The sequence below is a fragment of the Plantibacter sp. Leaf314 genome (assembly GCF_001423185.1).
GTDB lineage: Bacteria > Actinomycetota > Actinomycetes > Actinomycetales > Microbacteriaceae > Plantibacter.
The window spans coordinates 170279-227325 of the sequence record NZ_LMOB01000002.1; the positions used below are offsets into that span (position 1 = coordinate 170279).

At 70.0% G+C, this 57047-nt stretch carries 51 protein-coding genes, 1 tRNA gene and 1 pseudogene (1 of these 53 cut by a window edge); 21 read left to right on the forward strand and 32 right to left on the reverse strand.

The genetic code is table 11. The features are described 5' to 3' along the window. The first annotated feature begins 8 nt into the window (after positions 1–8). Together ASF68_RS14060 and ASF68_RS14065 are read left to right on the forward strand one after the other, a co-directional pair. Positions 9–584 carry a TspO/MBR family protein gene (locus tag ASF68_RS14060; RefSeq protein ID WP_056012409.1) on the forward strand — a complete coding sequence of 192 codons (576 nt, stop codon included), beginning with the start codon at positions 9–11 and terminating at the stop codon, positions 582–584. Between the two features lie 115 nt (positions 585–699). After that, positions 700–2457, forward strand: coding sequence for a BCCT family transporter (locus ASF68_RS14065; RefSeq protein WP_056012412.1), 1758 nt, complete (start codon positions 700–702; stop codon positions 2455–2457). 8 nt (positions 2458–2465) lie between these two features. On the opposite strand, the gene ASF68_RS14070 is transcribed toward ASF68_RS14065, so the two are convergent. After that, positions 2466–3434, reverse strand: coding sequence for an aldo/keto reductase (locus tag ASF68_RS14070; RefSeq protein WP_056012415.1), 969 nt, complete (start codon positions 3432–3434; stop codon positions 2466–2468). A gap of 109 nt (positions 3435–3543) precedes the next feature. Here ASF68_RS14070 and ASF68_RS14075 point away from each other — a divergent pair, with 109 nt between their 5' ends. Beyond that, positions 3544–4131, forward strand: coding sequence for a methylated-DNA--[protein]-cysteine S-methyltransferase (locus ASF68_RS14075; RefSeq protein ID WP_235526833.1), 588 nt, complete (start codon positions 3544–3546; stop codon positions 4129–4131). After that, a complete protein-coding gene (locus tag ASF68_RS14080) occupies positions 4128–4715 on the forward strand; it encodes a DNA-3-methyladenine glycosylase I (protein WP_056012417.1) in 588 nt (195 codons plus the stop codon). The genes ASF68_RS14075 and ASF68_RS14080 overlap by 4 nt, the downstream gene beginning before the upstream one ends. A 10-nt stretch (positions 4716–4725) precedes the next feature. On the opposite strand, the gene ASF68_RS14085 is transcribed toward ASF68_RS14080, so the two are convergent. The 16 genes from ASF68_RS14085 to ASF68_RS14160 form a co-directional block, all read right to left on the reverse strand. Further along, positions 4726–5487 (reverse strand): YaaA family protein, encoded by a 762-nt coding sequence (locus tag ASF68_RS14085; RefSeq protein ID WP_056012420.1) that lies wholly within the window; start codon positions 5485–5487, stop codon positions 4726–4728. 4 nt (positions 5488–5491) lie between these two features. Next, complete coding sequence (locus tag ASF68_RS14090; RefSeq protein ID WP_056012423.1) at positions 5492–5767, reverse strand: F0F1 ATP synthase subunit epsilon; 276 nt, start codon at positions 5765–5767, stop codon at positions 5492–5494. Between the two features lie 2 nt (positions 5768–5769). Beyond that, positions 5770–7236, reverse strand: a complete 1467-nt coding sequence (gene atpD, locus ASF68_RS14095) for a F0F1 ATP synthase subunit beta (RefSeq protein ID WP_056012426.1) — start codon at positions 7234–7236, stop codon at positions 5770–5772. A 47-nt stretch (positions 7237–7283) separates the two neighbouring features. Further along, on the reverse strand, positions 7284–8177 hold the full coding sequence (locus ASF68_RS14100; RefSeq protein ID WP_056012429.1) for a F0F1 ATP synthase subunit gamma: 894 nt from the start codon (positions 8175–8177) through the stop codon (positions 7284–7286). A gap of 3 nt (positions 8178–8180) precedes the next feature. Beyond that, positions 8181–9809, reverse strand: coding sequence for a F0F1 ATP synthase subunit alpha (gene atpA, locus ASF68_RS14105; protein ID WP_056012432.1), 1629 nt, complete (start codon positions 9807–9809; stop codon positions 8181–8183). A 108-nt stretch (positions 9810–9917) separates the two neighbouring features. After that, the gene (locus ASF68_RS14110; RefSeq protein ID WP_056012435.1) at positions 9918–10715 is read right to left on the reverse strand and encodes a F0F1 ATP synthase subunit delta; all 798 of its coding nucleotides are present in this window, start codon (positions 10713–10715) and stop codon (positions 9918–9920) included. Next, a complete protein-coding gene (locus tag ASF68_RS14115; RefSeq protein ID WP_056012438.1) occupies positions 10715–11263 on the reverse strand; it encodes a F0F1 ATP synthase subunit B in 549 nt (182 codons plus the stop codon). The genes ASF68_RS14110 and ASF68_RS14115 overlap by 1 nt, the downstream gene beginning before the upstream one ends. Positions 11264–11293: 30 nt before the next feature. Beyond that, entirely contained in the window at positions 11294–11527 is a 234-nt protein-coding gene (gene atpE / locus ASF68_RS14120; RefSeq protein WP_056012441.1) for an ATP synthase F0 subunit C, read from the reverse strand. Between the two features lie 46 nt (positions 11528–11573). Continuing rightward, positions 11574–12353 (reverse strand): F0F1 ATP synthase subunit A, encoded by a 780-nt coding sequence (gene atpB, locus ASF68_RS14125; RefSeq protein ID WP_200936450.1) that lies wholly within the window; start codon positions 12351–12353, stop codon positions 11574–11576. 276 nt (positions 12354–12629) lie between these two features. Continuing rightward, positions 12630–13115: a hypothetical protein gene (locus tag ASF68_RS14130; protein WP_056012444.1), complete on the reverse strand. Its 486-nt coding sequence runs from the start codon at positions 13113–13115 to the stop codon at positions 12630–12632. Further along, on the reverse strand, positions 13112–14377 hold the full coding sequence (locus ASF68_RS14135; RefSeq protein WP_082498690.1) for an MraY family glycosyltransferase: 1266 nt from the start codon (positions 14375–14377) through the stop codon (positions 13112–13114). The genes ASF68_RS14130 and ASF68_RS14135 overlap by 4 nt, the downstream gene beginning before the upstream one ends. Continuing rightward, on the reverse strand, positions 14374–15042 hold the full coding sequence (locus tag ASF68_RS14140) for an L-threonylcarbamoyladenylate synthase (RefSeq protein WP_056012447.1): 669 nt from the start codon (positions 15040–15042) through the stop codon (positions 14374–14376). Before ASF68_RS14140 ends, ASF68_RS14135 begins: the two co-directional genes overlap by 4 nt. Positions 15043–15115: 73 nt before the next feature. Then, positions 15116–16102, reverse strand: coding sequence for a glycosyltransferase family 4 protein (locus tag ASF68_RS14145; RefSeq protein ID WP_056012450.1), 987 nt, complete (start codon positions 16100–16102; stop codon positions 15116–15118). Continuing rightward, complete coding sequence (locus tag ASF68_RS14150) at positions 16099–17919, reverse strand: nucleoside-diphosphate sugar epimerase/dehydratase (protein ID WP_056012453.1); 1821 nt, start codon at positions 17917–17919, stop codon at positions 16099–16101. Before ASF68_RS14150 ends, ASF68_RS14145 begins: the two co-directional genes overlap by 4 nt. Positions 17920–17931: 12 nt before the next feature. Continuing rightward, on the reverse strand, positions 17932–18909 hold the full coding sequence (locus ASF68_RS14155; protein WP_056012456.1) for an NAD-dependent epimerase/dehydratase family protein: 978 nt from the start codon (positions 18907–18909) through the stop codon (positions 17932–17934). After that, the gene (locus ASF68_RS14160) at positions 18906–19703 is read right to left on the reverse strand and encodes a glycosyltransferase family 2 protein (protein ID WP_157580028.1); all 798 of its coding nucleotides are present in this window, start codon (positions 19701–19703) and stop codon (positions 18906–18908) included. Before ASF68_RS14160 ends, ASF68_RS14155 begins: the two co-directional genes overlap by 4 nt. Before the next feature lie 123 nt (positions 19704–19826). On the opposite strand from ASF68_RS14160, the gene ASF68_RS14165 reads away from it, so the two are divergent. After that, positions 19827–20465 carry an HAD-IA family hydrolase gene (locus ASF68_RS14165; protein ID WP_235526834.1) on the forward strand — a complete coding sequence of 213 codons (639 nt, stop codon included), beginning with the start codon at positions 19827–19829 and terminating at the stop codon, positions 20463–20465. 121 nt (positions 20466–20586) lie between these two features. On the opposite strand, the gene prmC is transcribed toward ASF68_RS14165, so the two are convergent. Beyond that, positions 20587–21495, reverse strand: a complete 909-nt coding sequence (gene prmC, locus ASF68_RS14170) for a peptide chain release factor N(5)-glutamine methyltransferase (RefSeq protein WP_056013403.1) — start codon at positions 21493–21495, stop codon at positions 20587–20589. A gap of 162 nt (positions 21496–21657) precedes the next feature. Between prmC and cysK the strand changes: the two genes are divergently transcribed. The 3 genes from cysK (at position 21658) to ASF68_RS14185 (ending at position 24811) form a co-directional block, all read left to right on the forward strand. Next, a complete protein-coding gene (gene cysK / locus ASF68_RS14175) occupies positions 21658–22596 on the forward strand; it encodes a cysteine synthase A (protein WP_056012459.1) in 939 nt (312 codons plus the stop codon). A 9-nt stretch (positions 22597–22605) separates the two neighbouring features. Further along, entirely contained in the window at positions 22606–23172 is a 567-nt protein-coding gene (gene epsC, locus ASF68_RS14180) for a serine O-acetyltransferase EpsC (RefSeq protein ID WP_056012462.1), read from the forward strand. 82 nt (positions 23173–23254) lie between these two features. Continuing rightward, a complete protein-coding gene (locus ASF68_RS14185; protein ID WP_056012465.1) occupies positions 23255–24811 on the forward strand; it encodes an ABC-F family ATP-binding cassette domain-containing protein in 1557 nt (518 codons plus the stop codon). 95 nt (positions 24812–24906) lie between these two features. On the opposite strand, the gene prfA is transcribed toward ASF68_RS14185, so the two are convergent. From prfA to ASF68_RS14230, 9 genes are all read right to left on the reverse strand, one after another. Next, positions 24907–25986, reverse strand: a complete 1080-nt coding sequence (gene prfA, locus ASF68_RS14190) for a peptide chain release factor 1 (protein WP_056012468.1) — start codon at positions 25984–25986, stop codon at positions 24907–24909. A gap of 109 nt (positions 25987–26095) precedes the next feature. Next, positions 26096–28363: a transcription termination factor Rho gene (gene rho / locus ASF68_RS14195; RefSeq protein WP_056012471.1), complete on the reverse strand. Its 2268-nt coding sequence runs from the start codon at positions 28361–28363 to the stop codon at positions 26096–26098. Positions 28364–28595: 232 nt separating this feature from the next. Beyond that, on the reverse strand, positions 28596–29552 hold the full coding sequence (gene thrB, locus ASF68_RS14200; protein ID WP_056012473.1) for a homoserine kinase: 957 nt from the start codon (positions 29550–29552) through the stop codon (positions 28596–28598). A gap of 65 nt (positions 29553–29617) precedes the next feature. Continuing rightward, on the reverse strand, positions 29618–30937 hold the full coding sequence (locus ASF68_RS14205; RefSeq protein WP_056012476.1) for a homoserine dehydrogenase: 1320 nt from the start codon (positions 30935–30937) through the stop codon (positions 29618–29620). Next, positions 30934–32340, reverse strand: a complete 1407-nt coding sequence (gene lysA / locus ASF68_RS14210) for a diaminopimelate decarboxylase (protein ID WP_056012478.1) — start codon at positions 32338–32340, stop codon at positions 30934–30936. Before lysA ends, ASF68_RS14205 begins: the two co-directional genes overlap by 4 nt. A 320-nt stretch (positions 32341–32660) precedes the next feature. Continuing rightward, positions 32661–33422 (reverse strand): DUF2993 domain-containing protein, encoded by a 762-nt coding sequence (locus tag ASF68_RS14215; RefSeq protein WP_082498692.1) that lies wholly within the window; start codon positions 33420–33422, stop codon positions 32661–32663. 37 nt (positions 33423–33459) lie between these two features. Further along, positions 33460–34044 carry a hypothetical protein gene (locus ASF68_RS14220; RefSeq protein ID WP_056012483.1) on the reverse strand — a complete coding sequence of 195 codons (585 nt, stop codon included), beginning with the start codon at positions 34042–34044 and terminating at the stop codon, positions 33460–33462. A gap of 119 nt (positions 34045–34163) precedes the next feature. Then, the gene (locus ASF68_RS14225) at positions 34164–35834 is read right to left on the reverse strand and encodes an arginine--tRNA ligase (protein ID WP_056012486.1); all 1671 of its coding nucleotides are present in this window, start codon (positions 35832–35834) and stop codon (positions 34164–34166) included. A 64-nt stretch (positions 35835–35898) separates the two neighbouring features. Next, complete coding sequence (locus ASF68_RS14230) at positions 35899–36732, reverse strand: transglutaminase family protein (protein ID WP_056012488.1); 834 nt, start codon at positions 36730–36732, stop codon at positions 35899–35901. Between the two features lie 90 nt (positions 36733–36822). On the opposite strand from ASF68_RS14230, the gene ASF68_RS14235 reads away from it, so the two are divergent. Both ASF68_RS14235 and ASF68_RS14240 read left to right on the forward strand, forming a co-directional pair. After that, a tRNA-Arg gene (locus tag ASF68_RS14235) sits at positions 36823–36897 on the forward strand. A 59-nt stretch (positions 36898–36956) separates the two neighbouring features. After that, positions 36957–37634, forward strand: a complete 678-nt coding sequence (locus ASF68_RS14240) for a 4'-phosphopantetheinyl transferase superfamily protein (RefSeq protein WP_056012491.1) — start codon at positions 36957–36959, stop codon at positions 37632–37634. Between the two features lie 7 nt (positions 37635–37641). Here ASF68_RS14240 and ASF68_RS14245 read toward each other — a convergent pair whose 3' ends face one another. Together ASF68_RS14245 and ASF68_RS14250 are read right to left on the reverse strand one after the other, a co-directional pair. Beyond that, positions 37642–38976: a M1 family metallopeptidase gene (locus ASF68_RS14245; RefSeq protein WP_056012494.1), complete on the reverse strand. Its 1335-nt coding sequence runs from the start codon at positions 38974–38976 to the stop codon at positions 37642–37644. After that, the gene (locus tag ASF68_RS14250; protein ID WP_056012496.1) at positions 38976–42986 is read right to left on the reverse strand and encodes a Pls/PosA family non-ribosomal peptide synthetase; all 4011 of its coding nucleotides are present in this window, start codon (positions 42984–42986) and stop codon (positions 38976–38978) included. Before ASF68_RS14250 ends, ASF68_RS14245 begins: the two co-directional genes overlap by 1 nt. Before the next feature lie 149 nt (positions 42987–43135). Here ASF68_RS14250 and ASF68_RS14255 point away from each other — a divergent pair, with 149 nt between their 5' ends. Continuing rightward, a complete protein-coding gene (locus ASF68_RS14255; RefSeq protein ID WP_056012498.1) occupies positions 43136–44479 on the forward strand; it encodes an aminotransferase class III-fold pyridoxal phosphate-dependent enzyme in 1344 nt (447 codons plus the stop codon). A 21-nt stretch (positions 44480–44500) separates the two neighbouring features. On the opposite strand, the gene ASF68_RS14260 is transcribed toward ASF68_RS14255, so the two are convergent. Further along, positions 44501–45331, reverse strand: coding sequence for a DUF3097 domain-containing protein (locus tag ASF68_RS14260; RefSeq protein WP_056012500.1), 831 nt, complete (start codon positions 45329–45331; stop codon positions 44501–44503). Between the two features lie 117 nt (positions 45332–45448). Beyond that, positions 45449–46195, reverse strand: a complete 747-nt coding sequence (locus ASF68_RS14265; protein WP_056012502.1) for a gamma-glutamyl-gamma-aminobutyrate hydrolase family protein — start codon at positions 46193–46195, stop codon at positions 45449–45451. Positions 46196–46462: 267 nt separating this feature from the next. Here ASF68_RS14265 and ASF68_RS14270 point away from each other — a divergent pair, with 267 nt between their 5' ends. The 5 genes from ASF68_RS14270 (at position 46463) to ASF68_RS14290 (ending at position 52165) form a co-directional block, all read left to right on the forward strand. Next, the gene (locus tag ASF68_RS14270) at positions 46463–48553 is read left to right on the forward strand and encodes a TPM domain-containing protein (protein WP_056012505.1); all 2091 of its coding nucleotides are present in this window, start codon (positions 46463–46465) and stop codon (positions 48551–48553) included. A gap of 76 nt (positions 48554–48629) precedes the next feature. After that, the gene (locus ASF68_RS14275) at positions 48630–49403 is read left to right on the forward strand and encodes a PspA/IM30 family protein (RefSeq protein WP_056012508.1); all 774 of its coding nucleotides are present in this window, start codon (positions 48630–48632) and stop codon (positions 49401–49403) included. Positions 49404–49488: 85 nt separating this feature from the next. After that, a complete protein-coding gene (locus ASF68_RS14280; protein ID WP_056012511.1) occupies positions 49489–50349 on the forward strand; it encodes an arginase family protein in 861 nt (286 codons plus the stop codon). Further along, entirely contained in the window at positions 50346–51761 is a 1416-nt protein-coding gene (locus ASF68_RS14285) for an NAD(P)/FAD-dependent oxidoreductase (RefSeq protein WP_056012514.1), read from the forward strand. Before ASF68_RS14280 ends, ASF68_RS14285 begins: the two co-directional genes overlap by 4 nt. Next, positions 51758–52165: a hypothetical protein gene (locus tag ASF68_RS14290; RefSeq protein WP_056012517.1), complete on the forward strand. Its 408-nt coding sequence runs from the start codon at positions 51758–51760 to the stop codon at positions 52163–52165. The genes ASF68_RS14285 and ASF68_RS14290 overlap by 4 nt, the downstream gene beginning before the upstream one ends. A gap of 26 nt (positions 52166–52191) precedes the next feature. Here the strand turns inward: ASF68_RS14290 and ASF68_RS14295 are convergent, their stop codons facing one another. Beyond that, a complete protein-coding gene (locus tag ASF68_RS14295) occupies positions 52192–52647 on the reverse strand; it encodes an SIP domain-containing protein (RefSeq protein WP_056012519.1) in 456 nt (151 codons plus the stop codon). Between the two features lie 273 nt (positions 52648–52920). On the opposite strand from ASF68_RS14295, the pseudogene ASF68_RS14300 reads away from it, so the two are divergent. The 5 genes and pseudogenes from ASF68_RS14300 to ASF68_RS14320 form a co-directional block, all read left to right on the forward strand. Continuing rightward, positions 52921–54397: pseudogene (locus ASF68_RS14300) on the forward strand (ABC transporter substrate-binding protein). After that, positions 54394–55353 (forward strand): ABC transporter permease, encoded by a 960-nt coding sequence (locus tag ASF68_RS14305; RefSeq protein ID WP_056012522.1) that lies wholly within the window; start codon positions 54394–54396, stop codon positions 55351–55353. The pseudogene ASF68_RS14300 and the gene ASF68_RS14305 overlap by 4 nt, the downstream one beginning before the upstream one ends. Then, positions 55350–56261, forward strand: a complete 912-nt coding sequence (locus ASF68_RS14310) for an ABC transporter permease (RefSeq protein ID WP_056012525.1) — start codon at positions 55350–55352, stop codon at positions 56259–56261. The genes ASF68_RS14305 and ASF68_RS14310 overlap by 4 nt, the downstream gene beginning before the upstream one ends. Beyond that, a complete protein-coding gene (locus tag ASF68_RS14315; RefSeq protein ID WP_056012528.1) occupies positions 56258–57046 on the forward strand; it encodes an ABC transporter ATP-binding protein in 789 nt (262 codons plus the stop codon). Before ASF68_RS14310 ends, ASF68_RS14315 begins: the two co-directional genes overlap by 4 nt. Continuing rightward, positions 57039–57047, forward strand: partial view of an ABC transporter ATP-binding protein gene (locus ASF68_RS14320; RefSeq protein ID WP_082498693.1) — the 5' portion only. 777 nt of this gene lie beyond the right edge of the window; the window shows 9 of its 786 coding nt (coding positions 1–9); it begins with the start codon at positions 57039–57041; its stop codon lies beyond the right edge, outside the window. The genes ASF68_RS14315 and ASF68_RS14320 overlap by 8 nt, the downstream gene beginning before the upstream one ends.

Below are 57047 nucleotides of genomic sequence, written 5' to 3' on the forward strand. Positions count from 1 at the left end.
GAGGCACGATGTCCGAGTCGACAGCACCGACGTCACCGGACGTCCGATCCATCGGCCCGAGGCGCACCGATCCGGCGTGGCGTTCCGCGCTCGCGCTCCTCTGCTTCCTCCTGATCGCGTTCGCGGTCGCAGCGTTCGGCTCGCTCACCACCATGGAGCAGATCGACGGTTGGTACGCCGACGCCGACAAGGCGGCCTGGAACCCGCCGAACTGGATCTTCGGTCCCGTGTGGGCGGTGCTGTACACGATGATCGCGGTGGCCGCATGGTTGGTCTGGCGACGACGACGGGATGGGACGCCCGAGCTGAGCGACGGCGCGAGCCGGGCGCTCGTCCTGTACATCGTCCAGCTGGTGCTCAACGCCCTCTGGACCCCGTGCTTCTTCGGGCTGTACCCGTTCATCGGCGCGCCGGCCCTGTGGATCGCCCTCGTCATCATCCTCGCGCTCGACCTCGCCGTCCTCGCGACCATGTTCGCCTTCTGGGAGGTCTCGCGGGTCGCCGCCGTGCTCCTCATCCCCTACTGGGCGTGGCTGCTCTTCGCCACGACCCTCAACTGGTCACTCGCGGCACTGAACAGCTGACCGACGGCACAGCACACCCGGGCCTTCGTCGCAACGTTGTCCGGATGGCCGCCGCTCCCTACCCTTGGTGGGCGGGACGACGCAGGGTCGTCCGCACGGCCCGAGGAGCGCATCAGTGAGCACCAAGACCATCCCCACCTCCGACGCGGCCACCGCGAAGGCGCCGACGAAGGTCATCCCCTGGGTGCTCGGGCCCGCCCTCGTCGTCATCCTCGGCGTCGCGCTGTTCTCGATCCTGCTCCCCGAACAGGCCGAGTCGGTCTTCGGGTCCATCCAGTCGGGGATCATCGGCGGCCTCGGGTGGTACTACGTCCTCCTCGTGGCCGCGTTCGTGATCGTGGCGATCGTCTTCGCGGTCTCGAAGTTCGGCGACATCAAACTCGGCAAGGACGACGACGAGCCGGAGTTCTCGCTGATGTCCTGGTTCTCGATGCTCTTCGCCGCCGGCATGGGCATCGGGCTCGTCTTCTACGGGGTCGGTGAGCCGCTCACGCACTTCCTGGAGCCGCGGCCCGGCGTCGTCGGTTCGCAGCAGTCCCTGGCGCAGCAGGCGATGAGCCAGACGTACCTGCACTGGGGGCTGCACGCCTGGTCGATCTACGCGGTCGTCGGCGTCGCGCTGGCCTACGCCGTCCACCGCAAGGGACGTCCGATGTCGATCCGTTGGGCCATCGAGCCGCTCCTCGGCAAGCGCGTCCAGGGCGGCTGGGGCAACGCGATCGACACCATCGCCGTCATCGGCACGGTCTTCGGTGTCGCGACCTCCCTCGGGCTCGGTGTCCTGCAGATCTCGGCCGGACTCGGGTACACGGGCATCGCCGAGCCGAACATCCTCACCCAGGTCATCCTCATCCTGGTGATCACCGGCGTCACGATCTTCTCGCTCGTCTCCGGCGTGCACAAGGGCATGAAGTGGCTCTCGAACACGAACCTCATCCTGGCCGGCCTGCTGCTGTTCTTCGTCCTGTTCGCCGGTCCGACGCTGTTCCTCCTCCGCGAGTGGGTCCAGTCCATGGGCGCGTACCTGCAGAACGTCGTCGGACTGACGTTCAACGTCTCCGCCTACCAGGGTGCCGCGGGTGAGGCCTGGCAGTCGTCGTGGACGACCTTCTACTGGGGCTGGTGGATGTCCTGGGCGCCGTTCGTCGGCGTGTTCATCGCCCGGATCTCCAAGGGCCGCACCGTGCGACAGTTCGTCCTCGGGGTCCTGCTCGTCCCGACCCTCGTGACCTTCCTCTGGTTCGCCGTGCTCGGTGGCACCGCCATCATGCAGTCGCTCGAGGGGCGGGACTTCAGCGGCTCCGACGGACCGGTCGACCTCAACACCGCACTGTTCAACATGCTGGCCGGCCTTCCGGGCGGCTCCATCGCGACCGTCGGCGCCCTGCTCCTCATCCTGCTGTTCTTCGTGACCTCCGCGGACTCGGGTTCCCTCGTCATGGGGATGCTCACGACCGGTGGCACCGAGCCGCGGAACCGGGTGCGGATCGCCTGGGCGCTCGTGACGAGCCTGCTGGCGATCTCCCTGCTGATCGCGGGCGGTCTCGCCTCCATGCAGACGGCGGCGATCATCACGGCACTGCCCTTCAGCATCGTGATCATCCTGATGTGCGTCTCGTCGTTCAAGGCGTTCGGCATCGAGGTCCGCCGGGAGCAGCGGGCCAAGCGCCGTCTGTTCGCGGCGGAGCTCACGGAGAGCGTCTCCGCCGACCTCAGCGGGCAGGTGTCCGACCAGGTGACGGAGCAGGTCACCGAGCATCTCGGGACGATGACCGCTCAGCTCGACCTCCGGCAACTGGCTTCGCCCGACGCACCACCGGCGACCGATGCGTCGACGTCAGCGGAGTCGGACCGTCCGGATTCCGGGCGCTGACGGGTCGCTCAGTCGAGCGGGAACCGGTCGGAGATCCAGGCCGTCTCCTCGTCCGTCGGTGACCAGGCCGAACCAGCGGCGGCGTTCGCGCGGATCTGTGCGGGCGTCGTCGCTCCGGCGATGACGCTCGTCAGTCCTTCGCGCGCGAGCAGCCACCCGAACGTCGCTTCGAGCATGCTGATGCCGCGCTCGTCGCAGAACACCTGGTAGGCCTCGATCGCGTCCCAGGGCGCCTGGTCCAGGATGTGCTTGCGCTGGCGCATGATCCGGCTCTCGGCCGGCCCGCCGTCGCGCGAGAACTTCCCCGTGAACAAGCCGTTCGAGAGCGGGAAGTAGGGCAGGAAGCCGACGCCTGCCGCTCGCATCGCGGGGAACACCTCACGTTCGGCCCCGCGGACGAGCAGGCTGTACTCGTTCTGGGCGGAGACGAAGGCGGGGTGACCGGCCGAGGTCGCCGCCCAGTGCGCCTCGGTCACCTGCCAGCCGGCGAAATTTGAATGTCCGTAGTAGCGGATCTTGCCCTCGTGGACGAGTTCGTCGAGGGCGGCGATCGTCTCCTCGATGGGCGTCAGCGGGTCGGGCGTGTGCATCTGGTAGAGGTCGATCCACTCGGTACCGAGCCGGCGGAGCGAGCCCTCGACCGCGAGTCGCAGGTAGCGGCGCGACCCCTTGGAGCCCCAGTTCGGGATCGGGCTCTCGTAGTCCGCGTGGCCGAACTTGGACGCGAGGACGACCTCGTCCCGCCGGCCGGCCAACGCCCGTCCGAGCAGTTCCTCGCTCAGTCCGTACTCGCGACCGTAGATGTCGGCCGTGTCGAACAGGTTCACGCCGGCATCGATGGCCGCGTCGACCACGGCCGTGGTCCCCTCCTGGGTCTCGGTGACGGTGCCGGGCCGCCCGAAGTTGTTGCAGCCGATACCGACGGCGGAGACGATGAGGCCGCTGCGACCGAGCGGACGATAGCTGAGAGCAGACATGGTCTCCAGGCTAGTCCGACGCCGCTCCACAGGCGCCCCACGCCGGCCGAATCCCGAGGAGGAGACGGCTCCCCCGACGGCCGCAGTGTGACCTTCGTACGCTCGGCCCATGACTCCACACCTCGTCCCCACCACCGCGACCGTCCCCATCACGGCGACCGTTCCCATCACGGCGACCGTCACCTCCACCGCCGGGACACCCGGCCGCGCCGACCACGGGTTCCTGCGCATGCCGACTCCTGTCGGGCGGCTGGAGATCCGATCCGTCGACGGGGCGGTCTCCGCCGTCCGCTTCGAGCAGGATGGGCGGCTCCCACTCGACGGTTCGGACGAACGCCCCACCGAAGTCCTCCTGGAGGCCGTCGAGCAGCTCGACGAGTACTTCCGCGGTCGCCGGACGGTGTTCGACGTGCCGATCGCCGCGACGGGCACACCGTTCCAGGAATCGGTCTGGTCCGCGCTCCGCGGGGTGGGCTTCGGAACCACCACCGGCTACGGGGCCCTGGCTGCAGCCGCCGGCGCCCCCGGCGGTGGCCGCGCCGCCGGACAGGCGGTCCGGGCGAACACCATCGCCCTCCTCATCCCCTGCCATCGGGTGCTCGGCACCGGGGGCGTCGTCACCGGCTATTCTGGCGGTGACGGGCCGCCGACCAAACGGTGGCTCCTCGACCACGAAGGGATCCCGTACCGCCGATGACCGGCTCAGCATCCCTCGTCCTCGGAACCGACGGACTCCCCCGCTGCGCCTGGGCCGGCACCGATCCGGAATACCAGCGGTACCACGACGAGGAGTGGGGCGTCCCGCTGCACGGCCAACGGCAGGTCTTCGAGAAGATCAGCCTCGAGGGGTTCCAAGCGGGCCTGTCGTGGATCACGATCCTGCGGAAGCGGCCCGCGTTCCGCGAGCGGTTCCACGACTTCGACCTCGAGGCTGTCGCAGGCATGACGGAGGCGGATGTCGAGAGCCTTCTCGAGGACGCCCGGATCATCCGGCACCGCGGGAAGGTCAACGCGGTCATCGGCAATGCCCGCACCGCCCTCGAGCTGGGCGACGACCTGGACGAGCTCCTCTGGAGCTTCGCTCCACCTCCTCGTCCGATACGGTTCGCACAGTGGAGCGACGTCCCGGCGATCACCCCGGAATCCACCGCGCTCAGCGCCCACCTGCGGAAGCGCGGCTACCGGTTCGTGGGCCCGACGACGATGTACGCCCTCATGCAGTCCGGCGGCCTCGTCGACGACCACCTCGTCGGCTGCTGGCGCTCCGAGAGTGCGCCCTGATCCGGAGGGGTCAGACGACGAGGGCGAGCTCGGTCACCCGACCGTCGGCGGCACGCGCGTGGACGTCGAGCACCCATCCGGACGATCGCGCCCAGTCGAGCAACGAGCCGACATCAGGGTGGTCGACACCGGCCTCCAACAGCGCGCGGGCGAACCGGCCCTTGCCCTGCTTGTTGAAGTGGTTGAGCGCGCGACGGCGGCCATCGTCGCCGACCGTGAGCACACGCAGGTACACGGCACCGTCGCGATCCGGCACCGGCCCGAGCGCCGCGTAGCCTTCCGAGCGCAGGTCCAGCAGGACACCCGGGACGGCGTCCAGCTCGCGCGCGACCGGCACCGCCCAGTGACGTTTCAGGACGAACCCGGGGAGCCTGGAGTCGTGGGAGAGCCGGTACGCCGGAATGGAATCGAGCGCGCCGACCGGGCCGAGCAACGCCGAGTGCACCACCAGGTGCGCAGCAGCGAAGCGTCTCGCGTCCACGGAGAGCGTGGCTGCATCGAGCGCGTCGAACAGCACCCCCGTGTACCGGTCGATCGCCGGCATCGTCGCGGACGTCGCGGCCACGCGGTTGCGCTGGACCTCGCCGAGCTGTTTGGGGCCGAGCTTCAGGGCCTTCACCGTCGCGGCCTCATCGGCAGCGAGCGACACCACGGCTCCGACGACATCGTTCCGGGACGACGAAAGCCCTGGAAACCGCAGCAAGGCGGTGTCCAGGGCTGGTCCGTCGCCGCCGTCCCGCTTCGTCTCCGAAGGGGGAAGGAGGATCAGCACCGGTTCAGGAGCGGGTCACGAGCGTGGCGTTGCCGGCCACGACGGTGACGGTGTTGTTCTCGACCGACAGGAAACCGTCTTCCGCGTTCGCGACGATCTTGGAACCGTCGTCGAGCGTGACACGGACTTCACCGGCAGCGAGGATGGCCAGCATCGGCTCGTGTCCGGGGAGGATACCGATCTCGCCGTCGACGGTCTTCGCGATCAGCTGGCGCGCCGCACCCGACCACACTTCGTGGTCGGCTGCGACGACGCTCACGGTCAGAGGAGTCGCGGCCATGATCAGCCGTTCTCCTTCTGGATCTGAGCCCACTTCTCTTCGACGTCGGTGATCGAACCGACGTTGAAGAACGCCTGCTCGGCCACGTGGTCGAACTCACCCTTGGCGATCGCGTCGAACGACTCGATCGTGTCCTTCAGCGGGACGGTCGATCCCTCGACACCCGTGAACTTCTTCGCCATGTAGGTGTTCTGCGAGAGGAACTGCTGGATGCGGCGCGCACGCGACACCGTGATCTTGTCCTCTTCGGAGAGCTCGTCGACACCGAGGATCGCGATGATCTCCTGGAGTTCCTTGTTCTTCTGGAGGATCTGCTTGACCGTCGTCGCCACGCGGTAGTGGTCGGCACCCAGGTAGCGGGGGTCGAGGATACGGCTGGTCGAGGTCAGCGGGTCCACCGCGGGGTACAGACCCTTCGACGCGATCTCACGGGAGAGCTCGGTCGTGGCGTCGAGGTGCGCGAAGGTCGTCGCGGGAGCCGGGTCGGTGTAGTCGTCGGCGGGGACGTAGATCGCCTGCAGCGAGGTGATCGAGTGACCGCGCGTCGAGGTGATGCGCTCCTGGAGGAGGCCCATCTCGTCGGCGAGGTTCGGCTGGTAGCCCACCGCGGACGGCATGCGACCGAGCAGCGTCGACACCTCGGAACCGGCCTGCGTGAAGCGGAAGATGTTGTCGATGAAGAGCAGCACGTCCTGCTTCTGCACATCGCGGAAGTACTCCGCCATGGTCAGAGCCGACAGCGCGACGCGAAGACGCGTTCCCGGCGGCTCGTCCATCTGGCCGAACACGAGGGCCGTCTTCTCGAAGACGCCGGCCTCTTCCATCTCGTGGATGAGGTCGTTGCCCTCACGGGTGCGCTCGCCGACACCGGCGAACACCGACACACCACCGTGGTCCTGCGCGACACGCTGGATCATCTCCTGGATGAGGACCGTCTTACCGACACCTGCACCACCGAAGAGACCGATCTTGCCACCGAGGACGTACGGCGTCAGGAGGTCGATGACCTTGATGCCGGTCTCGAACAGCTGGGTCTTCGACTCGAGCTGGTCGAAGGGCGGGGGCTGACGGTGGATCGGCCAGCGCTCGGTGATCTCGATCTGCTCTCCGGGCTCGGCGTTGAGCACGTCGCCGATGACATTGAAGACCTTGCCCTTGGTGACGTCGCCGACTGGCACCGTGATGGGCGAACCCGTGTCGGTGACCTCCTGACCGCGGACGAGGCCGTCGGTCGGGTTCAGCGCGATCGCGCGGACGAGGTCGTCGCCGAGGTGCTGTGCGACCTCGAGGGTCAGGACCATCGTCTGCTCACCGATGACGACGCTGGTCTTCAGGGCGTTGTAGATGCCCGGGATCGCGTCGTGCGGGAACTCGATGTCGACGACCGGGCCGGTGACGCGGGAGATGCGACCGACGGCGCCGGCCTTCACCTCTGCAGCGCCCTGCTCGGCAGTTGCGGTGGGAGTCATGTTCTTCTCTTCTCTGTCTCTACAGATACGTGTGCGTGTTGCGATGACTAGGACGAGAGCGCGTCTGCGCCGCCAACGATTTCGGAAATCTGCTGGGTGATCTCGGCCTGCCTCGCGTTGTTTCGGAGGCGGGTGTAGTCGGTGATGAGCTTGTCGGCGTTGTCGCTGGCCGACTTCATCGCCTTCTGCGTCGCGGCGTGCTTCGCGGCGGAGGACTGCAACAGCGCGTTGAAGATCCGGCTCTCGATGTAGTTCGGGAGGAGCGCGTCGAGGACGCTCTCCGCATCCGGTTCGAACTCGTAGAGCGGCAGCACCGCGGTGTCGGTCGGCTCTTCGACACCCTCGACGACCTCGAGCGGCAGGAGACGGACGACCTCGGGGGTCTGCGTCATCATGCTCACCAAGCGGTTGTAGACGATGTGGATCTCGTCGACCCCACCCTCGGAGGCGTCCGTGAGGAACGCCTTGAGGATGGACTCGCTGATCTCCTGTGCCGTGGCGAAGTCGGGGTTCTCGGTGTTGCCCACCCACTGGCCGGCAGCCTGCATCCGGCGGAACGTGAAGTACGCGACGGCCTTACGACCCACGAGGTAGTGCGTGACGTCCTTGCCCTGGCTCCGGAGGAGCTCGGTCAGTTCCGCCGCTTCGCGCAGCACCTGGGAGTTGAAGGCACCCGCGAGGCCTCGGTCGGACGCGAACACGACGACCGCGGCCCGCTCAACCCGCTCGGGCTCGGTGGTCAGCACGTGGTCGACGTTGGAGTACGTCGCGACGGCCGACACGGCACGAGTGATCGCACGAGAGTAGGGCCCGGACGCCGCCACCCGCGCCTGCGCCTTCTGGATGCGCGACGCGGCGATGAGCTCCATCGCCTTCGTGATCTTCTTGGTCGTCTGCGCAGACTTGATCTTCTGCGTGTAGACCCGGAGTTGAGCGCCCATGGACTAGCGGCGACCCTTCACGATCTTCTCCTGGTTGACGTCTTCAACCGGGAGCTCCTCGACCTGCTCCGAACCGAGGGCAGCGCCCTCGCCCGTCTGGAACTCGAGCTTGAACTGGTCGACAGCGGCATCGAGCTTCGAGACGGTGTCGTCGTCGAGCACGTTGGTGTCGCGCAGCGTGGTGAGCACCTCGGTGTTGCGACCCAGGTAGTCGAGCAGTTCACGCTCGAAGCGGAGCACGTCCTCGACCGGGACGTCGTCCAGCTTGCCCTTGGTTCCGGCCCAGATCGACACTACCTGCTCCTCGACGGGGTACGGCGAGTACTGCGGCTGCTTGAGCAGCTCGGTGAGGCGAGCACCGCGAGCGAGCTGACGGCGGCTGGCCGCGTCGAGGTCGGAGGCGAACATCGCGAACGCCTCGAGCGAGCGGTACTGCGCGAGCTCGAGCTTCAGCGTTCCCGAGACCTTCTTGATGCTCTTGACCTGTGCGTCTCCACCGACACGCGAGACGGAGATACCGACGTCGACCGCGGGGCGCTGGTTGGAGTTGAAGAGGTCGGACTGCAGGAAGATCTGGCCGTCGGTGATCGAGATCACGTTGGTCGGGATGTACGCCGAGACGTCGTTCGCCTTGGTCTCGATGATGGGCAGACCCGTCATCGAACCGGCGCCGAGCTCGTCGGACAGCTTCGCGCAACGCTCCAGCAGACGGGAGTGCAGGTAGAAGACGTCACCCGGGTAGGCCTCGCGTCCCGGCGGACGACGGAGGAGGAGGGAGACGGCACGGTAGGCCTCGGCCTGCTTCGACAGGTCGTCGAAGATGATGAGGACGTGCTTGCCCTCGTACATCCAGTGCTGACCGATGGCCGAACCGGTGTACGGAGCGAGGTACTTGAAGCCGGCCGGGTCGGACGCGGGCGAGGCGACGATCGTCGTGTACTCGAGCGCTCCGGCCTCTTCCAGCGCGCCCTTGACGGAGGCGATGGTCGAGCCCTTCTGACCGATGGCGACGTAGATGCAGCGAACCTGCTTGTTGACGTCGCCGGAGTCCCAGTTGGCCTTCTGGTTGATGATGGTGTCGATCGCGATCGCGGTCTTGCCGGTCTGGCGGTCACCGATGATCAGCTGACGCTGGCCACGGCCGACGGGGATCATGGCGTCGATCGCCTTGATGCCTGTCTGGAGCGGCTCGTGCACCGACTTGCGCTGCATGACGCCCGGAGCCTGGAGCTCGAGGGCGCGGCGGCCGGTGCTGGCGATCTCGCCGAGGCCGTCGATCGGGTTGCCGAGCGTGTCGACGACACGACCGAGGTAGCCGTCGCCGACGGGGACCGAGAGGACCTCGCCCGTGCGGGTGACGTCCATGCCCTCGACGATCTCATCGAACTCACCGAGGACGACGACGCCGATCTCGTGCTCGTCGAGGTTGAGCGCCAGGCCGAGCGTGCCGTTCGCGAACCGGAGGAGCTCGTTCGCCATGGCGCCCGGGAGCCCCTCGACGTGGGCGATGCCATCGGCGGCGTCGATCACGCGTCCGACCTCGGTCGCCGCGGCTGCGCCGGGCTCGTAGGCCTTGACGAAGTCCTTGAGAGCATCCCGGATCTCGTCTGGGCTGATCGTGAGTTCTGCCATCATGTTCCTTTTGGTTGTGGAACCCGGGGGTTCCGAGAGGTGCGATCCGTCAGGATCAACGTCTTGAGTTGTGGAGACCGTCGGGTCGGTCCCCGCGCTGCGCAGGCCCTATCGGGCCAGTTGCAGACGGAGGTCGTTCAGTCGGGCAGCGAGGCTGCCGTCGATGACGTCGTCCCCGAGCTGCACGCGCAGTCCGCCGACGACGGCGGGGTCGATCACCTGGTTGATCTTCACCTGACGGCCGTAGGCCGTGGCGAGGTGGCGTTCGAGGCGCTGCAACTGCGACGCCTCGATCGGTGCGGCAGCCGTGACCGTGGCGACCGCAAGGCCCTGCTGGTCGGCGACGATGCCTGCGGCGTAGCGGAGCAGCTCTCCGATACGCCGACCGCGGGGCTGCTGCACGAGCTGACCGACGATGCTGACGGTCTGCGGGCTCGCATGGCCTGCGAGCAGGGATGCCGCGAGGGCACCCTTGGCCTCGGCCGATCCGAGCTTGCTGCTGAGCGCGAGCTCGAGCTCGTGGTTGCTCGAGACGAGCTTGCCGAACTCGAACAGCTCCGCCTCGATGTCGCCCTGCGCGCCTGCGGAGACCGAAGCCGCCCGGAGACCGAGTTCCTCGATGCCGGCGAGCAGGTCCTGCTCACTGGACCACCGTGCTGAGACGACCGTCTGGAGCAGCCCGAGCGCCTGAGCGCCGAGCTGACCACCGAAGATGCGGTCGACGACGACGCGCTTGGCGTCGGCGTCGGCCGCCGGGTCGCTGAGCGCAGCGCTCAGGTGGCTCGAACCGCCGATGGCCCGGCCGGCTGCGAACAGACCGTCCGCGGTGGCCAGATCGGCCCCGGCGCCGAGGGCGACGAGGGCCTCCTTCGACGAGGCGAGTGCTTCTCTGGTCGCGCTTCCCATTACTTGGCTGCCTTCTCCGACGCTTCGAGGTCCGCGAGGAACCGGTCGACGACGGCCGTTGCCTTCGCGTCGTCGTTCAGCGTCTCGCCGATGACGCCGCTGGCGAGGTCGAGCGCGAGCGTGCCGACCTCGGCACGGAGCGACACGACGGCCGCCTGACGCTCGGCTTCGATCTGCGCCTGGGCGCTGGCGGTGACGCGAGCTGCCTCGACGGTCGCCTGCTCCTTGAGCTCGGCGAGGATCGTCTGACCCTCGACACGAGCCTGCTCGCGGATGCGTCCGGCTTCCTGGCGGGCTTCGGCGAGCTGAGCGTTGTACTGCTCGAGCGCGGCCTCGGCCTGCTTCTGGGCCTCGTCAGCCTTGGCGATGTTGCCCTCGATGGCCGCTGCGCGGTCGTCGAGGAGCTTCTGCACCTTCGGCAGGATCAGCTTCCAGAAGAAACCGAGGATGATGACGAAGACGACCGCAGACCAGATGATGTCGTACCACTCTGGAATCAGCGGGTTCTTGGCCGCCTCTTCAGCAGCGGTGATCACTGCGTGAGACATCTTGCCTCCTTCGGAGTTGTGAAAGGGGGCTTACTGGAAGATGAAGTAGGTCGCGATGCCGATGAAGGCGAGCGCCTCGGTGAAGGCGATACCGATCCACATGAGGACCTGGAGACGACCACCCAGCTCGGGCTGACGCGCGGTGCCTTCGATCGTCTTACCGACGACGATACCCACACCGATGGCGGGGCCGATGGCTGCGAGACCGTAACCGACCGTCGCGATGTTTCCTTCAAGGGCGGCGAGAACGGTAGTTGCGTCCACGTTTGTTTCCTTCCGTTGGGTGAGACCTGGCGGGTGCCGGGCTCGATTAGTGCTCTTCTGCGACCGCGAGCTGGATGTAGACCGCGGTGAGGAGGGTGAAGACGTAGGCCTGGAGGACGGCCACCAGGAGCTCGAAGAGAGTGAAGGCCAGGCCGAAGGCCAGGGTTCCGACACCCATGAGGGCGAACCAGCCGCCGGCGGTGAAGAGGAAGAACTGGGTCGCCGCGAAGAACAGGACGAGCAGCAGGTGCCCGACGATCATGTTCATGAGGAGTCGGAGCGTCAGCGTGAGGGGCCGGATCACGAAGGTCGAGATGAGCTCGATCGGCGTGACGATGATGTAGACCGGCCACGGGACACCGGAGGGGAAGAGGGAGTTCTTGAAGAACTTGCCCGGGCTCTTCTTGACACCGGCGTAGATGAAGGTGACGTACGACACGAGTGCCAGCACGAGCGGGACGCCGATGACCGAGCTGCCGGCCAGGTTCAGGAACGGGATGATGCCCGTCAGGTTCATGGCGAGCACCATGAAGAAGATGGTCGTCAGGATCGGCAGGAACCGCAGGCCGTCCTTCTTGCCCAGGAGGTCCTCGGCGATGTTGACGCGGACGAAGCCCAGGCCCATCTCGGCCAGGCTCTGCGCCCGGCCGGGGACGAGGCGCATCTTGCGCGTCGACAGCCAGAAGAAGAGGAGGAGGGCGATCACCGCGATGAACCGGATCAGGATGACCCGGTTGATCTCGAATGCCGTCCCCTCGAAGAAGATGGCGTCAGGGAAGAACTCGTTGATCGTCGGACCATGGAATCCACCGTCATCGGTGGCCATCGGTGCGATCAGATGCACGGCGTTAGCGAACAGCACGTATCTCCAGTTTCGGGGGCGTGGAGCAGAGCTCTCGCGGCGACGAACAGGGGGGATGTCTCCTCGCCGCACGCCGAAGCGGTGCTAGTGGGAGGATTCGTTGACGAGTCTAGCAAGGAAACCGGCCCCCGACGAACCCAGGGGTGGTATTCCACGGCTATATTCCGAGCGGGGCTCGGGCCTGGGGACGCCGATGCCGCTTCCGGCATGCTGACGGCGGATGCCACCCGCGCGCGGTGTTCAGCCCTGATCGGCGTCGTGCGGCGGCGCCTTCGGGAGGATGCTGTCCGAGACGTACGGCACGCGCACCTTTGCGGCCACGACCGCGTCGATGACGAGCGATCCGACGACGCCGACGATGACGCTGCCGAAGAGGATCGGCGGATTGACCCACGGCTGGTCCTTCAGGATGAAGCCGAGGACGAGGAACAGGACGAACTTCACCAGCCAGCTGCCCATCACCACCCCGAACAGGATGCCGACGAAGAACTCCTGTCCGGACCAGCGGTTCGCGAAGAGGATGCTCACCGAGGTGATGCCGAGGAAGACGAGGGCCATGGCCGTGCCGATGAGCGCGCTCGTGAGCCCGCGGGTCCCGTCGACGCTCCACCCGACCACTCCCCCGACCACCGCGATGACGAGCGCGAGCAACGCGCTGTACTTGAGGGCCGTGCTGAAGACCCGGTTGGCGCTCGAATGCGAGCCGGCCTTGGCGGGAGGAGTCATGGGTGCTGGTCCTTCTTGGCGAGAGAGTCGAGGGTGTCGAGGGTGTCGCCGCTCACGGGCGCCTCCGGGTCGCGCTGAACGGAGGCCTCGTCGAGGCGATCGTACAGCGCCGACCCGGGAGCCCCGTCAGCGTCCGATACCGCCCGCTGGGCGAGACGGTCGGCGCGCCGGCGGCGACCGATGGGCAACAGGGTGAACACGGTGCACGAGAGGACGCCCACGGTGACGAACAGCAGCGCCATCCAGGACGGGACCGCGAAGAACGCGAGACAGCCGACGGAGATGACGACCGTCCACCCGTAGAAGATGAGCACGGCGTGCACCTGGCTGTGTCCGAGGTCCAAGAGGCGGTGGTGGAGGTGCATCCGGTCGGCGCTGAACGGCGACTTCCCGGCCCGGAGGCGTCTGAGCACCGCCAGGACGAAGTCCGCGAGCGGCACGACCAGGATCGCGAACGGCAGCAGGATCGGGATGAACGCCGGGAGCAGCTGGGTACGCCCCAGGGCGGCCGGGTCGACCTGCCCGGTGACGGCGGCCGCCGAGGTCGCCATGAGCAGTCCGACGAGGAGCGCTCCGGCATCCCCCATGAACAACCGCGCCGGGTGCCAGTTGAGTGGGAGGAACCCGAGGCAGGCTCCGACGAGGATGGCCGCGATCAGCGAGGCGAGGTTGAAGTAGTCGCTCGCCCCCGTCGAGGTCACGAGCAACTGGGTATAGACGAAGAACACCGTGTTGGCGATGATCGCGACGCCCGCGACGAGGCCGTCGAGGCCGTCGACGAAGTTGATCGCGTTCATGACGAGGACGATCGCGAAGACCGTCATCGAGAAGGACACCCAGGAGGAGCCGACGGTCAGCCCGCCGATCGGCAGCGAGTAGATCTGCACACCGAGCCAGGCGACCAGTCCGGCCGCCATGAACTGCGCGGCCAGTTTGATCATCCAGTCGAGGTCCCACAGGTCGTCCGCGACCCCGATGCCCACGATGAAGAGGGCCGCACCGAGGATGGCGAGGACGGGCTCCGGGTCCGCGAACACGAGGTCGAAGAACGGGAGCTGCCAGGCGACACCGAACGCGATGAGGATCCCGATGAACATCGCGACGCCACCGAGGCGGGGCGTCGGCGTCTGGTGGACGTCGCGCTCGCGGATCGGCGGGTGCAGACCGTACTTGACCCCGACGCGTCGTGCGAGGTGCGCGAAGCCGAACGTGATGCCAGCGCTCACGACGAGCACGATGAGGTACCCGGAGAACTGGTTCATCGCTCGCTGAGGTCTGGCAGGAGCTCCCCCACCACGTCCCGGATCGCCTCGCGGGACACGGCGCCGTCGCGCAGGACGACGAGCCGTTCGTCGGCGGTGCCGAGCCTCGTGGCGTCGACGATGGTGGACGACACCTCCCCGCCGGCACCGCCGTCGAGGTATACGGACACCGAGTCGCCGAGCATCTCGAGCGCGGCCGCAGCGGACGTCGCGGCCGGTCTGCCGGTGAGGTTGGCCGAGGAGACCGCCAGTGGGCCCGTGTCCTGGAGCAGTTCGAGGGTCACCGGGTTCGACGGCATGCGGAGCGCGACCGTCCCGGCGGTCTCCCCGAGGTCCCAGGCGAGCGACGGCTGGGCTTCGAGCACGATCGTCAGACCGCCAGGCCAGAACGCCTCGACGAGCCGGTGCACGGCGTCGGGGACGGACGCCGCCAGCGCCTCGAGCGTGTTCACGCCGGAGACGAGGACCGGCGGCGGGGACTGACGGGTGCGCCCCTTGGCGTCGAGCAGGCGCTGGACGGCGGTCGGCGAGAACGCATCGGCCGCCAGGCCGTAGACCGTGTCGGTCGGCAGCACGACGAGTTCACCGCGTGCCAGGGCCGTCCGGGCCAGGCGCATCCCGGCGAGCAACTGCGCGTGATCCTGGCAATCGAAGGTCTGCGACATGAGCGTGGTCCTGGCTGGGCGGGGCCGCCGATCAGTGATCAGACGGCCGGATGATCGGGGTGACGACGCTCAATCATAGCCTCGGGCGTCGGGCGAGCAGTCGAGGGGAGCCCAGGTAGGCGGCGAGGACGAGCAGGATCCCGAGCACGGCGAGCACCTGGAAGGGGAACGCCGCCGTCGCCACGACGACCCCGAGGAGGCCGGTCGCGAGCGTCGCGACACTGACGACGGCCGCGGAACCGAGGTGCCCGAGGCCACCAGCGGCGAGACGCTGGTAGACGTGGCTGCGGTGCGCTTCGTGGAGCGGCTCCCCCCGACGCCAGCGCGCGATGATCGTCGTCCCGGTGTCCGCCACGTAGACGAGTACCGGTCCGATCAGCGCGATGAAGGACACCCCGCTGAAGGCCGCGTAGACGGCGACCGCGACGAGGGATCCACCGAGCAGGTAACTGCCGACGTCGCCGAGGAACATGCGTCGCTTCGCCAGGTTCCAGGGCAGGAATCCGAGGAACGCGGCCGCCACGACGAGACCGGCCGCGGTCACCCCCGGCAGCCCGGCCGCCGCGCCGAGGCCGGCGTAGAACCCGCCGACCACCGTGCCGTGCAACGAGGAGATGCCGTTCACGCCATCCATGAAGTTCGCGATGTTCGTATACGCGACGAGGGCGACGATGCCGAGGGGGATCCACCAGAACGACGCCGACATGGACACGACGAGCACCCACGTGGCGAGCAGCCCGAGGACCACCTGCAGGCCGAACCGGACCCGGACCGGGAGCCCGCGGACGTCCTCGACGGCACCGATCGCCGCGTTGAGCACCGAGATGCCGGCGACGATCCAGAGCGGCAGGCTCTGGAAGACCACGGCAGCCGTACCGAGGCCGACCGCGACGGCGATCGCCACGCCGATGCCGCCGCCACGGATGGTGGGCGTGACGTGCATCGAACGGTGGTTCGGAGTGTCGACGACCGAACGGTGGATGAGGATCGGGCGGATGACGAGTTGCGACAGCAGACTCACGACGAGCGCGACGACCCCCGCCAGCACGGCAGCGGTCATTGCACCAGGTGGTGCGTCTCGACGCATTCCTCGGAGATCGCCTCTCGCCAGACCGCGATGTCGAGCATGGCCGGATCCAGCGGTTGGATGCGCGTGTGCGAGACCTTCGGGTGCTTCGAACGGTCGGCGATCTCATCGGTGTCGATGAGGACCTCGTGCAGCTTCTCGCCGTGGCGGAGTCCGGTGTACACGATCTCGACGTCCTTCCCGGACGCGGCGATCATGCGCTTGGCGACGTCGAGGATGCGGACCGGTCGTCCCATGTCGAGGATGAGGACCTCTCCCGGGTCGCCGATGGCGCCGGCCTGGATAACGAGCTTCGACGCCTCTGGGATCGTCATGAAGAACCGGGTGACGTCGGGGTGCGTGACCGTCACGGGGCCTCCGGCCTCGATCTGGGCGGTGAACGCGGGGATCGCGGAGCCTCGGCTCCCGATCACGTTGCCGAACCGCACGGACAGGTAGCGGGAGTCGGTCTCCTGTGCGCTCATCCAGGCGGTGAGCTTCTCAGCGATGCGCTTGCTGTACCCGAGGACGGTCGTGGGGTTCGCCGCCTTGTCGGTGGAGATGTTCACGAAGGTGCCGACGCCGACGGCCCTCGCGGCGTTCAACACGTTCAGCGTGCCGAGCACGTTGTTCTTCCACGCCTCGTCCGGATACTGCTCCAGCATGGGCGCGTGCTTCAGCGCCGCCGCGTGGAACACGACGTCCGGGCGGCGGTCCTCGAAGACCTCCAGGAGGGAGGGGAAGTCGCGGATGTCGGCGAGCACGACCTCCTTCGTGTCGAGCAGCCCGTGCCCGGAGATCGAGAGCTGGGTGGTGTGGAGACCCGTCTCGTCGCGGTCGAGGAGGACGAGCTCGGCCGGTCCGAACTGGTTGACCTGCCGTGCGATCTCCGAGCCGATCGACCCGCCAGCACCGGTGACGAGGACGCGCTTGCCCGTCAGGTACCCGGCGATGCTCTCCACCTGCAGGTCGACCGTGTTGCGGCCGATGAAGTCCTCGACGTTCAGGTCGCGGAGGCTCGGCGCGCTCTCGGCGGTGCCCGGCGCGAGCATGGTGTCGATGGGCGGGACCACCAGGACGCGGAGGCGAGCCTCGTCGGCCCGCTCGCTGACCTGGCGGATGAAGTCGTTGTCGACGTCCGCGATGCTGATGATGATCGCCTGCGCTCCGGTGCGCTTGACCGCCGCGACGAGGTCGGCGCCGGTGCCGACGACGGCCACGGAGGCTATCCGGAAGTTGCGCTTCGACGGGTCGTCGTCGATGACGCCGACGGGCAGGTACGGCGACTGCGGGTCGCGCATGAGGCGCGGGATGATCGACATGCCGAGCGCGCCGGCCCCGTAGACGAGGACCCGCTGCGCCTCGATCGGGCGGCTGCGGCTGTCGACGAAGAGCCGCTTCACGTACCGGGTGATACCCATGAACACGATCGCGAACGGGAAGGCGATGACCGTGGTCGACCGCGGGACCCCCCAGGCGACACCGAACACGGCGTTGACGGCGACGAGGATCGCCGTGACGATCAGGGCGACGACGATCAGTTGTTTCGCCTCGTAGAAACTGCCGAAACTGTGGAGCCCGTGGTAGTAGCTCCACAGGTAGGCCACCACGAGCTGGGCGACCACCGCGATGACGCACAGGGCGACGGTGCCGACGAGGGCGACCCGCTCGTACTCGAGTTCGAAGCGGACCAGCTGGGCCACCACGATGGCGAGGACCCAGCACAGTGCGTCGAGGGCCGTCTTCGCCGCGAAGCGGGGTCCGGGCGCCTGTGTCCATCTACGGGGGGCGTCGGGGAGAGTGGGGGTCATAACCTGTCAATCCTACCGATCGTCGGCTTCGCGTTGGCTGCGGACGGGCTGCGCGTCGGCAGGGTCGCCTGGGCGTGCACGCTCCGCGGCGAGCGCCGCGATCGAGGCCCGGAGGCCGTCGTCGGTGGCCACCGGCATGCGGTCGCTGCCGAGCGCGGCGAGCAGACGGGCGCCGGAGACCCGGTAGTCCTGGGTGAGCTTGCCCAGGCGAGCGGTGTTGAGGGGCACCACGGGGACGCGGTCCCCCACGGCGGCTGCGAGTCGCACGAGTGCGGGTGGCAGCGCGAGGCGTCTGACCCGGCGACCGGTGACCTCGCTGATGAGGGTGACGAGGTGGCCCGTCGAGACGGGTTCGTCGTCCGCGACGAGGTAGACCCCGGTCGGCACCGCAGGCGTCTCGATGATGCTCCTGATCGCCCACGCGAGGTTCTGGATGGACACGAAGCTGCGCGCGTTGCGGAAGGCGTCGAGTGGGTACGGGATGCCTCGGGACAGCAGCCCGAACAGCAGGCGGAGGTTCCCCTTGTCCCCCGGGCCGTGGACCATCGTCGGCCGGAGGACGATCGTCCGACGCCCCGCCGGGGGTTCGACCGCGAGCAGCAGACGTTCGGCCGCGAGCTTGGACAGGCCGTACGGGGTCGTCGGGCGGGGTTCCGCCGACTCGTCCAGCACACCCTCCACGCTCGTCTCGTTCACCGCTGCGACACTGCTCAACTGGATGAACGTGGACGCGTCCGAGGCGAGGAACGCGACGTAGGCGCGCTCGGCGAGGTCCGTGTTGATGCGGCGGTACACCTCGGGTCCGGCCGTGCCGTCGAGGTCGTGCGCTTTGCCGGCGAGGTGGACGACGGCGTCGATGCCGGCCGGGAAGGGCTCCCCCGTCCATCCGCGCAGGGAGAACGGCACGACCTCGTGGCCCGCGTCTTCGAGGACGGGGACGAGGTTCGTCCCGATGAAGCCGGTCGCACCGGTCACGAGTACGCGGCTCATCGGCCGAACCACCCCCACGTGCGGAAGTACACGAAGGCTCCCTGGATCGAGTACCACATCAGTTTCCGGTTGTGATGGGACCCCTTCGCGAAGTGGTGGTGGATCGTCGCCCCCGGGTAGTACGCGGTGCGGGACACCTGGAGGAAGCGACGCGTCAGGTCGGCGTCCTCGATGTACATGAAGATGCGTTCGTCGAAGAAGCCGACGCGGTGCAGGGTCGAGGTGCGCAGGAACATGAAGCAGCCGGAGAGGTACGGCACGTCGAACATGGTCTTGTCGTAGTCGTGCGCCGGGTTCTCGTCGATGTCGCGGTACTCGTACCTGGCCATGCGCTTCGCGACCAGCGGCTTCAGCGGCCCGGGGAGGAATCGTCGGGCGAACAGGTCGAAGACGGAGGGGTTGCGCTTCACCAGGTACTGGAGCGACCCGTCCGGGTACAGCACCTTGGGCATGACATGGCCGACCTCGGGGTGCTCGAGCATGAACTCGTAGAGTTCCTCGATCGCCGACGGCTCGAAGTAGACGTCCGGGTTGACGACCATGTGGAACTTCGAGCGCCCGAGGACCTTGGCGATGGCGATGTTGTGGGCGGCGCCGAACCCCGGGTTCGACGGGTTGTGCAGGTACTCGATGCGCGGGTCGTCCGCGAGGTCGCGCAACTCGTCCGTCGGGGAGTTGTCCACGAGGTACAGCGTCTCGACGAGGGGGCTCCCGAGCGTCGAACGGATGGCCGCACGCAGTTTGTCGCGATCGTTCTGGTACATGACGATGCACCCGGTCACTGGACGGTCCACGGTCCACCCTCTCCGGCAGCGGGACGGCACCACCGAGACACGACGGACGTGGGCCCGGCGCGCGTCGTCAGTCTACGTGCTGCCCGGTCGTGGCCCGGGAGCCGCGGGCCGCATACTGGAGAGGTGCCAGAGCGTGTGTTCTTCTTCGACTGCGACAAGACCCTGTACGACTACGACTTCCGGAAGCGCCTCCCCGCGCTCGCCCGCCTGACGGGTGTCAGCCAGTACCGCCTGGCCAAGCAGTGGTGGGTCGGCGGCCACGAGGCGGCAGCCAATATCGGCGAATACCCGACGAGCGACGACTACTTGGCCGTGTTCGCCGAGGTGACCGGGTACCCACTCTCCCTCGACGAGTGGCGGGAGGCGAGGGCGGCGGCCATGACGCCGGTCCCCGGTGCGCTCGCGACCCTCCGACGAGCCGCCTCCCTCGGGACCGTCTCGCTCCTGTCGAACAACCCGATCCCGTTCCGCGACTCCTTCGCACAGCTGGCACCGGAGGCGGCCGCCCTCCTCGGCGAGAACGACCTCGTGTCCGCCGTGCTCGGTGCCGAGAAACCCGAACCGCGGATCTACACGAGGGCCCTCAGCCGCTACGGCGTGGCGCCGGAGCGGGCGATCCTCATCGACGACTCCGCAGCGAACTGCGCGGGGGCCACCGCCATCGGCATGCACGCCTTCCACCTCACGAAGGACGCTTCGGGCACGTTCGACATCGCGGGACTCGACGCGGCGGTCGACGCCTTCGTGGCCGCCACACCCTGACCCTGCCGCCCTTCGACAGGCTCAGGGACCGGAAGCGGCTCAGAGACCGGAAGCGGCTCAGAGACCGGAAGCGGCTCAGAGACCGGAGGAGGCTCAGGGACCGGAGGTCGTGAGAGCCGGGTCAGCGGATCGCGATGGTGGTGCGGTCGCGCGTGGTGAGGTCGCGGTGCGTCGCAGCGGCGTTCCAGCCGTCGGCCGTGAGGAGCTCGCGGATCGCCTGCCCCTGGAGTTCTCCGTGCTCGATGATGAGCGTGCCGCCGCGATGGAGCAGGCGCTTGGCCGTCGTGGAGACCTGTCGGACGACGTCGAGACCGTCCGGACCGCCGTACAGGGCGGCGGAGGGATCGTGGAACCGGACCTCCGGATCGCGCGGGATCGCATCGTCGGGGACGTACGGCGGGTTCGAGATCACGACATCCACCATGCCGTCGAGCTCGTGGAAGGCGTCGGCCAGGTGCTCGAACACGACCGTCGCGTTGTCGGTGGCCGACTCGGCGAAGTTCTGCTTGGCCCAGATGAACGCCTCGACCGAGTTCTCGGTCGCGTAGATCGCGGCGTTCGGGACCTCGGTGGCCATGGCGAGCGCGATGGCGCCACTCCCGGTGCCGAGGTCGACGCCGATGGGACGCGGGATCGGGACGGCCCGGAGCGCGTCGATCGCGAACTGGACGACGGACTCCGTCTCGGGCCTCGGGACGAAGACGCCCGGGCCGACCGCGAGCTCCATGGAACGGAACGCCGCCCGCCCGGTGATGTGCTGCAACGGCTCGCGTGCCGCGCGACGTTCGACGAGCTCCGCGAACACCGTGCGCTCCTCGGCGTCGAGGACGCGGCCGGTGATGGCCGCGGCCTGGACGGCGCCACGGCCGAGTCCGAGCACGTGACCGAGCAGCAGCTCGGCGTCGACGTCGGGCGACGGGACCGCGGCCCGGGTGAGGATCTCGACGGCGTGCTGGCGCGCGAGGTCGACGGTCGCGGGGTGACCGCCGGACGGGCTGTCGGCGGGAACGGCGGGAGGGGTGCTGGGCATGAGCGAGGTCATCTATTGGGGTGGCCCTGGTCGGATGGGCCGCACCGAGCCTACCTCACAGCCTCGTCGTGGCCGTCGGCCGTCCGGACCCACGTCACACAGGAGGAGCGCCGTCTCCCACGACGTAGGCTGAACCGACCCCGTACGAGGAAGAGGAACACCGTGGCAGGCACTGTCTACACCGACATCACGAAGGCCTACGGGCGCACCCCGCTCGTGCGCCTCAACCGGATCGCCGAGGGCGTCGGTGCGACCGTGCTCGCGAAGCTCGAGTTCTACAACCCGGGGTCGAGTGTGAAGGACCGCCTGGGCATCGCCCTCGTCGACGCGGCGGAGGCCTCCGGGCAGTTGCAGCCCGGCGGCACCATCGTCGAGTCGACGAGTGGCAACACCGGTATCGCCCTCGCCCTCGTCGGCGCGGCCCGCGGGTACCGGGTCATCCTCGCGATGCCCGCGTCCATGAGCAAGGAGCGCCGCATGCTCCTCCGGGCCTACGGGGCGGAGCTCGTCCTCACCGACCCCACCAAGGGCATGGCGAACGCCGTCCAGGAGGCGCAGCGCATCGTCGACGAGACGCCGGGCGCCGTCTGGGTCCGCCAGTTCGAGAACGAGGCGAACCCCGCGATCCACCGCCGGACCACCGCGCCGGAGATCTGGGAGGACACCGGCGGGACCGTCGACGCCTTCGTCGCCGGCATCGGCACGGGCGGGACGATCACCGGCGTCGGCCAGTGGCTCCGTGAACGCAACCCGGACGTCCAGATCATCGCGGTGGAACCCTCCGACTCCCCGCTGCTGAGCGAGGGCCGGGCGGGCGGGCACAAGATCCAGGGCATCGGGCCGAACTTCGTCCCCGACATCCTCGACACCTCCCTCTTCAGCGAGGTCGTCCCGGTCGAGACCGACGTCGCCTACGCGACGGCGAGACGCCTCGCCACGGACGACGGCATCATCGGCGGGATGTCCGCGGGCGCCGCCGTCTGGGCGGCGCTCGAGGTGGGTCGCCGACCGGAGATGGCCGGCAAGACCATCGTGGTGATCATCCCCGACGCCGGCGAGCGCTACCTGTCGACGGCGATGTACGACGACCTCCGCGAGTAGGCTCGACCCATGGGAATGCTGTCGCGGGTCCGCGAGGACATCGGTGCGGCACGAGCCCACGATCCGGCGGCGCGCGGCACCGTCGAGATCGCCCTCAGCTACGCCGGGCTGCACGCCGTGTGGGCACACCGGGTGAACCATCATCTATGGCGCCGCGGCTTCCGGAGCCTCGCCCGCTTCGGTTCGCAGTTCGCCCGATTCCTCACCGGGGTGGAGATCCACCCGGGCGCCCGCATCGGTCGGCGGTTCTTCATCGACCACGGCATGGGCGTCGTCATCGGTGAGACCGCCGAGATCGGCGACGACGTCATGATCTACCACGGCGTCACCCTCGGCGGGAAGAGCCGCGGATCCGGCAAACGGCACCCCACCATCGGCGACGGGGTCGCCGTCGGAGCGGGGGCGAAGATCCTCGGGCCGATCCGCATCGGAGCCGAGACCATCGTCGGCGCGAACGCGGTCGTCACCAAGGCCTGCCCACCGCGCAGCCTGCTGCTCGGCGTGCCGGCGGTCGAACGCCCGCGCAGCAGCGGGGCGCACGGCCTCGCGCTCCTCGACCCCGAGTACCACATCTGATCACGCCGAGCCGTCCGGCTCCTCCCCCGGCGCCCGACGCCTCACCGCGTCCCGCCGCACCCACGCACCTCGAGAGGGCACCATGAGTCTCATCCGTCTGCACGACGTCACCGTCCGCTTCGAGGAACGCCCCGTCCTGCGCGACGTCTACTTCCGTCTCGAACCCGGCGACCGCGTCGGACTGATCGGACGGAACGGTTCCGGCAAGTCCACCCTCCTGAAGCTCGCCCTCGACCAGATCCAGCCGGACTCGGGCACCGTCACCGTCGAGGACGGCACACGGATCGGGTACTTCTCGCAGTTCTCCGAACTCGACGGAAGCGCCACCATCACGGAGGTCCTCGAAGGACTGTTCGCCCACATCCACGCGATCGAGGCGGAGCTCGCGTCGATCGACGCCGCGATCGCCGCCGACCCGAACGACCTCGACGGGATGACGAAGCTCATCGAACGGCAGGCCGAGCTCTTCGAGGAGATGGAGCGCCAGGACGGCTGGGACTACCAGCGCCACATCGACACCGCCCTCACCACACTCGGCTTCGACGCCGCGCGCCGCGTGCTCCCCATCGACGCGCTCTCCGGCGGTTGGCGCAACCGCGCGGCGCTCGCGAAGATCCTCCTCGAGCGCCCGGACGTCCTGCTCCTCGACGAGCCGACGAACTTCCTCGACGTCGCAGGGGTCGAATGGCTCGAATCCTGGTTCGGTTCGTTCCGTGGCGCGGCCATCGTCGTCTCGCACGACCGGACCTTCCTCGACGCCGTGGTCACCCGCATCGTCGAGGTGGAGAACGTCCACCTCCACGACTACCCCGGCAGCTTCGACGAGTACGTCGTGCAGAAGCAGTTCCGGCTGAAGAGCCTCGAGGCCCAGTTCGTCCACGAGTCGGAGCTGCTCGCGTTCGAGGCCGAGGGCATCTCGGACCGACGGGAGGCCGCGAAGGCCGCAGGTAAGAAGGACCTCTCCTCTCAGCTGGCGAAGATCAAGAAGGCCAGGCCACCGCGCCCGGTCGACGACATCATCACCGACATCTACGGCGGCCTGCACATCAAGGACACGCTGTGCCGGATCCAGGGGCTCACGAAGGCCTACGGCGAGCACACCCTCTTCGACGGCTTGGACCTCGAGATCGGCCGCCGCGAACGGATCGTCGTCCACGGACCCAACGGTGCAGGCAAGTCCACCTTCCTCCGCATCCTCGAGGGCGACGAACGCCCGGACGCCGGGCACGTCACCTGGACGGGCGGGGTCCGGTACGCCTCGTACAACCAGATGGTCGAGGACCTCGACCTCACCGACACCGTCGCGCACGCGGTCGGCGCCATGCCCGACAGCCTCGCGTTCGCCGCCACCAAGAAGTCCGTGAACCGCTTCCTCGGGATGTTCCAGTTCTCCGACGCCGACCTCAAACAGAAGATCGGCATGCTCTCCGGCTGTCAGCGCGCCCGCGTGGCTATGGCCCAGTGCCTGCTCTCGGGAGCGTCGGTGCTCCTCCTCGACGAGCCGACGAACCACCTCGACCTCGCGAGCACCCAGGTGATGGAGCGCGCACTCGTGCACTTCCCCGGCGCGATCGTCGTGGTCAGCCACGACCGCTTCTTCGCCGACAAGGTCGCGACGAAGCGCCTGCGCATCGGCTGAGCGCCGCGCCCGTCGACACGCTCAGGGACCAGGGACACGGGTGAACCGCCCTGCTACAAGCTCAGGGAGCAGGGCGGTCCGAGGGGCCGGGGTGGTCAGTCCTGGTCGCCGATGTCGGCCAGACGGGCCTCTTCGTCCGCGGTGATCGCCGACTCGATGATGGGCCCGAGGGCGCCGTTCATGACCCCGTCGAGGTTGTACGCCTTGTACCCGGTCCGGTGGTCGGCGATCCGGTTCTCCGGGAAGTTGTACGTGCGGATGCGCTCGGAACGGTCCATCGTCCGGATCTGCGTCTTGCGCTTCGCGCTGTCGAGGGCGGCCTGCTCCTCCTGCTGGCGCGCGAGGATGCGGGCGCGCAGGACGCGCATGCCGGCCTCACGGTTCTGCAGCTGGCTCTTCTCGTTCTGCATGGACACGACGATGCCCGTCGGCAGGTGGGTGATGCGCACCGCGGAGTCGGTCGTGTTGACGGACTGTCCGCCCGGACCGCTCGAGCGGTAGACGTCGATCTTCAGGTCGTTCTGGCTGATCTCGACCTCCTCGGGCTCGTCGACCTCGGGGAAGACGAGGACACCGGTGGTGGAGGTGTGGATGCGGCCCTGGGACTCGGTCGCCGGGACGCGCTGCACACGGTGGACACCACCCTCGTACTTGAGGTGCGCCCAGACGCCCTGTGAGGGGTCGGTGGCGTTCGACTTGATCGCCACCTGGACGTCCTTGTAGCCGCCCAGATCGCTCTCGGTGCGCTCGAGGAGCTCGGTCTTCCACCCCTTGGACTCCGCGTAGTGCAGGTACATGCGGAGCAGGTCCGCCGCGAACAGCGCGCTCTCCGCACCGCCCTCGCCGCCCTTGATCTCCATGATGACGTCGCGACCGTCGTCGGGGTCGCGCGGGATGAGCAGGCGGCGCAGCTTCTCCTGGTTGGTCACGAGCAGCTCCTCGAGGACCGGCACCTCCTCGGCGAACGCCTCGTCCTCCTTGGCGAGCTCGCGGGCGGCGTCGAGGTCCTCCTGGGTCGACTGCCACGTGTGGTAAGCCGCGATGATCTTGGACAGCTCGGCGTACCGGCGGTTGATCTTCTTCGACCTCGCGGGGTCGGCGTGCACCGCCGGGTCGGCGAGCTGATCCTGGAGATCCTTGTGCTCGGCGACGAGCGTCTCAACTGATTCGAACATCGTTCACTTCCTTCATCACCATCATGCGGCACCGGGGCGAAACAGGACCGACCCCATCCGCACCCGGCGCCACGAGGGCTCCGGGTGCGGATGGGGTCGGTCGGGACCGCTAGCGGTGGTTGTTCTCGTGTCCGTGGCTGTGCGAGGTCGGTGCGGGCATCGACTTCTGCATCTGGACGAGGAACTCCACGTTGGACGTGGTCTCCTTGAGCTTGCCGAGGACGACCTCGAGGGCCTGCTGCTGGTCGAGGCCGGCGAGGGCGCGACGCAGCTTCCAGGTGACCTTGACCTCGTCGGGGGCGAGCAGCATCTCCTCGCGGCGGGTCGAGGACGCGTTGACGTCCACGGCCGGGAAGATCCGCTTGTCGGCGAGCTGGCGCGAGAGACGGAGCTCCGAGTTGCCGGTGCCCTTGAACTCCTCGAAGATGACCTCGTCCATCTTGGACCCGGTCTCGACGAGCGCCGTCGCGAGGATGGTGAGCGAGCCACCGTTCTCGATGTTGCGCGCGGCACCGAAGAAGCGCTTCGGCGGGTACAGCGCCGCAGCGTCGACACCACCGGAGAGGATCCGGCCCGAGGCCGGAGCCGCCAGGTTGTAGGCACGGCCCAGACGCGTGATCGAGTCGAGCAGCACGACGACGTCGTGACCGAGCTCCACGAGACGCTTGGCGCGCTCGATCGCCAGTTCGGCGACCGTGGTGTGGTCCTCCGCCGGGCGGTCGAACGTGGAGGCGATGACCTCGCCCTTCACCGTGCGCTGCATGTCGGTGACCTCTTCAGGCCGCTCGTCGACGAGCACGACCATGAGGTGGACCTCAGGGTTGTTGATCGAGATGGCGTTGGCGATCTGCTGCAGCACGATCGTCTTGCCGGCCTTCGGCGGCGCGACGATGAGGCCACGCTGACCCTTCCCGATCGGGGCGACGAGGTCGATGATGCGCTGCGTGAGCTTGTTCTGCTCCGTCTCGAGACGGAGGCGCTCCTGCGGGTACAGCGGCGTCAGCTTGCCGAACTCCACCCGCGTGCCGGCCTCGTCGACGGACAGACCGTTGACCGAGTCGACCTTGACGATGGCGTTGTACTTCTGACGGCTGCTGCTGTCGTTGTCGCGCGGCTGGCGGATGGCACCGACCACGGCGTCGCCCTTGCGCAGGTGGTACTTCTTGACCTGGCCGAGGGAGACGTAGACGTCGTTCGTGCCGGGCAGGTAGCCGGAGGTGCGCACGAAGGCGTAGTTGTCGAGCACGTCGAGGATGCCGGCGACCGGGATGAGGACGTCGTCCTCGGAGATCTCGGGCTCGACGTCGTCGTTCTGCACGGACCCACGACGCTTGCGGTCGCGGTAGCGGCTGCGGCCACCGCGTCCTTCGGCGTCGTCGCCCTGAGCACCCTGGTTGCCCTGGTTGCCCTGGTTGCCGCGGTTCTGACCGGGCTGCTCCTGCTTCGCTTCGGCCTTCTGACCGGCGTCGGCGTTCTGGTTGCCGGCGTTCTGGCCACCGGCGTTCTGGCCACCGTTGTTCTGTCCACCGTTGTTCTGGTTGCGGCCTCGGCCACGACCGCGGCGTCCGCCGGAGGACTGACCGTCCTGCTGCTCGGCGTCCTGGCTCTGGGACTCGTCGGCATCCGTGCCTGCGGCGTCGTCGTCGGCGGCGTCCTGCTCGGGAGCGTTCTGGGCGGCGCGGTTCTGCTCGCCGCCACCCTGCTCGGCGGCGCTCTGCTCGGCGTCGTCCGTGTTGCGGTCGCGATCGCGGCCACGGCCACGGCGGTTGCCGCGCGAACGCCTCGGGGTCTGCTCGGGCGTCGCCTCGTCGGCGTCGGTGGACTCGGAGGTTCCTGCGGAACGGTCGTCGCGCGACTCGGCGGCGTCGGCCTCGACGGGAGCGGAGAGCTGCGAGCCGTCGGCCTCGGCCGGCGCTGCCGGCTCGGCCGGGGCGGTTGCGGCGGGCGCCTGAGCGACCGGCTCCTGCACTGCGGGTGCCTCGACGACGGGCGCGCCGACGATCGGGGCGGCGTTCGGCGCGACGGTGGCGGTCGTGGCACGACGCGACTTGCGTCGCGCCGGCGGAGCCGCCTTCTCGGCGCCGAAGGCCTGGTCGAGCGCGAGGTCGAGCTCGGGCAGCTTGGACTGCACCGGCGCCTCGGGGGCGACCTCGAGCGCGGAGACCGACTCGATGACGTCGGACGTCTCGGTGGTCGCCGCGGCGGTGTCGGTGCTGTTCTGGATGGTCTGGATGGCTTCGACCAGTTCGCCCTTGCGGAGCTTCGAGGCTCCGGCCACTCCGAGAGCGGCGGCGAGACGCTGGAGGTCGGCGACCTTCAGTGTCTTCGGGTCGGCATCCAGCGAGACGCCGGAGGCGCCTTCGTTGACGTCTGTCACGTGTGTCTTCCTTCCCTTGCGTCGAGACAGAGCTGTCTCGCGCAGGCGGCGATCGCACCGGAATCCTGTGCGGCGGGTGGGTGATGTTCACACGACGCAGAGCCTGTGCGGATAGCCCGGTGCGACGATCCGGCGGAGCGATGCTCAGCAGGATGGAAACACGGTGGGACCCGAACAGACGCGATCAATTGGTGCGAAAGCGATGATTGTGCGGAAATGCCCCGGAAGCCGGTTACGCCGAAGAGGCGGGGTGGGCCGGGTGCCCTCCTACTGTAGCACCCTTGAAGTCGACCGCGAGCATGAGCGACTGCCACGGGGTGGCGGAGTGCTCGGCGACGAGGGCGGTGGCCTCGAGCCGGCGGCCCGGGTCGTCCGCGAGGACGAGGATCGACGGGCCGGCGCCGGAGACGACCGCGGCGAAGCCGTGCTCGCGCAGCATCGTGATGAGGCTGTTCGTCTCGGGCATGGCCGCGGCACGGTAGCTCTGGTGCAGACGGTCCTCCGTGGCCGCGAGCAGGAGCTCCGGGCTCTGGGTGAGCGCCGCGACGAGCAGCGCCGACCGGGAGACGTTGAACGCGGCGTCGGCGTGCGGCACGTTCGCGGGCTGCAGGCTGCGGGCGAGTTCGGTCGACATGGTGTGCTCCGGCACCAGCACGAGGGGCGAGACGCCACGGTGCACGATCAGCTTCTTGTGCTGGGGCCCGTCGTCCGTCGTCCACGCGATCGTGAGCCCGCCGAACAGCGCCGGCGCGACGTTGTCGGGGTGGCCCTCCATCTCCGTGGCGAGCCGGAGGAGGTCGTCCGGGCCGAGTTCGACCTGTCCCTCGAGCAGCCCCTTCGCCGCCATGATGCCGGAGACGATCGCGGCACCCGAGGATCCGAGCCCGCGGCCGTGCGGGATCACGTTGCGAGCGACGACGTCGAGACCGGGCAGCTCCCGACCGTAGGCGCGGAGGGCGTGCGTGATCGCGGTGATGACGAGGTTCGTCTCGTCGGTCGGGACCTCGCCGGCTCCGACGCCGATCACCTCGACGAACACGCCGGGCTCCTCGCGGACCGTGACGGTCAGTTCGTCGTACAGCGCGAGCGCCAGTCCGAGCGTGTCGAACCCGGGGCCGAGGTTCGCGGTGGTCGCGGGGACCTTGACGGTGACGGTGCGCCCGATCTCCAGCGTGTCGGAAGAGCTCATACGGTGGCCTGCAATCTGAAGAGGGGTCGGGGTTCGACGCGGTCGGGGGTCGTGCTGCTCGGCACCTACTCGGCTCCTTCGACCCGGAGCACGGACACGACCCGCTCGACATGGGCGTTCGAGGCGAGCTGCTCGACGGTGGCCGCGAGAGCCGATTCGAGCGCCCGGTGGGTGCCGATGACCAGGGTAGCGGTCGACAGCGTGCCGTCCGAGGAGGCCACGGACTGCTGGAACGTCTCGACCGAGACGCCACCGTCGCTGAGGATCCCGGCGACGGACGCGAGGACACCGGGCTCGTCGGCGACCTCGAGGGTCACCTGGTACCGGGTGGTGACGCGACCGATGTCGAGCACGGGCAGGTCCGCGTGGGTCGACTCGCCGACCCCCGGTCCGCCGGCCACGTGACGCCTGGCCGCCGAGACCAGGTCGCCGAGCACCGCGGAGGCGGTCTCCTTGCCGCCGGCGCCGGCGCCGTAGAACATGAGGCTGCCGGCGTTCTCGGCCTCGACGAACACGGCGTTGTTCCCACCGTGCACGGCGGCGAGCGGGTGCTCGCGCCCGATGAGCGCGGGGTAGACGCGGGCCGACAGGCCCTCCTCGCCGGTGGTCTCGTCGACGATCCGCTCGGCGATCGCGAGCAGCTTGATGACGTAGCCCTCACGCCGTGCGAGGTCGACCTGCGCCTTGGTGATGCCGGTGATCCCCTCGCGGTGGACGGCCTCGACGGGCACGGTGGTGTGGAAGGCGAGACTGGCGAGGATGGTCGCCTTCTGGGCGGCGTCGTACCCCTCGACGTCGAGGGTCGGGTCGGCCTCGAGGTAGCCGAGCTCGCTCGCCACGGCGGCCGCCGCCTCCATGGTGTCGCCGAAGCGGTCCATCCGGTCGAGCATGTAGTTGGTGCTGCCGTTCACGATGCCGAGCACGCGGTTGATGCGGTCGCCGGCGAGGCTCTCACGCAACGGGCGGATGATCGGGATGGCGGCCGCGACCGCCGCCTCGTAGTAGAGCTGCGCGCCGACCTGCTCGGCGGCGTCGAAGAGCTCGGGACCGTGGGTCGCGAGCAGCGCCTTGTTGGCGGTGACGATGTCGGCACCGGCGTTGATCGCCTGCAGGATGTGGCTCCGCGCCGGCTCGATGCCACCGATGAGTTCGATGACGATGTCGGCACTCAGGATGAGCTGTTCGGCATCCGTCGTGTAGAGCTCCCGTGGCAGCTCGACGTCCCGTGGGGCGTCGACGTCGCGCACGGCGATGCCGATGAGCTCGAGGCTCGCTCCGGCGCGGGACGCCAGCTCGTCGGCGTGCTCGAGCAGGAGGCGGGCAACCTGCGAGCCCACCGATCCGGCGCCCAGCAGGGCCACTTTCAATCCGCGGTATTCGATCATTCCGTGTCCAATCCCGCATCGCGGCTGAGGAGGTCGTGCTCGGTCTCGCCACGCACGATGATGCGGGCCTCACCGCCTGCGACGGCGACGACGGCCGGGCGACCGAGGTAGTTGTAGTTGCTCGCCAAGGACCAGCAGTAGGCGCCCGTCGCCGGGACGGCCAGGAGGTCGCCGTCGCGCACGTCGGCGGGCAGGTAGTCGGCGTTCACGACGATGTCACCCGACTCGCAGTGCTTGCCGGCGATCCGGACGAGCGCTGGGCCCGCCTCGCTCACCCGGTCGGCGATGCGGACCGTGTAGTCCGCGCCGTACAGCGAGGGGCGCGCGTTGTCGCTCATGCCGCCGTCGACGCTGACGTAGCGGCGGACGGCCGTCTCGCCCTCGTCGTTCCACGCGACCGTCACGTCCTTGATCGTGCCGACCTCGTACAGCGTGATGCCGGGACCGCCGATGATGGCGCGACCCGGTTCGAACGCGAGCTTCGGGATCGGGACGCCATGGAGCTCGGCGGCGGTCCGCACCCCGGCGAGGATGTCGGCGGCGAGCTGTTCGATCGACGTGGGGTCGTCCGCACTCGTGTAGGCGATGCCGAAGCCGCCGCCGAGGTTCAGTTCGGGCACGGGGCCGGTCTCGAGCAGGCGTGCGTGCACGGCGAGGAGTCGGGCGGCGGACTCCGCGAAGCCGTCCGACCCGAAGATCTGGGAGCCGATGTGGCAGTGGAGCCCGAGGAAGTCGAGCGAAGCGTGGGAGCGGATCCGTGCCACGGCGTCGGCCGCGTCCTCGAGGGGCAGGCCGAACTTCTGGTCCTCGTGCGCCGTCGCCAGGTACTCGTGCGTGTGCGCGTGGACGCCGCTGTTGACCCGCAGCCGGACGGACTGGACGCGGCCGGCGCGCTCCGCCGCCGCAGCGACCCGCTCGATCTCGACCAGGCTGTCGAGCACGATGGCACCGATCCCGACGCCGACGGCGCGCTCGATCTCGGCGACGGACTTGTTGTTGCCGTGGAACCCCAGCCGGCCGGGGTCGGCCCCGGCGGCGAGGGCGACGGCGAGTTCTCCCCCGCTGCAGATGTCGATGCGGAGGCCCTCCGCCGTCATCCAGCGGGCGACCTCGGAGGACAGGAACGCCTTCCCGGCGTAGTAGACGGCGACGCTCGTCCCGTGCGCGGCCGCCTCACGTTCGAAGGCTTCGCGCAGGCGGCGCGCCCTGCTCCGGGCGTCGTCCTCGTCGACGACGTAGAGCGGCGTCCCGAACCGTCGACGGAGCGTGTTGACGTCGACCCCGCCGACGCGCAGGACGCCGTCGGCGTCGCGGGCGGCGGAGGCCGGCCACACGGCCGGATCGAGGGCGTTCGGGTCGACCGGCTCGGCGAGCCAGTCTGGGGCGAGGGGGTTTCTGGCCACGGGGTTGTCCTGAGTCCTGGTGAGCGGAAGAGGAGGTTCTCGTTGGGCGAGCGGACCCGGTTTGGCCCCTGAAGCACCGATTTGGAGAGCACCGATGAAGGTGGGTGCGCGCGGCTCGGGCGGGTGTCCCGGTCGACCGCACCCATCGCCGCCCGGTTGGAACGGCTGAGGTGGAACACGAGCCTTCCGGCCCGACGGCACACGTCACCGCCCGGTCGGAGCAGTGGGTGTGGAGAAAGTCTAGCGAGCCGTCAAGGCTCCTGCAGCATCGTGACGTCCCGCCGGTTCACCGAGGCGGTCGCGAGCCATCGGCGCAGCGCTCACCCGCAGCTGCCGAGGGTCTGCAGGGAGGCCTCGTCGAGGCGGAGCGTCGTCGACGTGAGCGTGGCCGTCGCCGCTTCCGGAGTCACCGAGAGACCGTCGAGGTCGACGCCCTCCGGCAGGTACTGGGCGACGCAGATGCTCGGCGGATCCCCCTGCAGGAATCCGGTCACGAGGGCCCGCAGGTCGATCACACCGAGGAGGCCCGTGTCGACGTTCACCGACGTCGGCATGAGGTTCACCCGCTCGGCCGTCGTGGTCGGCGCCACGGAGAAGTCGTACGGGATGGTGAACCCCAGCACGGTCGCCTCTCCCGCGTACCCGACCTCGTCGTCCCCCAGGGTGAGCGTGCCGGGGAGCCCGGCGGTCTTCGCGAGCGCCGCCGCCCCACCCGCGTCGATCCGGATCGTCGCCACCACCCGGCCGATGGTCTGCTTCGGATCGAGCGGCACCGCGTCGGCGCTGACCCGGACGTCCAGCGGGATGCCGTCGACGCTCGCGCCCGGCGCCCGCAGGTCCACGTGCTCGAACGTGCCGGTGAGGTACTGGGCGATGACCGAGGCTCCGCCGATCGACGCGGTGACGTCGGCGTCGACGCCCTCGGGCAGGTTCTGCTCGATCTGCGTGGCGACACGATCCTCGGCGACGCCTCGCACGATGGTGTCGGCGATCAGGAACGCGCCGACGAGGACGACGATCACCCCGGCCACGACGACGATCGGAACCCAGGGACGCCTGCGCTTGCGAGACGGTGCACTCATGCTCCGAGCGTAGCGAACCGTGGTCTGGGAGCAGACGTCAGCAGGGTTGGTCGAGCTCCGCCTCGGCCATGTCCAGCACGCGCCCGCTGAACCGTTCCCACTCGGCGGCCGAGGTCGGGTGGAAGGCCGCCAGGGTGTAGCCCTCCAGCTCGGTGAGGTTCGCGTCCTCCAGCGATCCCCGCGCGACCACGTCGGCGGAGATGAACGCCGCCCGGACCGGATCACCGGGGATGACGAAGGCCGGTGCGACCGTCTCACCGCCGTCGCCGGTGACGACGACCGCGAGCGCGTCCGGCAGTTGCAGCGTGCTCGCCCCCGCCTCCTGCAGTTCGATCTCGAACGGCGCGCACTGGACCGCCGGCCAGACGATGTTCTGGAGGTAGTCCATCGTGCCGACACTCCCCGCGTGCAGCCCGTCCGGGAACTGCAGACGGATCGAGACGCCGGCGCCCTCCGTGCCGAACGGCGCGAAGGCACGGAGGTCGACGGCCGAGGACGGCGACGTGCCACTCGGCGTCGGGGTGCCTGACGCGTCCGGGCCCGTGCCGACGCAGCCGGCGCAGGACAGGACGCCCAGGACCGCGGCGGCAGCGAGGATCGGGCGGAACCGGGGCGGATGCATGCTGCCACGGTACCGGAGGGTCCGCCTCCCGCCCGGCACGTTCACCGGCGGAGCTGGCGCGCGCAGGAGCCATCCCGAAGGACGGTCCGGCGCGCGCCGGAGCCGGTGCCGCGGTGACGCTACATGCGCTCCGGTGCGGAGACGCCGAGGAGGGCGAGGCCGTTGCGGATGACGGTGCCGGTGGCGTCGTTCAGCCACAGCCGCGTGCGGTGGAGGTCGGTGACCGGCTCCTCGCCCATCGGGACGACCCGGCAGCTGTCGTACCACTTGTGGTACAGGCTCGCCGTCTCCTCCAGGTGGCGCGCGACCCGGTGGGGTTCGCGCAGCTGCGCGGCCTGTGCCACGATGCGCGGGAACTCCTGGAGCACACCGAGGAGCGCGGACTCCGTCTCGTGGGCGAGGAGTTCGGGGGCGAACACGCTGCGGTCGACGCCCGCCGAAGCAGCGTTGCGCGCCACCGAGCTCGTGCGGGCGTGCGCGTACTGGACGTAGAACACGGGGTTGTCGTTCGTGCGGCTGCGGAGCTGCTCGGGGTCGAGGGCCAGCGGCGAGTCGGCCGGGTAGCGACCGAGCGAGTACCGCAGGGCGTCCGTCCCGATCCAGGCCTGCAGGTCGTCCAGCTCGATGATGTTGCCGGCGCGCTTCGAGAGTCGGGCGCCGTTCACGCTGACGAGCTGGCCGATGAGCACCTCGATGTCGCGGTCGGGGTCGTCTCCCGCGGCACCCGCGAGGGCCTTCAAGCGGTGCACGTAGCCGTGGTGGTCGGCGCCCAGGAGGTAGACCTTGTGCTGGAAGCCGCGGTCGCCCTTGTTCAGGTAGTACGCCGCGTCCGCCGCGAAGTAGGTGTAGACACCGTTCGAGCGGCGGATCACCCGGTTCTTGTCGTCGCCGAAGTCCGTGGTGCGCACCCACACGGCACCGTCCTCGTCGAAGACATGACCCTGCTCGCGCAGGCGGTCGACGGCCTGGTCGATGAGGCTGGTGCCGTCCTCGCCCGTCGCGTGCAGGGTGCGCTCGCTGAACCAGACGTCGAAATGGACGTTGAAGCGCTCGAGGGACGCGCGGATCTCGCCGAGCTGCAGGGCGTATGCGCGTTCCCGCGCGACCTCGCGGGCGTCAGGACGCTCGAGGAGGTCGGGGATCTCGGCCAGCACGGTCTTCGCGAGGTCGCCGATGTACGCCCCGGGATAGCCGCCCTCAGGCGTCGGCTCACCCTTGGCCGCTGCGAGGATCGAGTCCGCGAAGGTGTCCATCTGGTTGCCTGCGTCGTTGATGTAGTACTCGCTGACGAGCGTCGCGCCGGACGCGCCGAGCACGCGGGCCAGGGAGTCGCCGAGAGCGGCCCACCGCGTGTGGCCGATGTGGAGCGGGCCCGTGGGGTTCGCGGAGACGAACTCGATGTTGATGGTCTGGCCCGCGAGGCTGTCGTTGCGCCCGAAGGCCTCGCCGGCGTCGACGATGACCTTCGCGAGGGCACCGGCGGCGGCGGCATCGAGCCGGACGTTGATGAACCCCGGGCCGGCGACCTCGACCGAGGCGACCCCGTCGACCTGGACGAGCGCGTCGGCGAACTCCTGCGCGAGCTCGCGCGGATTCGCGCCCACCCGCTTCGCGAGCTTCATCGCGATGTTGCACGCCCAGTCGCCGTGGTCGCGGTTCTTGGGCCGCTCCAGCACCACGTCGTCGACCGAGACCACGACCTCCTGGTCGATCCCCGCCGCCTCGCGTCGTCGTTCGACGATCGGAACGACGATGGCGTGCAGGGCGGAGGCGAGGTCTTCAGGAGTCACGAGGAGCGATTCTACCCGGGCTCCCGGCGGGAGCGGCACGGGGCCCGCCCGGCGGAACGATGCGTCAGGCGAGCACGACCGGCTGTGCGGGATCGTCGGTGGGGAGGACATCGATCAGCGCGTCGATCCGCATGTCCTCGACGGTGACGTTGCCGTGGTGGTTGCTCAGCCACGCGACGTCCGCCGCGTCGCGACCCGTCGCGATCCGGACGAGCGACTGGCGCGGGGCGAGCCCCGTCGCGTCGACCACGTGCCACGCGCCGTCGACGAACCCTTCGGCGACGGCGTGGAAGTCCATCGGCACGAGGCCGGGGGCGTACACGGCCGCGTACCGCGCCGGGATGTCGAGCGCACGCAGCATGGCGATCGTCAGGTGTGCGAAGTCCCGGCAGACCCCTTGGCCGGCGGCGAGGGTCGAGACCGCACTGTCGGAGACGGTCGTGGAACCCGAGACGTAGGAGAGGTGACGGCCGACCCACGCGGCGACCCACGGCAGGATCTGGAGGCCGCCCGACACCGTGCCGTCCTCGTGCAGACGACGGTGCTCGAGCAGGTATCCGAGCTCGGAGCGCGCGAGCGAGAACAGGGCGTCCGACTCGCAGTAGCGGCTCGGGCGGAGGGCGGTCACCGTCTCCAGGGGGTCGACCGCCCGCGGCACCGCCTGCCCGACGACCACCGCCTCGTAGTCGACCTGCAGGCGTCCCGGCTCGGCGATCACGCGGTGGAGCCGGGTGTCGTCCGGGCCGAGGATCTCGGTGACGGCGCACGGGCCGTCCGAGGAGCGCACCTGCAGCCGTTCACTCGCCAGCGGGGTACCGCCGGCGACAGCGATGGAGAAGATGAGGTCGGCTCGATCGTGCACCCGCAGATCGAGCGACGCGGTCAGGGTGCGCTGCATGTGCCCATCATCCCACGCGGTCACGAGCACCGACCCCGCGTCGCTCCGGTTCCGGCGACGGCCTCGACTCTGGTAGCTTGGACACGTTCCGCCTTCGTAGCTCAGCGGAAGAGCGCTTCCCTCCGGAGGAAGAAGTCGCTGGTTCGAATCCAGTCGAGGGCACCATCTCATCAGGCACGACGCCGTCCGCCCACGCGGACGGGTCACTCCGCGATACTGGACGCATGTCGCGACCGAGCCGCCACCCGCAGCCCACGGTCCGACTCCTCCCCTGGGCTCGGGCGGACGAGCTCGACCTCGACGGCACCGCCGACCGACTCGACGAGGCCGCCAGGGACCGTCTCGAAGCGTCGTCCGAGGCCGGGGCCCGCCGCTTCCTGTTCGGTCGCGCGCTCCTGGTTTGCACCGTCGCGGAGACGGTCGGCGCGGACGCCCGGCGCGTCACGGTGACCGCCCGCTGCCCGGACTGCGGGCTCGCCCACGGACGGCCGCAGGTGCGCGTCGACGGCGTGATCGTCCACGCAAGCGTCTCGCACACCGGCGGCGCCTCGGTGGTCGCACTGTCGGTGTCGAACCCGGTCGGCGTCGACGTCGAACGGCTCGACGCGGCACGGTTCGGCGGCGTCGAGGCCGTCGCCCTCTCCCCCGCGGAACGGGAGCGGTGGCTCCGGTTGCCGGAGCGACGACGACTGCGGTCCCTCGCCGAACACTGGACGGCGAAGGAGGCGGTGACGAAGGCGCTCGGCACCGGACTCACGACCGATCCAGCGACGATCGGCCTCACCGGCTATATCGGCCGCGCCGGAGGGACGGTCGCCGAGATCGCGGGACGCCGCTTCGTCGTCGACCATCCGACCCTCGCACCGGACACCGTGGTGGCGACGGCCCTCCTGCTCCCCTGAGCCGGGCTCAGCGGGTGGGGAACGGCGGCAGCGCCTCACGGAACAGCCAGGCGTCGAGCAGCGACTCGATCGGCTCCGGCGCATGGCGGTCGGCGGTGCGCACGAAGTCCTCGGTCGACACTGTGGCGAACCGGAACGTCGCCACCCAGTCGCGGAGGAGGTCGAAGAACGCGTCGTCGCCGAGGAGCAGCCGGACGGCGTGCAGGGCGATGGCGCCGCGCTTGTACACGCGGTCGTCGAACATGTCCGCGGGCCCCGGGTCGCCGACGACGATGTCCTGCGGTGCTCGACGGAGCACCGCGTAGTGGGCTCTGGCGCAGGCGTCCGCGGTCTCGGCCCCCGACTGCTCCGACCACAGCCACTCGGCGTAACAGGCGAAGCCCTCGTGGAGCCAGATGTCGCGCCACGCGCCGATCGTCAGGCTGTTGCCGAACCACTGGTGCGCGAGCTCGTGGGCGATCAGTCGCTCGGAGCCGCCGACGCCGTCCACGTGGTTGCGTCCGAACACGCTCATCCCCTGCGCTTCGAGCGGGATCTCCAACTCGTCGTCGGTGACGACCACCCCATAACTCTCGAACGGGTAGGGGCCGAAGGCGCGCTCGAAGCAGGCGAGCATGTCGACCTGCTCGGCGAAGTCGTGACGGAAGTCGGCGGTGAGGTCACGCGGGAGGTGGGCGACGACCGGCACGGCGGAGGCCGCCACCCGGGCGTCGACGGCGAGGCGCTGGTAGCGCCCGATCTGCACGGTGGCGAGATAGGCCGCCATCGGCTCGCGCTGCTCGTAGACCCAGGTCGTCCGACTCGCCCGCGCCGTCCGTGAGACGAGCTCGCCAGGGGCGACGACCGTGTAGGCCGAGGCGGCGGTGACACTGATGCGGTAGGCCGCCTTGTCGGAGGGGTGGTCGTTGCACGGGAACCAGCTCGAGGCGCCGCAGGGCTGCGAGGCCACGATGACGCCGTCCTCGAGCTCCTCCCAGCCGATCTCGCCCCAGTGGCTGCGGACCGGACGGGGCGTCCCGGCGTACCGGACGAGGACGGTGAACTCGGCTCCGGCGGCGATCGGATTCCGCGGGGTGAGGGTCAGTTTCCCCGAGCCGTGCGTGCGCTTCGCGTCGACACCGTCCACCTGGGCGCGGGTGACGCGCAGGGCCGCGAGGTCCAGGGAGAAGCGGGAGAGCTCCTCCGTCGCGACCACCGTCAGGCGTGCCGTCGCGCTCAGGCCGTTCCGGTCGATCGCGTAGTCGAGGTCGAGCTCGTAGCGGACGACGTGGTAGCCGCGGTTGCCGCTCGTCGGCGTGTAGGGATCGCCTGCGCTGCGCAGGCGGGCGAGCGCCTCCCCCATCAGGACGCGACCTGGGGCTCCCGGTACTCCGCCGTCGTCACCTCGCGCCACGGGCCGATCGGGTTGCCGCTCCACCTGGTGCCGGCGGGGACGCGTTCGCCGCGCATCACGAGGGAGGCGGGGCCGACGGTCGCGTCGTCGTCGATCCGGGCTCCGGGGAGGATGACGCTGTGCGGTCCGAGCGTGGCGCCCGCAGCGAGTTCGACCTGATCCATACTCATGATTCGATCATGGAACAGGTGTGTTTGCACAACGCAGCCCCGGTTGACCGTCGCGCCGTCGCCCAGCTCGACGAGGTCGGCCTCCGGCAGCCAGTAACTCTCGCACCAGACACCGCGACCGATCCGGGCGCCCAGTGACCGCAACCACCAGGTCAGGGCGGGGGTGCCGGTGGCGGGCGCGGCGAACCACGGCGCCGCGACCATCTCGACGAAGGTGTCCGACACCTCGTTGCGCCAGATGAACGAGGACCACAGCGGGTGCTCCCCGGCACGGATCGGTCCGACGATGAGCCACTTGGCGACGGTCGTGATGCCGGCCGCAACCGCACCGGCCGCGAGGAGGACGGCACCGCTGACCGCGACAGCCACGCCGAGACCCCAGGTGTCGGCGAACCAGGCGAGCGTGAGCAGCACGAGCAGGGCGATGCCCGTCGTCACCATCACCGGGACGATGCGACAGACCTCCCAGAGGGACCGGGCGATGCGGAGCCGCAGCGGCGGCGCGTAGGTGCGGTCGAGGTCGGCGTCCGACACCTGCCTGCGGAGTCGCATCGGCGGGCTGCCGAGCCACGACGACCCGGACTTCGCCTTCCGCGGGGCGGCCGACAGCACCGCCACGAGTCCGTTCTTCGGGACGTGCATGCCGGGGCCCGCCATCCCGGAGTTGCCGAGGAACGCGCGCTTCCCGACGGACGCGCCCGCGATCCGCATCCACCCGCCGCCGAGTTCGTAGGACGCCACCATCGTGTCGTCGGCGAGGAACGCGCCGTCACCCACGGTCGTCATGCGCGGCAGGAGGAGGACCGTCGACGCCTCGACGTTCTTGCCGACCTTCGCGCCGAGCAGGCGGAGCCACACCGGCGTGAAGAGGCTCGCGTAGATGGGGAAGAGCAGGGTGCGGGCGGCGTCGAGCAGGCGCTCGGTGGCCCACACCTGCCAACCGACACGACTGCGCACCGGGAAGTAGCCCTCCCGCAGCCCGATGCCGAGCAGACGGACCAGGCCGATCGTGCTGATCGCGAGGACGAGGAACCACACGATCGTCGCGACCGGCACCCAGAGGAGCGCGCGCCAGGAGAACTCGACGAGGGACCCGGAACCGGCGGCTCCGGCGGCCACGACCGCGGCGGCGAGCACGAAGGCGAGGAAGGGCAGGACCGAGAGGAGCGCCGAGCCGACACCGTAGGCGAACAACCAACGCCGCCGCCTGGGCGGGCGCTCGGTGGGCCAGACGGGCTTCGCCTTGCCGACGCGGACGGCGGGTGAACCGGACCACAGGTGGCCGGAGGGCACCCGACCGAACACCGACGATCCCGGGGCGATCTCGGCGCGCTTGCCGATCCGTGTGCCGGCGAGCAGCGTGCTGCGAGCGCCGACCGTGCTCTCCGCACCGATGTGGACGTGGCCGAGTCGGAGCGTGTCGCCGTCGACCCAGTACCCGCGGAGGTCCACCTCGGGCTCGATCGAGGCGCGGGCTCCCACAGTCAGGAAGCCGGTGACGGGCGGAACGCTGTGCAGGTCGGCGTCGGGGCCGATCTTCGCGCCCAGGGCCCTCGCATAGTGCGAGATCCAGGGGGCGCCGGCGAGGCTCACCGCACCGACCGTGTCGGCGACGCGTTCGGCGAGCCAGAGCCGGACGTGGACCGAACCGCCGCGTGGGTAGTCGCCCGGTCGCACACCGGCGAGCAGCAGCCGCGAGGCGACGACCGAGATCGCCATCCGCCCGATGGGGGTGATGACGAGGAGGAATCCGAGCGCGATCCACCACCACGAGACCATCGGCAGGTAGGGCACGTCGGCCACGAGGCCGAGCACGCGGCTGCCGGCGAGCAGGTACACGAGCCACCGGAGGCCCACGAGGATGAGCAGCGGGATCCCGAGCAGGGTCTGCACCCACTGGGTGGTGAGCGGGGTGGGACGGACGGGGTCGGCCACCGCGGCGCGGGTGCGGCGCTCGGGGCGTCGGCCGTCGAGCTCGGCGGCCATGGCGCCGAGTCGCGGGTGGCCGTAGATGTCGGCGACGGTGAACTCCGCGTCCCTCGTGCGGATGAGCGAGACCAGCTGTGCGGCGGCCAGGCTGCCACCGCCGAGGCTGAAGAAGTTGTCGCCCTCCGCCGTGACCCGGACGCCGAGCACGGCCGTCCACTGTTCGGCGAGCCAGGCGGCCGTGCCCGACAGGGTCGAGGCGTCCTCCCCGTCGGTCCCGCCGAGCGGCCACGGCAGCGCCGCCCGGTCGACCTTGCCCGAGGTGCGCGTGGGCAGTTCGGACACGACCGCGAGCAGGGGCACGAGCGGTGCGGGCAGTTGCTCGCGAAGCGTGCCCAGCGCGCCGTCCAGGGAGAAGGCGTCACCGTCCGGGACCGCGAGATAGCCCACGAGGACCGGGTTGCCGGCCGCGGTGCGCTGGACGGCTGCGGCGGCACCCGAGACACCTGGGAGGGCCTGCAGGGCGGCCTCGATCTCGCCGAGCTCGACGCGACGGCCGCCGATCTTGACCTGGTCGTCCGCGCGTCCCTGGAAGACGAGCCCCGCGGCCTCGAAGCGGACGAGGTCGCCGCTGCGGTAGGCCCGGTGCCATCCGAGGCTCGGCATGGGCGCGTACCGTTCGGCGTCCTTGACGGGGTCGAGGTACCTGGCGAGACCGACGCCGCCGATGATGAGCTCGCCGACACCGCCCTCCTCCACCGGCACCCCGTCCGCGTCGACCACGGCGAGGTCCCAGCCGTCGAGCGGGAGACCGATCCGCACGGGCTGTTCTCCGGTGAGGAGCGCCGCGCAGGCGACGACCGTGGCCTCCGTCGGGCCGTAGGTGTTCCAGACCTCGCGCCCGTCGACGGCGAGTCGAGCGGCGAGCTCCGGCGGGCAGGCCTCGCCGCCGAAGATGAGCATGCGGATGTTCTCGAGCGACTCCGCCGGCCACATGGCCGCGAGCGTCGGCACCGTGGACACCACGGTGATGCCCTTCGCGGTGAGCCAGGGACCGAGGTCCATCCCGCTGCGGACGAGCGACCGTGGCGCCGGGACGAGGCAGGCCCCGTGGCCCCAGGCGAGCCACATCTCCTCGCACGACGCGTCGAAGGCGACGGAGAGCCCGGCGAGCACCCGGTCGCCCGGACCGAGGGGCTCGGCCTGCAGGAAGAGGCGGGCCTCGGCGTCGACGAACGCCGCGGCGGACCGGTGGGAGACGGCGACGCCCTTCGGCGTCCCCGTCGATCCCGAGGTGAAGATGATCCACGAGTCGTCGTCGAGCCGAGGAGCCTCGAGGATCGGGATCGCCCGGGTCGCCGGGTGCGGCGTCCCCTCGACGGCGAGCCGGATCGGCTCCCCCGTGGTCTCGTCCCCGGTTCCCCCGGCGGCCTCGACCGCGGATCCGAGGCGCCGGAAGACACCGCCGTCCTCGAGGACCCCGACCACGGCCGCCTCACCGAACACGAGGCGGGCGCGCTCCTCCGGGTCGTCTGCGTCGACGGGCACGTACGCGGCTCCCGCGAACAGGATGCCGAGGATGCCGAGGTACAGCTCGCGCGAACCCGATGCGATCCGCACCCCCACCCGGTCGCCACGGCGGACACCGGCGGCGAGCAGGGCCGCCGCGAGGCGTTCGGCGCTCACGATGAGTTCGCGGTAGCTGAGCGCGCCGGCAGCGTCCTCGAGTGCTGAGGCCTCGGGGTGCGCCGCGGCGACGGCACGCAGCACGTCGATCAGGGTGCGTTGGGCGGGCGCACGTCCGCCGCCGAGCAGCGTCGGCTGCCGCTCTGCGAGCAGGGCGGTGGTGGTCTCAGCGTCCATGCGCGATCCTCTGTCGTCCGGCCATCAGCGTCGCCAACGCTAGGGAGCGCAGGTGGACGGCCGGTGAACCCCAGTCAACCGCGAGGTGTCGCGGGCGCGACGGCGACCCACCGCACGCCCGGGGGAAGCTCGGCGCACTCGCGCCTACCATGGCCTGCATGACCATCGAATACTCCGTGCCCCAGGAACGCCAGCTCGTGACCGCCATCCCCGGTCCCCGATCGCTCGCCCTCACGGAACGGCGCCGCAGGGCGGTGTCGCGCGGCGCGGGCAACCTCGCCCCGGTGTGGATGGACCACGGCTCCGGCGGCATCCTCGTGGACGTCGACGGCAACCGCATCATCGACCTCGGCACGGGCATCGGGGTCACGACCATCGGTCACGCCAACCCCGACGTCGCCGCGGCCGCCGCCGAGCAGGCCACGAAACTCACCCACACGCTCTTCACGGTGACGCCGTACGAGAACTACCTGCGGGTGGCGGAGAAGCTCGCCGAGATCACCCCCGGCGACTTCGAGAAGCACTCGATCCTGTTGAACTCCGGCGCCGAAGCGGTGGAGAACGCCGTCAAGATCGCCAAGAAGTACACGGGCCGCCGCGCGATCGTCGCGCTCGACCACGCCTTCCACGGCCGCACGAACCTCACCATGGCGATGACCTACCGCCCGGCCCCCGAACGGCTCGGCTTCGGACCGTTCCCCGGCGAGATCTACAGTGTCCCGCTGTCCTACCCCTTCCGCGACGGGCTCACCGGGCCGGAGGCCGCCGAGGTCACGATCGACTACATCGAGCGGCACATCGGAGCGAGTGAGGTCGCCGCGTTCTTCGCCGAACCGGTCCTCGGCGACGGTGGCATCGTGATCCCCGCCCCCGGCTACTTCTCGCGCATCAGCGAATGGTGCACCGAGAACGGGATCGTGTTCGTCGCCGACGAGATCCAGGCCGGCATCGGTCGGACCGGCGCGTGGTACTCGATCGAGCACCACGGCGTCGTCCCCGACCTCATCACGAGCGCCAAGGGCATCGCCGGCGGCTTCCCGCTCTCGGCGGTCACGGGGCGGGCCGAGATCATGGACTCGGTGCAGCCCGGTGGCATCGGCGGCACCTTCGGCGGCAACCCGGTGTCCACCGCTGCGGCACTCGCCACCTTCGACGTCATCGAGCGGGAGGACCTGCTGGGCGAGGCGCGTCGCGTGGGGGCCACGCTGCAGACGCTCATGGGCGACTGGGCCGAGCGGTTCGACATCGTCGGCGAGGTCCGGATCATCGGCGCGATGGCCGGCGTCGAACTCGTCGTCCCCGGCACGAAGCAACCGCATCCCACGGCGCTGCAGACGGTCATCGACGCGGCGATCGCCCAGGGCGTGCTCGTGCTCGACGCCGGGTCATGGGACTCGGTGCTCCGGCTGCTCCCGAGCGCGGTCATGTCCGACGAGCTGCTGCGCGACGCGGTCTCGGTCCTCGAGGACGCCCTGGCGCAGGTCACGTCCTAGCGGACCGGCCGGGCGGGCGGCTCAGTCGACGGTGACGAAGTCGATGAGCTGCTCGACCCGGCCGAGCAGCTCGGGTTCGAGGTCGTTGAACGTCCGGACCTGACCGAGGATGCGCTTCCAGGCGCGGGCGATGTCGGCCTGCGTGTCGTGGGGCCAGCCGAAGGCCTGGCAGATCCCCTTCTTCCACTCGATCGACCGCGGGATGGTCGGCCACTCCTGCAACCCGACCTTTGCGGGCTTCACGGCCTGCCAGACGTCGACGTACGGGTGGCCGACGATGAGGACGTTCCGGCCGTTCGGCCCGGCCATGACCGCATCGGCGATGCGCTGCTCCTTCGAACCGCGGACCAGGTGGTCGACGAGCACCCCGACGCGCCGGTCGGGGCCCGGCCGGAACTCGGCGAGCGCGGCGTCGAGGTGGTCGACGCCGGCGAGGTACTCCACGACGACGCCCTCGACCCGGAGGTCGTCGCCCCAGACCCGCTCGACGAGTTCCGCGTCGTGCCGCCCCTCGACGAAGATCCGGCTCGCTCGAGCCACCCGGGCGGTCGTCTCCACGGCGAAGGACCCGGACGCCGTCCGGGCACGACCGGCGGGAGCACGTTTGGGCACGACGAGGACGACCGGCTCCCCCTCGAGGAGGAAGCCGGCCCCCATCGGGAACACGCGACGCTTGCCCCGGTAGTCCTCGAGCTCGACCGTCTTCGCCTCGACGCGCGTGATCGCACCGCAGAAGCCGCCGAGCTCCTCGATGACGAGGTCGGTCACGGCCTCGACCTCTCGGGCGACCACCCGGTTCTTCTTCCGCCAGTCACCCGCGAGGACGTCCTGGCCATACCTGTCTTCGAACACCCGTCAACGCTACGACAGCGCGGTGGACAAGCCAGGAGCGCTCCGGCGTGGCGTCGCGCGGTTGTCACCGGAGGCGGGCGGTCCCGGCGTCGTCCTCGCCCGTGGACGAGACCCGGTTCAGGCGGCTGCGCGCTCCGCTTCGCGGGCGAGGCCACCGAGCAGCAGCTCGAGCTGGTCGTCGACGGTGCCGGGGTCCTCCGGGTGCCACTGCACGCCCGTGATGGGGAGGGTGTGGTGCTCGATCGCCTCGACGGTGCCGTCGGAGGACCAGGCGACCGCTCGGAGTCCCTCGCCGAGTTCGCCGACCGCCTGGTGGTGGGCGCTCTGCACCTGGAGGTGCCGGGCCCGCAGCCGGAACGCGAGGGCGCTCGACGGGTCGAGCTCGACCTCGTGGGGCGTCATGCTCTGATCGACCGGGACGCCGTCGTTGCGGTGGGTGCTGTGCGCACCGAGGTCCTGGACGAGCGTGCCGCCGAGGGCGACGTTGATGATCTGGTGCCCGCGGCAGATGCCGAGGAGCGGCGTGCCACGTTCGGCGGCCCGTCTCGCGACGGCGAGCTGCGCGCGGTCGGCCTCAGGGAAGTGCTGGCCCTCGGCACGGTAGCCGACGGCACCCCCGTAGTGGATGGGGTCGATGTCGGCCCCGCCCATGAGGACGACGGCCGAGGCGCCGTCGGTCGCGGCGAGGAGCGCCTCGGTGCCGAGGTCCTCCGCGGCCCACCGCGTCACCCGCCACCCGGCCCGTTCGGCCGCCGCGATGGTGCGACCGAGGAGGATCTGCACGTACTCGTGGTACGCCTGGTCGTCCTCGCGGAACCTCGTGACCTCGATGAGCGCCAGCATGGGTGAGACGTGTCCTTGCATGATGCTCCTTCCAGGGGTTCCGCGACGGGGACTCGTCCAGTCTCGCCGTGCCGACCCGGGGACGCGACCGGACGCGTCACGCTCGGTAACAGAGCGTCGACGTGCACGGGGCGTCGACGTGCATGGGCGACGACCGCCGCATAGCACAGCTCGCAGCAGGCTCCCCCGCCCGGAGGCACCGGTAGAGAAGTCCGGGCCCCGGACCTAGACTCGGACCCGAGCCGCGGGGTGGGGCTCGACGGGTCCGGACGAGTGACGAGGTGGCCGATGCGGGTTCGCTGGGCGGTATCGATCTGGGCGTTCTGCCTGGCCGTGCTCCTCGGCGCGGGGGCGACCGCCGCCTGGGCCGACAGCCCGGTCCAGCTCGGTTCCGCACGCATCGCCGACAGCGCCGGCATCCTCGACGGCTCCGAGCGGGCGATGGTCACCGACAGCATCGACGACCTCGCCACCGAACACGGTGTCGACCTGTGGGTCGTGTACGTCCCGACCTTCACGGATCCGAGCGACGCCGAGGGGTGGGCGAACCAGACGGCCGAGGACAACAACCTCGGACCGAACCAGTACCTCCTGGCCATCGCGACCGAGGACCGCGCCTACTACCTCTCCGGCGACTCCAGCGGCCCGGTCAGCGGCGACCAGCTCACCGCGATCGAGCAGCGACTCATCCTGCCGCAGCTGCGCGACGAGGACTGGGCCGGCGCCGGTGTCGCAGCCGCCCAGGGGCTCGGCTCCGCGGTGGGCGGCGGGTCGACCGGGGCCGCCGGCAGTGGTGGCTCGACCGGCTGGCTGACGGTCCTCCTGATCGTCGTCGTCGCCGTGGTGGCCGTCGTCCTCCTGGTCGTCTTCCTCCGTCGGCGGCGCGTCGCGGCCGGCCAGGGTCCGGCTCCGACCGGGCGGGCGGGCGCACCGGTCGATCCGCTGACGACCACCTCGATCCCCGAACTCGAGCGACTCGCCGGAAGCGCCCTCGTCCAGACCGACGACGCCGTCCGCACGAGCGAGGAGGAGCTCGGCTTCGCGACCGCCTCCTACGGCGAACAGGCCACGGCGGCGTTCACCGCAGCCCTCGCCGGAGCGAAGGAGCAGCTCACGCAGGCGTTCGCACTCCGGCAACGGCTCGACGACGCCGAACCGGACACCGAGCAGCAGCAGCGCGACTGGAACATCGAGATCATCCGGCGCTGCGACCACGCGAACCACGTGCTCGACGAGCAGGCCGCATCCTTCGACGAGCTCCGCGCCCTCGAGCGGAACGCGCCGGCGGCCGTCGAAGAGCTCCGAGCGAGGACGGCGGCCGCGGAGCCAGCGGTGCAGACGGCTCGGGAGACGGTGACCGCCCTGCAGGCGAGGTACACCCCCGACGCACTCATCACGGTCCTCGACAACCCGTCGGAGGCGGCGGAGCGCCTCACCTTCGCCACGGCGGCCGTCGCCGACGCCTCGGCCAGGCTCGCCGCCGGCGATTCGGGCGAGGCGGCCGTCGGCATCCGCGCAGCGGAGGAGGCACTCGACCAGAGCACGCAGCTGACCGGTGCCGTCAAGCGCCTGCAGGCGGATCTGACGGCCGCGGAACAGCAGGTGGCCGCCCGGATCGCCGAGCTCGACGGCGACGTCGCCGCCGCGGCAGGCCAGGCGGATCCGACCGGAGGCCTCGCGGCGGCCGTCGCGAGCACGTCGGCCACGGTCGCCCAGGTGCGCACCGCGCTCGGCGTCGCGAACAACCCGATCGCCCTGCTCGCCCGGCTGGACGCGGCGAACGCCCAGATCGACGGTGCCCTGCAGGAGGTCCGCACCGCCGCGGAGCAGCGGCAGCGCGCGGTCGCCGCACTCGGCCAGACGCTCCAGACCGCGCAGGCACAGGTGTCCGCCGCGGAGGACTTCGTCGTGTCGCGACGCGGCGCCGTCGGGCCGGAGGCGAGGACCCGTCTCGCCGAGGCCGGCCGCACCCTCGTGCAGGCGCAGGGCCTCGCCCCGAACGACCCGACGCAGGCGCTCTCGCTCGCCCAGCGCGCCACCTCGCTCGCCGGCCAGGCCGTGCAGCTCGCCCAGGCCGACCTCGGACAGTTCCAGAACCAGTCGGCCGGCGGCCTCGACGGGATGTTCGACGGCGGCGGTCAGGGCGGCGGCAACGGCATGCTCGGCGCCGTCCTCGGCGGCATCCTCATCAACTCCGTCCTCGGCGGGGGCGGAGGCGGCGGTTCGCGCTCCGGCGGCGGCATGTTCGGCGGCGGTGGTGGCGGCAGCCGGTCCCGGAGTGGCGGCGGTATGTTCGGCGGCGGCGGCGGTCGCTCACGCAGCGCCGGCAGCTTCGGCGGCGGCGGCACCCGCTCGAGGCGCGGCGGTGGCCGATTCTGAGCCCGCGCCGCCGTCAGACCCCAGTGTCCGAGACGAACCCAACCGATCCAGCAGGACCAGAGAGAGGAACCACACCATGGCAGAGAAGCAGTCCATCTTCGGACGCATCGCCCAGCTGACCAAGGCCAACATCAACGCGCTGCTCGACTCCGCCGAGGATCCGCAGAAGATGCTCGACCAGATGGTCCGTGACTACACGAACTCCATCGCCGACGCCGAGAGCGCGATCGCCGAGACCATCGGCAACCTCCGCCTCCTCGAGCAGGACCACCAGCAGGACGTCGAAGCGGCCTCGGAGTGGGGCACGAAGGCGCTGGCCGCGAGCCGCAAGGCCGACGAGTACCGCCAGGCCGGCAACAGCGCCGACGCGGACAAGTTCGACAACCTCGCGAAGATCGCCCTCCAGCGTCAGATCGGCGCGGAGAACGAGGCCAAGCAGGCCGAGCCGCAGCTCGCGTCGCAGACGAAGGTCGTGGAGCAGCTCAAGAACGGCCTCAACGGCATGAAGTCGAAGCTCGAACAGCTGAAGACGAAGCGCAGCGAGCTCGTCGCCCGCGCGAAGACCGCCGAGGCGCAGCGCAAGGTCGCGGATGCGGTCGGCAGCATCGACATCATGGACCCGACGAGCGACCTGAGCCGGTACGAGGACAAGATCCGTCGCGAGGAGGCGAAGGTGCTCGGGCAGCAGGAGCTCGCCGCCTCGAGCCTCGACGCGCAGTTCAACGACCTCGAGGACCTGGGCGAGCTGACCGAGGTCGAAGCCCGCTTGGCCGCACTGAAGAGCGGCGCTCCGTCGTCACCCGCGATCGAGTCCTCGGGCCCCGAGTTCACGCCGAACGCCGGTCGGTAACGACGACCCGACGGGTCCCCGGGGCCACCCGGGGCCCGTCGCCATCGCCCCACGCACCGTCGCACCACCCCCAGGAAGGCACCGCATGACGCAGTTCGTCGTCGTACCCCAGTGGCAGGGCTCCGGTTCGTCCAGGGCCATGCAGTTGATCGATGGAGCCGAAGCGATCCGCGGAGACCTGCCGGTCGCGGCGACCACCCTCGTCCATGTCCCCGCCGAGGCGGGAGAGGCCCTCGACACCGGCATCCGGCGGGCCAGTTCGCTGGCGACGACCGTCGGCCTCCAGCGGCAGGCGCTCGCGGGGATCGACGAGCCGGTCATCACCATCGGCGGGGACTGCGGCGTCGAACTCGCCTCCGTCGGCGAAGCCCTCCGGCGCGACCCCGGGATCGCGGTGGTCTGGTTCGATGCGCACGGCGACCTCAACACCCCGCTCAGCTCACCCTCCGGCGCGTTCAGCGGCATGGTGACGCGGGCGCTCACCGGCGAAGGCGCGGCGATGCTGTTGCCCGAGGCACCGCTCGACCCCGAGCGGCTGGTCCTCGTCGGCGTGCGGGATCTCGACGACGGTGAGCTCGCGCACATCGAGGAGCGCGGCATCCCGATGGTCTCCTCGGTGATGACGAGCGCGGCCGAGGTCGTCGCGGCCGTCGAGGCGACCGGCGCCGAACGGGTCTACCTCCACGTGGACGTCGACGTCCTCGACCCCTCCGTCATCGCCGGCGTCAGCTCGGCCGTCCCGTTCGGTCTGGAACTCGGCACCCTGATGGAGTCCATCACCGCCCTGCGCGCCCGCTTCGGCTTCGCCGGTGCCGGCGTCACCGGTTTCTCCCCCGCCACCCCGGAGGCCGCGTCCGACGACCTCGGCACCATCCTCCGCATCATCGGCGCGATCAGTCGCGACCCGAATCCGAACCGCACCAACCCGACAGGAGTCACCCCATGAGCCGTACCGTCGATCTCGTCGTCATCGGAGCCGGACCCGTCGGCGAGAACGTCGCCGACTACGCCCACCGCGGCGGGCTCAGCGTGGTCGTCGTCGAGAGCGAACTGGTCGGGGGTGAGTGCTCCTACTGGGCCTGCATGCCCTCGAAGGCGCTCATCCGCTCGGGGGCGGCACTCCGAGCCGCGAAGCGCACCGGTGGGTCCATCCCCGAGGACACCGCACTCGACCCGCTCAAGGTCCTCGCACGCCGCGACTCGTTCACGAGCGACTGGTCGGACGCCGGTCAGGTCGAGTGGCTCGAGGGGGCAGGCATCGAGCTGGTCCGCGGGCACGGCCGCCTCACCGGTGAGCGCGAGGTCACCGTGACGGCAGCCGACGGCACGACGACCGTCCTCTCGGCGACCCACGCCGTCGCCGTCTGCACCGGATCCGCCGCCCTCCTCCCCGACATCGCGGGACTGGCCGAGGTGCGCCCCTGGACGAGCCGTGAGGCGACCAGCGTGCAGACCCTGCCGAGCTCCGTCGCCTTCCTCGGGGGCGGGGTCGTGGCCGTCGAACTCGCGACCGCCTACCGCTCGCTCGGCGTCGACGTCACGCTCGTCGCGCGCAGCGGTCTGCTCGGCGCCAACGAACCCTTCGCCGGGGAGCTCGTCGAATCGTCCCTCCGCGAGCTCGGCGTGACGATCGTGCACGCCTCCCCCACCGCCGTGTCGCGGGCCGACGGCGGTGCCGTGACGCTCGAGTTCGACGAGCACGACGCCGTGACCGCCGAAGAACTCGTCGTCGCCACCGGCCGGACGCCGCGGACGGACGATCTCGGACTCGAGACCGCCGGGCTCGAACCGGGCGCGTGGATCGACGTCGATGACCAGCTCCGGGTGCCGGGCAGCGACTGGCTGTACGCCGTCGGCGACGTGAACCACCGGGCGCTCCTGACACACCAGGGCAAGTACCAGGCACGTGCCGCCGGCGCGGTCATCGCCGCGCGGGCGAACGGCGAGGACGTCGACACCAGCCCGTGGAGCGACCACGCAGCGACCGCCGACCACCGCGCCGTGCCGCAGGTCGTCTTCTCCGAGCCCGAGGTCGCCGCCGTCGGGCTGACGGCCAAGCAGGCCGAGCAGGCGGGGATCGACCACCGGGTCGTCGACTACGACCTCGGTGGCATCGCAGGCTCGAGCCTCCACGCCGACGGCTACACCGGGCAGGCGAGGATGGTCGTCGACGAGGAGCGCGGCGTGATCGTGGGGATGACCTTCGTGGGCCAGGACGTGGCCGAGCTCGTCCACGCGGCGACCATCGCCGTCGTGGGTGAGGTGCCGTTGCACCGGCTCTGGCACGCCGTGCCGTCGTACCCGACGATGAGCGAGATCTGGTTGCGGCTCCTCGAGACCTACCGGAGCGGTGCATGACCGATCGGTCAGGGGACGCGGTGCGGAGCAGACGGTCCGGTGGACCGTGGCTCGACTCGCCCGTGAGCCGCCTCGGGTACTGGTACGCCACGCTCACGGGCCTCGTGTGGGGCGCGATCTGGAGCACCGGTCCCGTGGAACGACGAGGTGGGATGATCGTCTTCCGCGGCATGCCGTCCTGGACCTTCGGGCGCGGCGGGTCCTGCGTCGGCGGGGTGTACCTCACGGACCGGAACGTGTCGACGCGCGTCCTGGAGCACGAGGCGGTGCACAAGCGTCAGTGGCAGCGCTACGGGATGCTCTTCCCGCTCATGTACGGCATCGCCGGGCGCGACCCGTTGCGGAACCGGTTCGAGATCGAAGCCGGCCTCGAGGCCGGCGGATACCTGCCGAAACGTCGCTGAGCCACCCGTCGTCGCGGCGGAGCCGGTCAGTGCGAGGCGCGCTCCTCCGAGTGGCGACGCAGGCGTGCGTCCATGCCGGCCAGGGTCATGCGGAGGTCGTTGCGGAGACCCGTGAGGTGCTCCGTCTCGCCGCCGATCCACACGTGGTATTCGGCCGACTCGTGGCCCTCGACGTCGAGCATTTCGCTCGCCCAGGCCCGGGTGGCGCGCGCAGCCGCCTGGCCACGGGCGCAGCTCGCGCCGGTTCCCGGCTCGCCGGAACGGGCCGCGCGGACGAGCCAGGTCACGACGACGCGACCGGGTGACTGCAGGGTGGCGATGGAGGCGGCGTCGTCGACCTCGACGAACACCTGGCCACGGGCGCAGATCGGCAGGAGAGCGAGTACCTCGGACAGCTCTCCGATGGACGACTCGTCGCCCGCCAGCAGCACGTGCCGCGCGTCGGCGACGGCGAATTCCGCCGGATCCTCGAAATAGCTCACGCGATCAGTATAGGCATGCCTAAGCTCACTTCCGTCCCGTCCGAGGCGGATTCCGAGCCGGTGGAGCACATCACGATCCGATCACTCTGTGACGCCCGCCGACCACCTGGCTGGCACCCCCTCACCGACCCGGGTACGCTCGCTGGAGCCCCAGCGAAGCGGCTTTTCCGGACGCGGTCCACTATCCGTCCGGCCGAGGCGGGAATCCCCGCTGCCCGGAACCGGTTGTGCGTCTCAGATGCCTGCCACCCTGCATCCCCCGAAAGGACCACCATGCGTCATCGTCAGCTGCGTCGTCAGCTCCTCACCGCCGCGATCGCGGTCACCGGCGCCGCGCTCGTCCTCACCGGTTGCGCCGGCCCGGCCGCCGCGCCGACGCCCGACGCCGACGCCAGCCTGCGGGTCGGCCTCGTCCTCGAGCCCTCGGACCTCAACATCCGCACCACCTCGGGCGCCGCGCTCGACCAGATCCTCATCGACAACGTCTACCAGGGGCTCGTCTCGCGCACCGAGGACAACCAGATCGTCGACACGCTCGCGAAGAGCCACGAGATCAGCCCCGACGGCCTCACCTACACCTTCGTCCTGCGCGACGGCGTGACCTTCCACGACGGCGCGACGATGACCGCGGCCGACGTCGTGAACTCCATCACCCAGGTGCAGCAGGACCCGTCCTTCGTCGACAACGTGGCGCTGCAGAAGCTCGCCACGATCACCGCCGTCGACGACACGACCGTGCAGCTGCAGCTCACCTCGCCCGACTCCAACCTGCTCTGGACCCTGACCGGTCGTGCAGGACTCGTCCTCCAGTCCGGCGCCGACAACGACCTGTCGACCACCGCGAACGGCACCGGCCCGTTCACCCTGAAGACCTGGAAGCAGGGCGACAGCATCACCTTCGAGCGGTACGACGGCTACTGGGGCGACGCCCCGAAGGTCAAGGAGGTCGTCTTCAGCTACATCCCCGACGGAGCTCGACGTGCAGACCGCGCTCGACGCGAACCTCAAGGACCAGATCACCCGCGCCGAGGGCTTCACGGTCACCGAGGGCAAGACGACCGACAAGTACACCCTCGCCTTCAACAACCAGCGTGCACCCCTCAACGACCCCCTGGTCCGCCAGGCTCTGCGGACGGCCATCGACCACGCGGCCATCGTCGAAGCCGTCGGCGGTGCAGCGGTCGAACAGTACGGGCCGATCCCGGAGCTCGACCCCGGGTATGAGAACCTCGAGGAGCTGGTGGACTACGACCCCGAGCAGGCGAAGGCGCTCCTCGCCCAGGCCGGCCAGGAGAACCTGTCCCTGACGCTCACGATCCCGAGCTTCTACGGCACCTCCGTCGCCAACGTCCTCGTCTCCGAGTTCAAGGCCATCGGCGTCACCCTCACGGTGAACAGCGTCGAGTTCCCCACCTGGCTGAACGACGTCTACACGAACAAGGACTACGACCTCAGCTACGTGAACCACGTCGAGTCGCGGGACTTCCAGAACTGGGCGAACCCGAACTACTACTTCGGCTACGACAACGCGCAGGTCCAGTCGCTCTATGCTGAATCCGTAGCGGCGACCGATCCGGCCGTCGCAGCCCAGAAGCTCAAGGAGGCGGCGTACCTCGTGTCGAAGGACAACGCCGCCGACTGGCTCTACACCGCGATCACCCTCACGGTGGTGCGCGACGGCGTGACCGGCTTCCCCGTGGACTCGGTCAACTCGCGCATCAACCTGGCGAAGGTCGCCGTGACCGGGTGACCCGGTTCCTCCTGACGAGGCTCGTGCTCCTCCTCGTCGGGCTCCTCGCCGCGAGCGCCCTGATCTTCTTCACCATCAGGGTGCTCCCCGGCGACGTCGCCCAGGTCATCGCCGGGACCGATGCGACCCCCGAGGCGGTCGCCGCGATCCGCGAGCGGTTGGGACTCGGGCAGCCCGTGCTCCTCCAATACCTGGACTGGATCGGCGGGCTGCTCCGCGGCGACCTCGGGAACTCCCTCGTCACGGGCACCCCCGTCGCGAGTGAGCTCGCCGAGAAGGCGCAGGTCACGGTGCCGCTCGGCCTCATGGCCCTCGTCATCGCCCTCGCGTTCAGTGTGCCGCTCGGCGTGCTGGCGGCGGTACGACGCACGCGCGCGACCGGCACGATCATCTCCTTCGCCTCGCAAGGACTCGCCGCCGTCCCGGTCGTCTGGGCCGGCATGATGCTCGTACTCCTGTTCGCCGTCGTCCTCGGTTGGTTGCCCGCGCAGGGCTTCCCCCGCGCCGGCTGGAACGACCCGCTGGCGGCCATCCGTTCTCTCCTCCTCCCGGCCCTCACGATCGGCGTCGTCGAGGGCGCCGTCCTCCTGCGCTTCGTGCGCTCCGCCGCGCTCGACGCCATCGGCCAGGACTACGTCCGGACGGCGGCGGCCAAGGGGCTGACCCGCTCGCAGGCGCTCGTCCGCCACGGGCTGCCGAACGTCGCCCTCTCGGTCGTCACCGTGCTCGGGCTCCAGATCGCCGGCCTCATCGTCGGGAGCGTCATCATCGAACAGCTCTTCACCCTGCCGGGGATCGGCCGCATGCTCGTCGCGGACGTCGGCAACCGCGACCTCGTGAAGGTCCAGGGTGAGCTCCTCGTGCTCACGGGCGTGGTCCTCGTGATCGGGGCCGTCGTGGACGTCGTCCATCGGCTGGCCGACCCGCGCCTCCGGGAACGGGAGCGAGCCGCATGACCGCCCGTCAGGCCGAGCGGTCGCGTCGCGCGGGAGCGGCCGGACTCCGCGCCCTCCTGGGCAGCCCCTCCGGGGTGTTCGGGCTCGCGGTCGTCGCCCTGCTCCTCGTGAGCGCCGGCGTCTCCCTCCTCTGGACACCGCACGACCCACAGCTCACCGACCCGTTCTCGAAATGGCTGTCCCCCTCACCCACCCATCTCCTCGGGACGGACGAGGTCGGGCGGGACATCTTCAGCCTCCTCCTCGTCGGAGCCCGCGTCACCGTGGCCGTGGCGATCGGTTCCGCCGTGGTGTCGACCGTCATCGGGGTCGCACTCGCCGCCCTCGGCTCGTTGACGCGGCGGTGGGTGCGGGAGACGGTGGCCGTCCTCATCGACATCCTCATCGCGTTCCCGACGCTGCTCATCGCCATGATGATCGCCTCCGTGTTCGGCGGCTCGCTGTGGGTCGTCGTCTGGGCCGTGGGGATCAGCTTCGGGGTGAACATCGCCCGCGTGACCCGCCCCGAGATCCGCCGCGTCTCGAACAGCGAGTACGTGCTCGCGGGGAAGGCCGCAGGACTCGGCCCGTTCCGGAACCTCACCCGCCACCTCCTCCCGAACGTCGCGCCGGTGTTCATCGTGCAGTTGTCCTGGTCGATGGCGGTCGCGGTCCTCGCCGAAGCGGGCCTCTCCTACCTCGGGTACGGTGCACCATCCAGCGTCCCGTCCTGGGGGCGCATGCTCAGCGAGCTGCAGACCTACCTCGCGGTGCACCCCCTGTCCGTGCTGTGGCCGGGGCTCGCCATCACGATCACCGTCCTCGGCCTCAACCTCCTGGGCGACGCCCTGCGCGACGCGACCGATCCGACCCTCGGCCGGCGCGGGCCGGCTTCGACGCCCACCTCACCGCAGGGGGTGACCGCATGAGTCTCGACGTCGAGGACCTTGTCATCACGCTCGGTGGTCGCCGCGTCGTCGACGGGGTCGGGTTCAGCGTGCCGGACGGTGCCCGCTTCGGCATCATCGGCGAGTCCGGGTCGGGGAAGTCGTTGACCGCGCTCGCGATCCTCGGTCTGCTCCCCGACGGCGCGACGGTGAGCGGCAGCATCCGGTGGCAGGGCGAGGAACTCGTCGGCCGCGACGACCGCGAGCTCGCGAGGATCCGCGGCCGGGAGATCGGCATCGTGTTCCAGGAGCCGCGGACGGCGCTCAATCCGATCCGGACGATCGGACGGCAGATCGGTGAGCCACTCCGCATCCACGAGGGCGTGTCGAAACGGGAGGCGCTCGCCCGAGCCGTCGACCTCGCCGCACGGGTGCGGCTGCCCGAGCCCGAGCGCATCGTCCGCCGTTACCCGCATCAGCTCTCCGGCGGGCAACGGCAGCGGGTCGCAGCGGCCATCGCCCTCGCCTGCGGTCCGTCGCTGCTCATCGCGGACGAACCGACCACGGCGCTCGACGTCACGATCCAGTCGGAGATCCTCGGCCTCTTCGAGCGCCTCGTGAGCGAGACGGGTGCGTCACTCGTCTTCATCACGCATGACCTCGCCGTCCTGTCCCGGATCGCGAGTGAGGCCGTGGTGCTCGCGCAGGGCAAGGTCGTCGAGGCAGGACCCGTCGCGCGCCTGCTGTCTGCTCCGGAGTCGCCCGTGACGCAGCGACTCCTGGCGGCCGCGAAGACGATGAGCTGGAAGGGCGAGGACGATGACTGAG

What these genes read in the sequence shown, in the direction of transcription:
- ASF68_RS14060 (WP_056012409.1), top strand. Translation starts at nt 9, where the DNA reads ATGTCCGAGTCGACAGCACCGACGTCACCGGACGTCCGATCCATCGGC.
- ASF68_RS14070 (WP_056012415.1), bottom strand. Translation starts at nt 3,434, where the DNA reads ATGTCTGCTCTCAGCTATCGTCCGCTCGGTCGCAGCGGCCTCATCGTC.
- ASF68_RS14075 (WP_235526833.1), top strand. Translation starts at nt 3,544, where the DNA reads ATGACTCCACACCTCGTCCCCACCACCGCGACCGTCCCCATCACGGCG.
- ASF68_RS14080 (WP_056012417.1), top strand. Translation starts at nt 4,128, where the DNA reads ATGACCGGCTCAGCATCCCTCGTCCTCGGAACCGACGGACTCCCCCGC.
- ASF68_RS14090 (WP_056012423.1), bottom strand. Translation starts at nt 5,767, where the DNA reads ATGGCCGCGACTCCTCTGACCGTGAGCGTCGTCGCAGCCGACCACGAA.
- atpD (WP_056012426.1), bottom strand. Translation starts at nt 7,236, where the DNA reads ATGACTCCCACCGCAACTGCCGAGCAGGGCGCTGCAGAGGTGAAGGCC.
- ASF68_RS14100 (WP_056012429.1), bottom strand. Translation starts at nt 8,177, where the DNA reads ATGGGCGCTCAACTCCGGGTCTACACGCAGAAGATCAAGTCTGCGCAG.
- atpA (WP_056012432.1), bottom strand. Translation starts at nt 9,809, where the DNA reads ATGGCAGAACTCACGATCAGCCCAGACGAGATCCGGGATGCTCTCAAG.
- ASF68_RS14110 (WP_056012435.1), bottom strand. Translation starts at nt 10,715, where the DNA reads ATGGGAAGCGCGACCAGAGAAGCACTCGCCTCGTCGAAGGAGGCCCTC.
- ASF68_RS14115 (WP_056012438.1), bottom strand. Translation starts at nt 11,263, where the DNA reads ATGTCTCACGCAGTGATCACCGCTGCTGAAGAGGCGGCCAAGAACCCG.
- atpB (WP_200936450.1), bottom strand. Translation starts at nt 12,353, where the DNA reads ATGGCCACCGATGACGGTGGATTCCATGGTCCGACGATCAACGAGTTC.
- ASF68_RS14130 (WP_056012444.1), bottom strand. Translation starts at nt 13,115, where the DNA reads ATGACTCCTCCCGCCAAGGCCGGCTCGCATTCGAGCGCCAACCGGGTC.
- ASF68_RS14135 (WP_082498690.1), bottom strand. Translation starts at nt 14,377, where the DNA reads ATGAACCAGTTCTCCGGGTACCTCATCGTGCTCGTCGTGAGCGCTGGC.
- ASF68_RS14140 (WP_056012447.1), bottom strand. Translation starts at nt 15,042, where the DNA reads ATGTCGCAGACCTTCGATTGCCAGGATCACGCGCAGTTGCTCGCCGGG.
- ASF68_RS14145 (WP_056012450.1), bottom strand. Translation starts at nt 16,102, where the DNA reads ATGACCGCTGCCGTGCTGGCGGGGGTCGTCGCGCTCGTCGTGAGTCTG.
- ASF68_RS14150 (WP_056012453.1), bottom strand. Translation starts at nt 17,919, where the DNA reads ATGACCCCCACTCTCCCCGACGCCCCCCGTAGATGGACACAGGCGCCC.
- ASF68_RS14155 (WP_056012456.1), bottom strand. Translation starts at nt 18,909, where the DNA reads ATGAGCCGCGTACTCGTGACCGGTGCGACCGGCTTCATCGGGACGAAC.
- prmC (WP_056013403.1), bottom strand. Translation starts at nt 21,495, where the DNA reads ATGCCCAGCACCCCTCCCGCCGTTCCCGCCGACAGCCCGTCCGGCGGT.
- epsC (WP_056012462.1), top strand. Translation starts at nt 22,606, where the DNA reads ATGGGAATGCTGTCGCGGGTCCGCGAGGACATCGGTGCGGCACGAGCC.
- ASF68_RS14185 (WP_056012465.1), top strand. Translation starts at nt 23,255, where the DNA reads ATGAGTCTCATCCGTCTGCACGACGTCACCGTCCGCTTCGAGGAACGC.
- prfA (WP_056012468.1), bottom strand. Translation starts at nt 25,986, where the DNA reads ATGTTCGAATCAGTTGAGACGCTCGTCGCCGAGCACAAGGATCTCCAG.
- thrB (WP_056012473.1), bottom strand. Translation starts at nt 29,552, where the DNA reads ATGAGCTCTTCCGACACGCTGGAGATCGGGCGCACCGTCACCGTCAAG.
- ASF68_RS14205 (WP_056012476.1), bottom strand. Translation starts at nt 30,937, where the DNA reads ATGATCGAATACCGCGGATTGAAAGTGGCCCTGCTGGGCGCCGGATCG.
- ASF68_RS14215 (WP_082498692.1), bottom strand. Translation starts at nt 33,422, where the DNA reads ATGAGTGCACCGTCTCGCAAGCGCAGGCGTCCCTGGGTTCCGATCGTC.
- ASF68_RS14220 (WP_056012483.1), bottom strand. Translation starts at nt 34,044, where the DNA reads ATGCATCCGCCCCGGTTCCGCCCGATCCTCGCTGCCGCCGCGGTCCTG.
- ASF68_RS14230 (WP_056012488.1), bottom strand. Translation starts at nt 36,732, where the DNA reads ATGCAGCGCACCCTGACCGCGTCGCTCGATCTGCGGGTGCACGATCGA.
- ASF68_RS14240 (WP_056012491.1), top strand. Translation starts at nt 36,957, where the DNA reads ATGTCGCGACCGAGCCGCCACCCGCAGCCCACGGTCCGACTCCTCCCC.
- ASF68_RS14245 (WP_056012494.1), bottom strand. Translation starts at nt 38,976, where the DNA reads ATGGGGGAGGCGCTCGCCCGCCTGCGCAGCGCAGGCGATCCCTACACG.
- ASF68_RS14250 (WP_056012496.1), bottom strand. Translation starts at nt 42,986, where the DNA reads ATGGACGCTGAGACCACCACCGCCCTGCTCGCAGAGCGGCAGCCGACG.
- ASF68_RS14255 (WP_056012498.1), top strand. Translation starts at nt 43,136, where the DNA reads ATGGCCTGCATGACCATCGAATACTCCGTGCCCCAGGAACGCCAGCTC.
- ASF68_RS14265 (WP_056012502.1), bottom strand. Translation starts at nt 46,195, where the DNA reads ATGCAAGGACACGTCTCACCCATGCTGGCGCTCATCGAGGTCACGAGG.
- ASF68_RS14270 (WP_056012505.1), top strand. Translation starts at nt 46,463, where the DNA reads ATGCGGGTTCGCTGGGCGGTATCGATCTGGGCGTTCTGCCTGGCCGTG.
- ASF68_RS14275 (WP_056012508.1), top strand. Translation starts at nt 48,630, where the DNA reads ATGGCAGAGAAGCAGTCCATCTTCGGACGCATCGCCCAGCTGACCAAG.
- ASF68_RS14280 (WP_056012511.1), top strand. Translation starts at nt 49,489, where the DNA reads ATGACGCAGTTCGTCGTCGTACCCCAGTGGCAGGGCTCCGGTTCGTCC.
- ASF68_RS14285 (WP_056012514.1), top strand. Translation starts at nt 50,346, where the DNA reads ATGAGCCGTACCGTCGATCTCGTCGTCATCGGAGCCGGACCCGTCGGC.
- ASF68_RS14290 (WP_056012517.1), top strand. Translation starts at nt 51,758, where the DNA reads ATGACCGATCGGTCAGGGGACGCGGTGCGGAGCAGACGGTCCGGTGGA.
- ASF68_RS14310 (WP_056012525.1), top strand. Translation starts at nt 55,350, where the DNA reads ATGACCGCCCGTCAGGCCGAGCGGTCGCGTCGCGCGGGAGCGGCCGGA.
- ASF68_RS14315 (WP_056012528.1), top strand. Translation starts at nt 56,258, where the DNA reads ATGAGTCTCGACGTCGAGGACCTTGTCATCACGCTCGGTGGTCGCCGC.